This window comes from Sinomonas humi, from assembly GCF_000802235.1.
In the GTDB taxonomy this organism is placed as follows: domain Bacteria; phylum Actinomycetota; class Actinomycetes; order Actinomycetales; family Micrococcaceae; genus Sinomonas; species Sinomonas humi.
This window is the reverse complement of sequence record NZ_JTDL01000091.1, coordinates 1-57,671: the sequence shown is the minus strand read 5'-3', so window position 1 is coordinate 57,671 and position 57,671 is coordinate 1. Positions and strand designations below refer to the sequence as shown.

At 68.6% G+C, this 57,671-nt stretch carries 50 protein-coding genes, 1 tRNA gene and 3 riboswitches (1 of these 54 running past the window's edge); of the genes, 22 read left to right on the top strand and 29 right to left on the bottom strand.

All coding sequences use genetic code 11. The annotated features are described in order from the left end of the window. Positions 1 to 311 carry the 5' portion of an inositol monophosphatase family protein gene (locus LK10_RS08120; protein ID WP_043122184.1) on the bottom strand. The gene continues 517 nt to the left of window position 1, outside the view, so only the first 311 of its 828 coding nucleotides appear in the window; the start codon lies at positions 309 to 311; the stop codon falls past the left edge of the window. Between the two features lie 26 nt (positions 312 to 337). Between LK10_RS08120 and LK10_RS08115 the strand changes: the two genes are divergently transcribed. Beyond that, positions 338 to 1,012, top strand: coding sequence for a hypothetical protein (locus tag LK10_RS08115; protein WP_043122181.1), 675 nt, complete (start codon positions 338 to 340; stop codon positions 1,010 to 1,012). Here the strand turns inward: LK10_RS08115 and LK10_RS08110 are convergent. Beyond that, positions 969 to 1,712 (bottom strand): DUF998 domain-containing protein, encoded by a 744-nt coding sequence (locus LK10_RS08110; protein WP_052207094.1) that lies wholly within the window; start codon positions 1,710 to 1,712, stop codon positions 969 to 971. The two genes, LK10_RS08115 and LK10_RS08110, sit on opposite strands and share 44 nt — an antisense overlap. Before the next feature lie 106 nt (positions 1,713 to 1,818). On the opposite strand from LK10_RS08110, the gene LK10_RS08105 reads away from it, so the two are divergent. Both LK10_RS08105 and LK10_RS08100 read left to right on the top strand, forming a co-directional pair. Next, positions 1,819 to 1,892, top strand: a tRNA-Arg gene (locus LK10_RS08105). A 1-nt stretch (position 1,893) separates the two neighbouring features. Beyond that, entirely contained in the window at positions 1,894 to 2,373 is a 480-nt protein-coding gene (locus LK10_RS08100) for a DUF6314 family protein (protein WP_043122236.1), read from the top strand. Here the strand turns inward: LK10_RS08100 and LK10_RS08095 are convergent. After that, positions 2,357 to 2,809: an NUDIX hydrolase gene (locus tag LK10_RS08095; protein WP_043122179.1), complete on the bottom strand. Its 453-nt coding sequence runs from the start codon at positions 2,807 to 2,809 to the stop codon at positions 2,357 to 2,359. The two genes, LK10_RS08100 and LK10_RS08095, sit on opposite strands and share 17 nt — an antisense overlap. A gap of 9 nt (positions 2,810 to 2,818) precedes the next feature. Next, complete coding sequence (locus LK10_RS08090; RefSeq protein WP_043122175.1) at positions 2,819 to 4,720, bottom strand: ABC transporter ATP-binding protein; 1,902 nt, start codon at positions 4,718 to 4,720, stop codon at positions 2,819 to 2,821. 265 nt (positions 4,721 to 4,985) lie between these two features. Here LK10_RS08090 and LK10_RS08085 point away from each other — a divergent pair, with 265 nt between their 5' ends. After that, entirely contained in the window at positions 4,986 to 5,720 is a 735-nt protein-coding gene (locus tag LK10_RS08085; RefSeq protein WP_043122172.1) for a hypothetical protein, read from the top strand. Further along, complete coding sequence (locus LK10_RS08080) at positions 5,717 to 6,448, top strand: hypothetical protein (protein ID WP_043122169.1); 732 nt, start codon at positions 5,717 to 5,719, stop codon at positions 6,446 to 6,448. The genes LK10_RS08085 and LK10_RS08080 overlap by 4 nt, the downstream gene beginning before the upstream one ends. Positions 6,449 to 6,589: 141 nt before the next feature. Here LK10_RS08080 and LK10_RS08075 read toward each other — a convergent pair whose 3' ends face one another. From LK10_RS08075 to LK10_RS08040, 8 genes are all read right to left on the bottom strand, one after another. Further along, positions 6,590 to 9,646 (bottom strand): alpha-mannosidase, encoded by a 3,057-nt coding sequence (locus tag LK10_RS08075; protein ID WP_043122166.1) that lies wholly within the window; start codon positions 9,644 to 9,646, stop codon positions 6,590 to 6,592. A gap of 82 nt (positions 9,647 to 9,728) precedes the next feature. Beyond that, the gene (gene fdhD / locus LK10_RS08070; protein WP_043122163.1) at positions 9,729 to 10,583 is read right to left on the bottom strand and encodes a formate dehydrogenase accessory sulfurtransferase FdhD; all 855 of its coding nucleotides are present in this window, start codon (positions 10,581 to 10,583) and stop codon (positions 9,729 to 9,731) included. Positions 10,584 to 10,677: 94 nt separating this feature from the next. Further along, entirely contained in the window at positions 10,678 to 12,030 is a 1,353-nt protein-coding gene (locus LK10_RS08065; protein WP_043122161.1) for a molybdopterin molybdotransferase MoeA, read from the bottom strand. Beyond that, positions 12,027 to 13,007 (bottom strand): NTP transferase domain-containing protein, encoded by a 981-nt coding sequence (locus tag LK10_RS08060; protein WP_052207093.1) that lies wholly within the window; start codon positions 13,005 to 13,007, stop codon positions 12,027 to 12,029. Before LK10_RS08060 ends, LK10_RS08065 begins: the two co-directional genes overlap by 4 nt. After that, entirely contained in the window at positions 12,971 to 13,471 is a 501-nt protein-coding gene (locus LK10_RS08055) for an HNH endonuclease (RefSeq protein WP_043122159.1), read from the bottom strand. The genes LK10_RS08060 and LK10_RS08055 overlap by 37 nt, the downstream gene beginning before the upstream one ends. A 218-nt stretch (positions 13,472 to 13,689) precedes the next feature. After that, positions 13,690 to 14,490, bottom strand: coding sequence for an NlpC/P60 family protein (locus LK10_RS08050; protein ID WP_043122156.1), 801 nt, complete (start codon positions 14,488 to 14,490; stop codon positions 13,690 to 13,692). Between the two features lie 103 nt (positions 14,491 to 14,593). After that, positions 14,594 to 14,890 (bottom strand): hypothetical protein, encoded by a 297-nt coding sequence (locus LK10_RS08045; RefSeq protein ID WP_197061891.1) that lies wholly within the window; start codon positions 14,888 to 14,890, stop codon positions 14,594 to 14,596. Positions 14,891 to 14,894: 4 nt separating this feature from the next. After that, a riboswitch (cyclic di-AMP (ydaO/yuaA leader) is annotated at positions 14,895 to 15,067 on the bottom strand. Positions 15,068 to 15,460: 393 nt separating this feature from the next. Next, positions 15,461 to 16,156, bottom strand: coding sequence for a metal-dependent transcriptional regulator (locus LK10_RS08040; protein WP_043122153.1), 696 nt, complete (start codon positions 16,154 to 16,156; stop codon positions 15,461 to 15,463). 248 nt (positions 16,157 to 16,404) lie between these two features. Between LK10_RS08040 and serC the strand changes: the two genes are divergently transcribed. Continuing rightward, positions 16,405 to 17,538 carry a phosphoserine transaminase gene (gene serC / locus LK10_RS08035; RefSeq protein ID WP_043122152.1) on the top strand — a complete coding sequence of 378 codons (1,134 nt, stop codon included), beginning with the start codon at positions 16,405 to 16,407 and terminating at the stop codon, positions 17,536 to 17,538. A gap of 109 nt (positions 17,539 to 17,647) precedes the next feature. On the opposite strand, the gene LK10_RS08030 is transcribed toward serC, so the two are convergent. Together LK10_RS08030 and LK10_RS08025 are read right to left on the bottom strand one after the other, a co-directional pair. Further along, entirely contained in the window at positions 17,648 to 18,196 is a 549-nt protein-coding gene (locus LK10_RS08030) for a DUF3027 domain-containing protein (RefSeq protein WP_052207092.1), read from the bottom strand. A 1-nt stretch (position 18,197) separates the two neighbouring features. Next, positions 18,198 to 18,575: a cold-shock protein gene (locus tag LK10_RS08025; protein WP_043122149.1), complete on the bottom strand. Its 378-nt coding sequence runs from the start codon at positions 18,573 to 18,575 to the stop codon at positions 18,198 to 18,200. A gap of 137 nt (positions 18,576 to 18,712) precedes the next feature. Here LK10_RS08025 and LK10_RS08020 point away from each other — a divergent pair, with 137 nt between their 5' ends. The 7 genes from LK10_RS08020 to LK10_RS07990 all read left to right on the top strand — a co-directional run bounded on the left by LK10_RS08020 (position 18,713) and on the right by LK10_RS07990 (position 26,868). Beyond that, on the top strand, positions 18,713 to 18,925 hold the full coding sequence (locus LK10_RS08020) for a hypothetical protein (RefSeq protein WP_043122148.1): 213 nt from the start codon (positions 18,713 to 18,715) through the stop codon (positions 18,923 to 18,925). Positions 18,926 to 18,929: 4 nt separating this feature from the next. Then, positions 18,930 to 21,326: a helicase-associated domain-containing protein gene (locus LK10_RS08015; RefSeq protein ID WP_043122146.1), complete on the top strand. Its 2,397-nt coding sequence runs from the start codon at positions 18,930 to 18,932 to the stop codon at positions 21,324 to 21,326. Positions 21,327 to 21,356: 30 nt separating this feature from the next. Next, on the top strand, positions 21,357 to 23,000 hold the full coding sequence (locus LK10_RS08010) for a DNA repair helicase XPB (RefSeq protein WP_043122144.1): 1,644 nt from the start codon (positions 21,357 to 21,359) through the stop codon (positions 22,998 to 23,000). Positions 23,001 to 23,108: 108 nt separating this feature from the next. Next, positions 23,109 to 23,813, top strand: coding sequence for a response regulator transcription factor (locus tag LK10_RS08005; protein WP_156144090.1), 705 nt, complete (start codon positions 23,109 to 23,111; stop codon positions 23,811 to 23,813). A 1-nt stretch (position 23,814) separates the two neighbouring features. Beyond that, the gene (locus tag LK10_RS08000) at positions 23,815 to 25,392 is read left to right on the top strand and encodes a sensor histidine kinase (protein WP_081998381.1); all 1,578 of its coding nucleotides are present in this window, start codon (positions 23,815 to 23,817) and stop codon (positions 25,390 to 25,392) included. A gap of 141 nt (positions 25,393 to 25,533) precedes the next feature. Further along, a complete protein-coding gene (locus LK10_RS07995) occupies positions 25,534 to 25,821 on the top strand; it encodes a WXG100 family type VII secretion target (RefSeq protein ID WP_043122140.1) in 288 nt (95 codons plus the stop codon). A gap of 105 nt (positions 25,822 to 25,926) precedes the next feature. Next, positions 25,927 to 26,868 carry a ribonuclease HI family protein gene (locus LK10_RS07990; protein WP_043122138.1) on the top strand — a complete coding sequence of 314 codons (942 nt, stop codon included), beginning with the start codon at positions 25,927 to 25,929 and terminating at the stop codon, positions 26,866 to 26,868. A gap of 484 nt (positions 26,869 to 27,352) precedes the next feature. Here LK10_RS07990 and groL read toward each other — a convergent pair whose 3' ends face one another. The 4 genes from groL to LK10_RS07970 all read right to left on the bottom strand — a co-directional run bounded on the left by groL (position 27,353) and on the right by LK10_RS07970 (position 31,590). Then, entirely contained in the window at positions 27,353 to 28,981 is a 1,629-nt protein-coding gene (gene groL / locus LK10_RS07985; protein ID WP_043122134.1) for a chaperonin GroEL, read from the bottom strand. Between the two features lie 316 nt (positions 28,982 to 29,297). Beyond that, entirely contained in the window at positions 29,298 to 30,599 is a 1,302-nt protein-coding gene (locus LK10_RS07980) for an ABC transporter substrate-binding protein (RefSeq protein ID WP_231567684.1), read from the bottom strand. Continuing rightward, on the bottom strand, positions 30,599 to 31,225 hold the full coding sequence (locus LK10_RS07975) for a LytR C-terminal domain-containing protein (protein WP_043122131.1): 627 nt from the start codon (positions 31,223 to 31,225) through the stop codon (positions 30,599 to 30,601). Before LK10_RS07975 ends, LK10_RS07980 begins: the two co-directional genes overlap by 1 nt. Positions 31,226 to 31,269: 44 nt before the next feature. Continuing rightward, positions 31,270 to 31,590 (bottom strand): DUF3263 domain-containing protein, encoded by a 321-nt coding sequence (locus LK10_RS07970; RefSeq protein ID WP_043122128.1) that lies wholly within the window; start codon positions 31,588 to 31,590, stop codon positions 31,270 to 31,272. A gap of 211 nt (positions 31,591 to 31,801) precedes the next feature. Here LK10_RS07970 and LK10_RS07965 point away from each other — a divergent pair, with 211 nt between their 5' ends. Then, positions 31,802 to 32,470, top strand: coding sequence for a uracil-DNA glycosylase (locus tag LK10_RS07965; protein ID WP_043122226.1), 669 nt, complete (start codon positions 31,802 to 31,804; stop codon positions 32,468 to 32,470). Between the two features lie 18 nt (positions 32,471 to 32,488). After that, the gene (locus LK10_RS07960) at positions 32,489 to 33,334 is read left to right on the top strand and encodes a siderophore-interacting protein (protein WP_043122125.1); all 846 of its coding nucleotides are present in this window, start codon (positions 32,489 to 32,491) and stop codon (positions 33,332 to 33,334) included. Positions 33,335 to 33,371: 37 nt separating this feature from the next. On the opposite strand, the gene LK10_RS07955 is transcribed toward LK10_RS07960, so the two are convergent. After that, the gene (locus LK10_RS07955; protein ID WP_043122123.1) at positions 33,372 to 34,838 is read right to left on the bottom strand and encodes a threonine/serine exporter family protein; all 1,467 of its coding nucleotides are present in this window, start codon (positions 34,836 to 34,838) and stop codon (positions 33,372 to 33,374) included. Positions 34,839 to 34,849: 11 nt separating this feature from the next. Then, the gene (locus LK10_RS07950) at positions 34,850 to 35,929 is read right to left on the bottom strand and encodes a lipid II:glycine glycyltransferase FemX (protein WP_043122121.1); all 1,080 of its coding nucleotides are present in this window, start codon (positions 35,927 to 35,929) and stop codon (positions 34,850 to 34,852) included. 100 nt (positions 35,930 to 36,029) lie between these two features. Between LK10_RS07950 and LK10_RS07945 the strand changes: the two genes are divergently transcribed. After that, positions 36,030 to 36,590: a type 1 glutamine amidotransferase domain-containing protein gene (locus LK10_RS07945; RefSeq protein WP_043122118.1), complete on the top strand. Its 561-nt coding sequence runs from the start codon at positions 36,030 to 36,032 to the stop codon at positions 36,588 to 36,590. 20 nt (positions 36,591 to 36,610) lie between these two features. Here LK10_RS07945 and LK10_RS07940 read toward each other — a convergent pair whose 3' ends face one another. The 9 genes from LK10_RS07940 to LK10_RS07900 form a co-directional block, all read right to left on the bottom strand. Then, positions 36,611 to 38,008 (bottom strand): L-serine ammonia-lyase, encoded by a 1,398-nt coding sequence (locus tag LK10_RS07940; protein ID WP_043122116.1) that lies wholly within the window; start codon positions 38,006 to 38,008, stop codon positions 36,611 to 36,613. Positions 38,009 to 38,062: 54 nt separating this feature from the next. Beyond that, positions 38,063 to 38,443, bottom strand: a complete 381-nt coding sequence (gene gcvH, locus LK10_RS07935) for a glycine cleavage system protein GcvH (protein ID WP_043122112.1) — start codon at positions 38,441 to 38,443, stop codon at positions 38,063 to 38,065. Between the two features lie 19 nt (positions 38,444 to 38,462). After that, positions 38,463 to 39,641, bottom strand: coding sequence for a glycine cleavage system aminomethyltransferase GcvT (gcvT, locus tag LK10_RS07930; protein WP_052207091.1), 1,179 nt, complete (start codon positions 39,639 to 39,641; stop codon positions 38,463 to 38,465). 10 nt (positions 39,642 to 39,651) lie between these two features. Further along, entirely contained in the window at positions 39,652 to 42,483 is a 2,832-nt protein-coding gene (gene gcvP, locus LK10_RS07925) for an aminomethyl-transferring glycine dehydrogenase (RefSeq protein ID WP_408021446.1), read from the bottom strand. Positions 42,484 to 42,615: 132 nt separating this feature from the next. Next, positions 42,616 to 42,707, bottom strand: a riboswitch (glycine riboswitch). A gap of 4 nt (positions 42,708 to 42,711) precedes the next feature. Next, a riboswitch (glycine riboswitch) is annotated at positions 42,712 to 42,810 on the bottom strand. A gap of 171 nt (positions 42,811 to 42,981) precedes the next feature. After that, positions 42,982 to 43,728, bottom strand: coding sequence for a hypothetical protein (locus LK10_RS07920; protein WP_043122108.1), 747 nt, complete (start codon positions 43,726 to 43,728; stop codon positions 42,982 to 42,984). Positions 43,729 to 43,999: 271 nt separating this feature from the next. Then, complete coding sequence (locus tag LK10_RS07915) at positions 44,000 to 46,483, bottom strand: Tex family protein (protein ID WP_231567687.1); 2,484 nt, start codon at positions 46,481 to 46,483, stop codon at positions 44,000 to 44,002. Between the two features lie 364 nt (positions 46,484 to 46,847). Beyond that, positions 46,848 to 48,911 carry an HNH endonuclease gene (locus LK10_RS20795; RefSeq protein ID WP_052207090.1) on the bottom strand — a complete coding sequence of 688 codons (2,064 nt, stop codon included), beginning with the start codon at positions 48,909 to 48,911 and terminating at the stop codon, positions 46,848 to 46,850. A 418-nt stretch (positions 48,912 to 49,329) separates the two neighbouring features. Further along, entirely contained in the window at positions 49,330 to 50,217 is an 888-nt protein-coding gene (locus tag LK10_RS07905) for a metal-dependent hydrolase (RefSeq protein WP_043122105.1), read from the bottom strand. Positions 50,218 to 50,363: 146 nt separating this feature from the next. After that, positions 50,364 to 50,591: a hypothetical protein gene (locus LK10_RS07900; RefSeq protein WP_043122102.1), complete on the bottom strand. Its 228-nt coding sequence runs from the start codon at positions 50,589 to 50,591 to the stop codon at positions 50,364 to 50,366. A gap of 78 nt (positions 50,592 to 50,669) precedes the next feature. Between LK10_RS07900 and LK10_RS07895 the strand changes: the two genes are divergently transcribed. The 6 genes from LK10_RS07895 to LK10_RS07870 all read left to right on the top strand — a co-directional run. Further along, on the top strand, positions 50,670 to 51,290 hold the full coding sequence (locus LK10_RS07895; RefSeq protein ID WP_043122101.1) for an L-threonylcarbamoyladenylate synthase: 621 nt from the start codon (positions 50,670 to 50,672) through the stop codon (positions 51,288 to 51,290). Positions 51,291 to 51,407: 117 nt separating this feature from the next. Then, a complete protein-coding gene (locus tag LK10_RS07890) occupies positions 51,408 to 52,184 on the top strand; it encodes a hypothetical protein (RefSeq protein WP_043122099.1) in 777 nt (258 codons plus the stop codon). 183 nt (positions 52,185 to 52,367) lie between these two features. Next, positions 52,368 to 53,984: an ABC transporter ATP-binding protein gene (locus LK10_RS07885; RefSeq protein ID WP_043122097.1), complete on the top strand. Its 1,617-nt coding sequence runs from the start codon at positions 52,368 to 52,370 to the stop codon at positions 53,982 to 53,984. 52 nt (positions 53,985 to 54,036) lie between these two features. After that, complete coding sequence (locus tag LK10_RS07880) at positions 54,037 to 55,542, top strand: ABC transporter substrate-binding protein (RefSeq protein WP_043122094.1); 1,506 nt, start codon at positions 54,037 to 54,039, stop codon at positions 55,540 to 55,542. Positions 55,543 to 55,601: 59 nt separating this feature from the next. Beyond that, complete coding sequence (locus tag LK10_RS07875) at positions 55,602 to 57,299, top strand: ABC transporter permease subunit (protein ID WP_231567683.1); 1,698 nt, start codon at positions 55,602 to 55,604, stop codon at positions 57,297 to 57,299. A gap of 150 nt (positions 57,300 to 57,449) precedes the next feature. Further along, the coding region (locus LK10_RS07870; protein WP_043122090.1) for an NADPH-dependent FMN reductase at positions 57,450 to 57,671 on the top strand (222 nt) is incomplete at its 3' end.

The following is a 57,671-nucleotide window of genomic DNA, read 5'->3' as shown; positions in this document are numbered from 1 at the left end:
GAGAAGAAGTTGAACGTTCCGTCGACGGGGTCGATCACCCAGGTCCGGCCCGAGGAGGAGGCGATCGAGGCTCCTTCCTCCCCGAACACGCCGTCGTCGGGCCGGCACCGCAGCAACTGCTCGACGACGTACGCCTCCGCGGCCTTGTCCGCGGCAGTGACGATGTCGGAGACGGAGGTCTTGCGCTCGGCCGAGAGCCCCTCCGTGCGCATCTGCAGTGCGAGACTGCCGGCATTGCGGACGAGCGCGGCTGCGAGAGCGGCGTCGTCGAGGGCAGGGTCGAGGACCGATTCTTCGCTCAGCTGGGGCACCCCATCAGCTTAGCGATAATGGAATCATGTCCAAGACCCCCGCCCAACGCCTCCGCAAGCACGGTGAGCGCGCCGCCGTCGCCCCTTCGGAGCAGCATTCCGGGCAGCGCCCTCCCGCCAGGCAAGGCGCCGGCGCGCCTGCCGGCCAGCCCATGCGGCCAGCCCAGCCGGGTGAGGGCAACCCCAAGCTCATCATCATCGCGGCGCTGGGCGCCACCCTGTTCATGTTCTGGTACTTCCATCTGCTGACGCTCACCCAGATGACGCAGCTCAGCAACGGTCTCGCGATGCCTGACTCGCTCATCGGCGGCTTCTCGGGCGGGTACCTCCAGCAGCTCCGGGACGTCTTGAACTCCGATGCCCTGGGGCAGCTGAGCTACGTGCACAAGACGGCGGGGACGATCTTCGTCGTCGTGTTCGGGCTGACGTTCCTCCTCGTCTTCGGAACGTGGGCCAAGTCCCGCGCCGTGCGCTGGGCGGGCTTCGCGGGAGTCCTGCTCTTCGCCGTCGTGAGCATCTCGGGGCAGATCGCGATCGACGGCGCCTTGGGCTCGCACACGTTCAGCGCCGGCCTCGCGACGCTCGCCTCGGTGCTCGTCGTCCTCGGCTGGGTGCTGCTCATCCTTCTTGCCTTGGGCGGCGGAGCGGTCGCGCTCCTCAGCTGGAGGCAGAAGAAGGCCGTGCAGCCCGCAGACGCCTGATCTCCGCCCGCCGGTTCCGTGCTCCGGCGAAGATCACGGCACCCATGATCGCGATGCCGAACGTGATGGGATATGCCATGAAGCGCTCGAGCAGACCGGGGGCTGGCACGTGCAGGTCTGTCACGGCCCCGATGACGGTCGAGACGAGCGAGACCGCACCCAGCCCGAGGACCGGCCATCCGGCGGCCGTGTGTGCAAGCCATTGCACGCCGAGTACGACGAGCGCGAGCGAGGCGCCCCCGAAGTAGAAGCCCGCTGCAGTCAGATGGAGCGCGTCGATCGAATCCTCGGGGACCAAGCCGACGACGACGAGCCCCGCGCCAGCCACGGCGAGCAGAATTCGGACGGCGGTCGTGGCCGTGAATCCCGTCGGCGAGGGTTCGGTGGGACGGGCGGCAACGCCGAGCACGGTCGAGGTGATGAGGGCGGCCGCCAAGAGCATGCCGAGGCCTTGGAGCACGAACGAGCCGTTCATGAGCCAGTTCAACGGCGAGCAGACTTCCCTCCCGGAGTGGAGCCCGCAGCGCAGCGCCCCGAGATCGCTGATGAAGTTCGCGGTCCGGCTGTAGGGCGTCGGTCCCGCCCAGCGGAGCGCGACGACTGCCTCGGCCACGAAGAACTGCACGACGCTCACCGCCGACCACGCGCCCAGATAGTGCCGTACATCCGCCGGAGCGGGGAAGGTCTCGCGGGAGCGCATGAGCAAACACTAGCGAGCGGTACCGCGTCTGGGGCGGTAATGGCGGTGCGCAACCTGGCGCGCGAAAACGATATGCTAGAGAGCGTGCCCGGGACACCCGGGCCCGGCCCCCGTAGCTCAGTAGGATAGAGCGGCCCTCTCCTAAAGGGCAGGCCATCGGTTCGATTCCGGTCGGGGGCACTTGTCGTATTCGGTGCCGGACCTGCGCTCGTATGTGAGCGGTACGTGGGCTGTCGAGCGCACCATGCTCGATCGCTCCACGGGCGCGACCGGTACCTTCACAGGGACCGCTGTCTTCGCACCCAGATTCGCCCCGAGATCCGCCTCCAGCAAAGAGGCAACGGACGACGGCGCCCTCCTCCAGAGCGAGCACGGCACCGTCCGCTGGGGGAACCACGAGGGACCGGCCACCCGCGAGTATGTGTGGCGGCCGACGAGTGCAGCCGCCACCATGGACGTCTTCTTCCCCGACGGCCGCTTCTTCCATCGGGTGTCCTTCTCCGGGGACTCCTCTGGCCTGGAGGCCGAGCACTGGTGCGACCCCGACGACTACCGCGTCTCCTACACCGTCCTCGGCCCGGACCAGTTCCGCTACGTGTGGGCCGTCAGGGGCCCCGCGAAAGACCTCCTCCTGACGAGCAGCCTCACGCGCCGTTCCTGAGGCGCCCGTTCCTGAGGCGCCCGCTCCCAAGGCGCCGGTCCCTGAGCGCAGGGAGCACGTGATCGGTCAGGAGCGGAGCGAGGTCCGGGGGGAGCTCCTTTTCGAGATCGAGCCAGCGGAGTTCGGCGATCTCCCCGGAAGGGTGGATCTCAGCAGGGTCGTGGGCACCGGGAGCGGTGAACACCGTCGCCTGGATGTCCGTGCTGGCCTCGTTGGCCGCCGGGGCCACCCAGAACCCCATGGGCTCGAGCTCGTCCGCCCCGATGCGGATCCCCACCTCCTCGGCAAGCTCGCGGCTCGCGGCCTCGGCCGGGCTCTCCCCCGGCTCCGGCTTTCCGCCCGGGTGCATGAAGCGACTCGTTCCGCGTTTCCGCACCGTCAGGAGGTGACCATCGGACGAGAAGACGCAGACTGCGGAGACGACGATCGGAGGCACCCGACGAGCCTAACCCGCGAGGTCGACGCCGGCGTCCTCGGCGACCGCGACGGCCTGGGCGAACTGTGTGTTGTACAGCTCGGCGTAACGGCCCTCTGCCGCCAGCAGGTCGGTGTGGGTTCCGCGCTCCACAATGCGGCCATCCTCGACGACGAGGATCTGGTCGGCGGCCCGGATGGTCGAGAGCCGGTGGGCGATGACGAGGGCGGTGCGGCCTTCGAGGGCCTCGGTGAGGGCTGCCTGGACGGCCGCCTCGTTCGTCGAGTCCAGCGAGGCGGTCGCCTCGTCGAGGATGACGACGCGTGGCTGCGCGAGCAGCAGGCGGGCGATCGTGAGCCGCTGGCGCTCGCCTCCGGAGAGGCGGTAGCCCCGCTCACCTACGACCGTCTCAAGCCCGTCAGGCAACGACCGGACCATCCCGTCGAGCCGCGCCCGCCGCAGGGCGTCCCAGAGTTCCTCATCCGTCGCGACCGGGGCGGCAAGGCGCAGGTTGGTCGCGATCGATTCGTGGAACAGGTGCCCGTCCTGGGTCACCATGCCGACCGTTGAGCGCAGCGAGGCGAACGTGGTGTCCCGCACGTCTACCCCGCCTATCCGCACGGCGCCCGAGTCGACGTCGTACAGGCGCGCGATGAGCTGCGCCGTCGTCGACTTCCCCGCTCCCGAGGACCCGACGAGCGCGACCGTCTGGCCGGGCTCGACCGTGAACGAGAGCCCGTGGAGCACCTGCTCGCCGCCTCTCGTGTCAAGCACGGCGACCTCTTCGAGCGAGGCGAGCGAGACCTTGTCTGCGGAGGGATAGGAGAAGCGGACGTCGTCGAACTCGACCGAGACGGGCCCTTCCGGGAGCGGCCTCGCCGAATCCTTCTCACGGATGAGCGGGACGAGATCGAGCACCTCGAAGACGCGCTCGAAGCTCACGAGCGCGCTCATGACGTCCACTCGCGCGTTGGAGAGGGAGGTGATGGGTGCGTACAGCTTCGTGAGCAGCAGGGCGAGCACGACGACGTCGCCCGCCGCCATCTGCCCGCTCACCGCGAGCCAGCCGCCCACCCCGTAGACGAGGGCGAGGGCGAGCGATGAGACGAGCGTGAGCGAGGTGATGAAGGCGAACGCGAGCACGGTGCTGCGAACGCCGATGTCCCGCACACGCTTCGCTTTCGCGGCGAACTCGGCCGATTCCTCGTCGGGGCGCCCGAAGAGCTTGATGAGCGTCGCGCCCGGCGCCGAGAACCGCTCCGTCATCTGGTTGCCCATCGCGGCGTTGTACGCGGCCGCCTCTCGGCGCATATCGGCGATCTTCGCGCCCATGCGGCGCGCGGGCAGCAGGAACAACGGGAGCAGGAGGAGCGAGAGGAGCGTCACCAGCCACGACTTCTGCACCATGACCGCGACCGTTAGGATGAGCGAGACACTGTTGCTCACGACGCCGCTCAGCGTCCCCGCGAAGGCCGACTGCGCTCCGATGACGTCATTGTTGAGGCGGCTCACCAGCGCGCCCGTCCGCGTTCGCATGAAGAAGGCGATCGGCATCTTCTGCACGTGGTCGAAGACGGCCCGGCGCAGGTCGAGGATCACGCCCTCGCCGATGAGCGAGGACATCCAGCGAGAGAGAAGGCTGAAGGCGGCGTCGGCGATAGCGAGGACGCCGATGAGCGCCGCAAGGAACACGACGGGGCCGAGGCCCGAGCGCGCCACGATCGCGTCCACGACCTGTCCCGCGAGGACTGGGGTGGCGACGGAGACGACCGCGTCGAGGATCGAGAAGACGATGAAGACCAGGATCCGCAGGCGATAGGGCCTGGCGAAGCCAAGGACCCGTTTGAGGGTGACCTTGGTGAAGGGATTCGCCCCATCCTTTGCCTTGCCCATGGCGTGCATATAGCTCCACGCCGCCCGGTCCATGCTCATCCGCCGGTCACCGCCTTTCCGTGCCAAATAAGAATAGGCGCGCCTAAGAATAGGCGCGCCGGTGCCTCGCACAACTCGACCCGGTGAACTCGACTAACCGGTGAACTCGAATTAACTGAAGCGCCCGCCGGCTCGCGATTGGGGGGTGCGCGAGCCGGCGGGCTTGGATTCAGCATAGACCACCCGTGGACGGTCGTAAAATCTAAATCGGTCGACACGCCATCTAGTCTCTGGGAGCCGCCCGACCTGACGAGGAAGGTCCTGAATGTCCGTCTCCGCCATCGCGTTCCAGCGCTGGATCAGCCAGCTTGCCCCCGGGTCGAGCACTGCTGATGTATGCCGCCAGTCGGGCGTCAAGCGGAGCACTCTCGCCCAGCAGCTGGTGCGCGGAAAAGTGGCAGAGACGACCGTCGTCGCCGTCGCGCGCGCGTACGGACTCAACCCCGTGCTGGGGCTCGCGGACTTCGACCAGTACCGCGAGCTCGCGGTGAGCGTCGCGCCGCCCACGGATGCCGAGGTCCTGAGCCAGACCCCGACCGCCCGGCTCCTCCAAGAGCTGCTGGTGCGTGTGGGGGCCCAGCCCGCGGCGCCGGCTCCGCTGGACTCCCCCGCGCTCCCCCTGGGTGAGCAGCCGGCCGTGCGCCAGTGGGTCGAAGCGATCGACGACGGCGAGCTCCGCCATCGAGTGAGCCTCGCCGCGGGCATCGCTCCCCAGAACTACTCGGCGCAGCTGAGCGCGAATCGCCTCACGCCCGAGCTCGCCGTACGCACCGCGCGGGAGGCCGGCGTCGGCCTCCGCAACGGGCTCGTGGTCACGGGACTCGTGACGCCAGAAGAGGCGGGATGGCCGCCCTCGGCCGTCGAGGACGCCTTGGGCCGGATGAGCGATGCCGAGCTCACACTGCTCGCTTCTGAGCGGCTTGCCGTGCTCGGCCGCTCGCTCAAGCGTCAGGAGCACGATGAGCGGGCCTCCCGCCGAGCGTGGGATCATCTAGCGTGATCTTGCTCCAATGGGCGACGTGCGCGGTCGTCACGATCCTCCTGCTGACCCGGCTTCCCGCCTTCCTGCGCGGTCACAATCGGCTCATGTTCTGGCTCATGACCTTGCTCGACCTCGCCGTCCTGCTCAGCATTTCGGGTCCCTACCTCGCGATCGACCGTCTTCTGGGCGGTCACAACGTGGCCAACCTCGTCCTGCGCTTCATCATCTTCGGCTTCACGCTCCTGCTCGGCGTGCGTGTGGCCCGCGCATTCTCGGGCTTCCGCGCCGAGCGGGCGCTCCTCGGCCCGTTCGGGCTCGGGCTGCTCGCCGCTGCGAGCGCGGTCCTCGTGGCTTCGTTCGTGCTCTCCGACCTGGCCACCTCACGAGTCGGATTCAACACGCCCGACCTTGAGCTCTGGCCCGCCATCTACGGCACGATGGGGCGCATCTACCCGACTTTCACCGGCATCGTGCTGCTCCCGGTGCTCACTTCGGCGGTGCGGCGACGAGGGCCGGCCCTCCTGCGCTGGGCCGCAGCGCTGCTCGGCCTCGGCTATTTCGACCTCGCCATTTCGAACATCATCACGGTGCTCCCGAAGGAGTACCTGTGGCTGTCGCAGACGATCAACTACAGCACGATCCTGCTGCTCTGCGCGGGACTCGCCCTCGTCTGGGTGTCCTCACTCGTCGGCAGGGCACGGGCCCGTAACGTAGCGGGGACCCAGGTAAAAAATCCACACACTTGATGAACGAGTTCACAAATTCATTAGTGTGTGCCAGAATCATGGATGTGTGAACGCGACCGTCAGGGGGATGGGCGCTTCTGCATTGGGGGGATGAGTGGCGGCGGCCTCCGGGCCGCCTCCACTCAGCCCAAGAGGCTCCTTTCACACACCCCTTCGGAACCTCAGCGTCATGATCTGGAACGGCCTCAGGACTATCATCGCCGTGCCCTCCCGCTCACTGAGGACGCGAGCCGCGCTCGGCTCGCCGCTAGCCCACGGCCGCTCGAGCAGGTCGACGGAACTGACCCCTGCCGCCGCGAATCCGGGAACGACCTTCGCCTCCGCCCGCTCTCCGCGCGACTCGTAGAGCCGCACGACGACGTCGCCCGAGCCGTCCTCGGCGAGCTTGACAGCCTCCACCACAACCGCGGGGTTGTCGACGACGACGAGCGGCGCCGCTTCCCGTGCCCCCTTCACGAACCTCGGCTCGAGGTTTGTCCGGTACCCCTCCTCGACCGCGTCCGCGATGCCCGCGCCCGGCCGCAGCGTCACGGTGAATTCGTGCCGCCCCTGGTCCGTCTCCGGGTCCGGGTAGCGCGGGGAGCGGAGCAGCGAGAGCCGGACGAGCGTCGTCGTGCCTCCATCCGCGCGGACGGAGCGGGTGACATCGTGCCCGTAGGTCGAGGAATTCGTGACGGCGACGCCGAATGCTCCCTCCCCCACGTGCACCCAGCGGTGAGCGCACGTCTCGAAGCGCGCCCAGTCCCATGAGGTGTTGGTCGCGATGGGCCGGAACACGTGCCCGAACTGCGTCTCGGAGGCGGAACGCTCGGCCCTGAGGTCGAGCGGGAAGCCGAGCTTGAGAAGCTTCTCCCGCTCATGCCACTCGACGACGGTCTCGATGCGCAGGGACGGAGAGCCCGGCGCCAGCGAGAGGCGCTGCGTGACGCTCGACGCGCCGAATTCGCGGCGCACCTCGATCGCGGCCACACCGTCGACGCTGAGCGGGATAGCAATCGAGGTCGCCTCGTCGAGTCGGGTCGAGACGCGCCGATAGAACACGTCGATGTCCCAGGCGTCCCACTCGTTGGGTGTGTCCCGATGCAGTTCGAGCAGGTTCCCGGCCTCGCCCGGAGCGATGGCCTCGCGCCCGCTCGCCGTGTCACGCAGCGACACGAGCAGGCCCCGCTCGTCGACCTCGGCCCGCACGAGGCCGTTGTCGAGGAGCCAGCGGCGGCCAGTCGCCGTCGTCTGCTCGCTCACCTCCGCATAGGAGGCGGTGCGTACGACGGCGCCCGCCCCTAGAGCGGGAACGCCATCACGAGGGTGCGGCGCGGCATTGAGCAGGAGGGGCGTGCTGCCCTCGCCGACCACCGCGCTCGCAGCCTCGGCGATGATCCGCTCCAGCTCGTCCTCTACGGCGGCGTAGTTGCGCTCGGCGTCGTGGTGGACCCAAGCAATGGCGCTTCCGGGCAGGATGTCGTGGAACTGCTGGAGGAGGACGGTACGCCAGAGCCGCTTGAGGTCCGCAGCCGGGTAGGCGGCGCCGGCACGAACCGCGGCGGTTGCGCACCAGAGCTCGGCCTCGCGCAGGAGGTGCTCGCAACGGCGGTTCCCCCGCTTCGTCCCAGCCTGCGTCGTGAACGTGCCGCGGTGCTTCTCGAGGTACATCTCGCCCGTCCAGACGGGCGCGTCTCTGTACTCGGCCTCGGCCTCCACGAAGAAGTCGCTCGGGCGGCCCAGCTCGACGCGCGGCGAGCCTTCGAGGTCCCGCGCGCGATGCGCGGCTGCGAGCATCTCCCGGGTCGGACCGCCGCCGCCATCGCCGTAGCCGAACGGAACCAGCCCCAGGCTCGCGCGGCCCTTCTCGCGGAAGTTCCGCTCCGCGTATGCGAGCTCGGAGGCGGCGAGGTCCGAGTTGTAGTTGTCGGTCGGAGGGAAGTGCGTGAAGACGCGGCTCCCGTCGATCCCCTCCCAGTAGAAGCTATGGTGCGGGATCCTGTTGACCTGGTTCCACGAGGTCTTCTGGGTGAGGAAGTACCGGGCACCCGCCGACCTCACGATCTGCGGGAGTGCTGCCGAATAGCCGAACGAGTCCGGCAGCCAGCACTCCTCGCATTCGACACCGAACTCCTCGAGGAAGAAGTGCTTGCCCTCGATGAACTGGCGCGCCATCGCCTCTCCGCCGGGCATGTTGGCGTCGGCTTCGACCCACATGCCCCCCACGGGAACGAATCGGCCTTCCGCGACCTTCTCCTTGATGCGCTCGAAGAGGTCCGGGTACAGCTCCTTGATCCAGGCGAGCTGCTGGGCGGACGAGCAGGCGAACGTGAATTCGGGATCAGCATCCATCAACGAGACGACGTTGGAGAACGTGCGCGCGCACTTGCGCATCGTCTCCCGCACGGGCCAGAGCCACGCCGAATCGATGTGCGCGTGGCCTGTCGCCACGAGGCGCATGGAGCTTGCAGTCGCCGGGGCCGCACGCACGCCCGCGAGCGCCTCTCGGCCCGCGGTCGCGGTGCCGGAGACGTCGTCGGGATCCATGACATCGCACATCCGCTCGAGGGCGCGCAGGATCTCGTAGCGCCGGGGGCGGTCCATCGGGAGTTCGTGCATGAGGCCACGGATGCTGTGAACGTCCTGCACGAGCTCCCACACCTCGAGGTCCCGCTCGGCGAGTTCCATTCTGCCGAGCCGGTAGAGAGGCTCGCGGCTCGCCGTCTCGAGATCGCCCTCGGCCGTGGGCGCGAAGCCCCAGTTCTGGGCCAGGTCCGGGTTCGCTGCCGCTTCGAGGTAGAAGACGACGGCGGGACCCCCGCCAAGCGCGGCAAGCGGGATGTACCGGTTCCGCGGGTTGATTGCCTTGATCGGTGTGGCATCCGGAGACCAGGCGAGTCCCTCGCATTGGAAGCCCGGCACCTGGGGCGAGAAGCCGAGGTCGAGGACGGCCTCCAGATCGAAGCCTCCCTCGCCCCATCCTTCGGGCACATCGGCCGAGAGCCGCAGCCATGTGGTCCCCCACGCCGGGCCCCAAGCCTCGCCCTCGCGAGTCGGCCGGTACGTCTGCTCGAGCGCCTCGGTTACAGGGACCGGCTCCCCGGGAGCGTCCCAGCGCTCTGCGGTGAGCGGAATGCTCCGGCGATAGACAGCTGGTTCGAGCCGATCCCGAAGGAATCTGTCGATGCGCGCTTCAGTGATGAGGCGGTCGTCGTGCACGTGCTCTCTCGCTCCAATCGATGGAGTAACGGTCCCCCTTCAAAGCTACTCGACCGTAGTCCCGAGTGGAAGCGCTTGCCTTTCAGGAAAGCAGCCGTTCGTGCCCGGCGTAGACGTTGAAGCCCGCACCCCGGCTGAAGCCGATGAGGGTGATGCCGGTCTCCTCCGCGAGTTCGACGGCGAGGGAGGACGGCGCGCTGACCGCCGCGAGCACCGGGATGCCAGCCATAGCGGCCTTCTGGACGAGCTCGAAGGAAGCTCTGCCAGAGACCTGCAGCACGGTCTCGGAGAGGGGAAGGGCGCCGGAGCGCAGGGCCCACCCCACGACCTTGTCCACGGCGTTGTGCCGCCCGACGTCCTCACGCAGGCAGAGGAGCTCCGCGGACGTCCCGCCGTCGCCCACCCGGAAGAGGCCCGCAGCGTGCACGCCGCCGGTCTTGTCGAAGAGCCCCTGCGCCTCCCGGAGCCGGGCAGGCAGGCCGGCGACGAGCTCGGGGAGGAGGCGTACGCCGTCGTCCGCCGGGCTGTAGTGCCCGGAGCGGCGCACGGACTCGATTGAATCCGTTCCGCAGATCCCGCACGAGCTCGACGTGTAGACGGCCCGCCCTGTCTCCGGCATCACGACATCCGGCCTCAGCTGGGCCTGGACGACGTTGAAGGTCTGGCGCCCCTCCTCATCCTCGCCGCCGCAGAACCGCTCAGCGATGATCTGCCCGGGCTCCCACACGACGCCCTCCGAGACGAGGAAGCCGGCAACGAGGTCGAAATCGTCTCCAGGCGTCCGCATCGTCACGCTGTACGAGAAGGTCCGAGCGGTACCTGCGAGCCGGATCTCGAGCGGCTCCTCGACTGCGAGCACGTCCTCCTTGTCCCGCACCGGATACTCACTGCCGAGGACGAACTTGCGCACGCGGCGCCGCTGACTCAGCCGGCCCATGGGAATACCTCCATCAACGCTCGTAACACCATCCTGCTCCTCCGAACCGACTCAAAGCGAGCAGCCGACTTGCACTCGCGCCACCGGCCCGCCGTCAGGCATCGAGCCCGCTCCAGTCGACCGGTTCCTTCGACGAGACGCTCCGGCGCTTCGGCTTTGGCTTCGGGGTGGCGTCTGGGGCCGGTTCCGTCAGGGGCCGTCCCCAAGGAAGGGGCAGCGCCTGCACGGGTTCGCCGAGCTGGACGCCGTGCGGCGGGATCACCATGATCCCATCGGCCCGCGCGAGCCCACGGAGCATCCCGGAGCCAGTGGCACCCGCCGGGGAGGCCATCCCGTACATGCGCCGGAAGGGAACGAGTCTTGTCCGCTTGAGCTCCGGTTCGAAGACCGCTCCGGACGGCAGCTCGAGGGGAGCCAGCGGAGGGCGCCCCGCGAGGGCAGCGAGGAGCGGCTCCCCCACCGCGAGGAAGCCCATGACCGCGGCGAGCGGGTTCCCGGGGAGTCCCACGAAGAACCGGCCATCGGGCAACTCCGCGAGAACTGTGGGGTGGCCGGGGCGCATCGAGATGCCGTCGACTAGCAGGCGACCACCCAGTGCGGCCACGACGTCGCGCAGGTGATCGGACTCGCCCTTGCCGGTGCCGCCGGTGGTAATGACGACGTCGGCCGGGCCGAGCACTGCAAGTCCGCTCGCGCCGTCGTCCGCCGCTTCGCCAGCGGCATCGTCGGCGAGGGCCGCGTGCCATTCCTCCGCGGCGTCGCCGATCTTGCGCTGACCCACGAGGATGCCTCCGCAGGCAGCCACGAGCGGCGGGATGAGGAAGCTGAAGACGTCGCGGACGCGGCCCGGCGCGGGCATCCCCGATTCGACGACTTCCGAGCCCGTCCGCACGATTCGCACGAGAGGATGCCCTTCGACCGGAAGCTCGTCGTATCCAGCAATCGCGGCCAGTGCGAGCTGCGCCGGGCCGAGCTCGGTCCCCACAGGCAGAAGGACGTCCCCAGGTTGGGCTTCCTCCCCCGCGGGCCGAATATCCGCCCCGCCGGAAGGCGCGCCGGGTGGGGCGGCGGGACTCAGGCGGAGGTGAGGGAGGCCCTCCTCGTCCGGCGCGATCTCGCCGTACTCGCGGCGCAGGACGGCGCGGGTCCCGGCGGGCAGCGCGCCACCCGTGACGATCGGACTCGCCTGATGCGCGGCGAGGGGCTCCCCTGGTTCGGCGAGGATCCAGGGCCCGCTACCGCTCACGGCCCAGCCGTCCATGGCCGACGACGCGTAGTGCGGCAGCGGCGTGAGCGCCGTGAGGTCCTTAGCGAGGGCGCGGCCCGCGCATGCCGACAGCGGGGCTTCCGCCGGCGGGATCGGGGACCCCGCCGCGGCCGCCGCCGCGCGGGCCTCCGACCACGAGTGGTGCAGCGAGTGCGCGGCGCCCGGGGCGCCGGCCGTCATTCCCCTGACCCGGCCCGATCGGCCCGTGACTTCAGGACGCGGCGGGCGAGGTCGATGGCGGATTCCATCGCGACCTTCTCGGGAGCCTGCCCGCTGCCTGCGGCGAAGCCTGCGGCGTAGGCAGCGATGAAGGTCGTGAGCGGCGCCGCCGGGCGCACGACCCCGTGCGCGGCTACCCCCGCGAGCCCGAGCACCGCGTCGATGTCGACCTCGAGCCCGTCGAGCTCGAAGGCGTCAACAAGCTCGGCGCACCATTCGCGCAGGATCTCATCGTTGTCCGTCTCCGGCATCTCGGGCTCCTCGTACTCGGTCTGGACACCCGGTGAGTCCGGGCGTCGAATGCCCCAACGCTCCGCGGCGGACCATGTGTCGACGTCGTCGGCAAGGCGCGGCTCCAAGCGCAGGGGCTGCACCGACAGCCTAGCAACGAGATGCCGAAGCGGTCGGTCGGCCAGACCTCCGTCCTCGGCCAGATCGGCAAGAGCCCGCTCGAGGGGCGCCCGCCGGTACAGGGCGAGGAGCGGCTGCTGCCGCCCTCCTTCGTCCTCGGCGAGCACGACGTCCGACTCGGCCCCGAGCGCGCACGCCGCGAGGAGTGGGGCGAGTGCCTCGGCGGCGAGCGGGAGATCCGCGGCCAGGACAGCGACCCACGGGGCCCCCTGCGGCTCGCCAGCCGAGGGGAGGGCGGCGACGCCCGCGCCGAGGGCGGCGACGGGCCCCGCGAACTCCGGCGACTCGCGCGCCCAATGGACTACGCCCGCCACGGGCTGCCGGGGACCGACGACGACGACCCTCCCCGCCTGGCTCACGGCACGGAGGGCGCGATCGAGGAGGGTGGCGCCCTCGTAGACGAGCCGTGGCTTCGGGTAGCCTCCGAGCCGCGAAGCGCGCCCGCCTGCCAGGACGACGGCGTCGAACGCGACGGCTGGCTTTTCAGCGCTCAGGCCGCCGACTCCGGAAGCAGGAAGGGACTCCACTGGGCGGTCGGCTTCTCGAGCTCCTTGATCTGCCAGACCGTTCCGACGGGGGTCTGTGGGGTGAAGCGAAGCTTCCATCCCATCTCTCCAGGAGTGTGGTCTCCCTTGACGTTGTTGCACCGCAGGCAGCACGCCACCAGGTTCTCCCATGTGTCCTGGCCGCCGCGCGACTTGGGGAGCACATGATCGATGGTGTGGGCAGTCTTGCCGCAGTACGCGCACAGGTGCCCGTCTCTGCGCAGCACGCCGCGTCTGCTGACCGTCGCGGTGTGCGTTCTCCGGGGTCTGATGTAGCGGTTGAGCAGGATCACTGACGGGCGTCCGAGCACATCGCGCGGACCGACGACTGGATCGCCGTCCTCCGCCACGATGCTCGCCTTTCCGGCGAGGACAAGCACGAGGGCCCGGCGGAAGCTCACTACCGCCAGTGGTTCGTAACCGGCATTCAGGACGAGTGTGCGCATGCTGCGTTCCTCTTCACGGCCGCACCCGGTCAGGGGCACAGGGCCGGCTGCCCTGTGCATGGTCGGGCTGATCGACCCTTTTAGAGTACTGAACGAATTTGCAGTTTTACGAACCATGGGGGTGTTCGGCCGCAACCTCTACCGATTGTTCACCCCGGAGACACGAAAACGGCGCCCCTCCCGAGTGGGAGAGGCGCCGTTCGAGGAGAAGACCAGGATCAGCGGTCGACGTGGATGAAGACCGGGCCCGAGCCGACGTTCACGCTGTAGAGGACGGTGTTGTCGCCGTCCCAACCACCGTGGACAGCCATGCCGTTGCCGACGTAGACGGCGATGTGGGCCATCCCCATGCCACCGTTCTGGTAGTACACGAGGTCGCCGGGCTGCGCCTCACCGGCGCTCACGATGTGGCCGAGGGACATGTAGTCGGCCGGCCAGCCGTGGAAGTAGATGCCGACGGCGGCGAGCGCGTTCGTCACGAGCATCGTGCAGTCCTGGTGGACGCCGAGCTGGGCGTAGGCAGCGGCAGCGATTGCAGCGCCCTTCCCGCTCGACGAGGCCGCAGGAGCCGTCTGCACGGCTGCGGTCGCGGTCGCGGTCGCCGCAGGGGCCGTCGCCGTCGCAGCATCAGTCGTGGTGGCTGCAGGGGTGGTATCCGCAGCGGGGGTCACGGTCGTCGCGGCCTGCTGAACAGGAGCGGGGGCCGGGGCAGGAGCAGGGGCAGCTTCGGACTCGACGGCGGGCCGCTCGAAGCTCAGCTGAGCGCCAGCATCGGCAGCGACGTTGGCGTCAACGGCAGTCTGTACCTGGAGGGCGGTGGGCGCGGAAGCTTCACGCTGAGTGGGGAGCTCAGCCGCGTTGGCGGCAACACCGCTGGTAAGGACGAGGCCCGAAGCGGCAGCGATAACGGCAGCCTGGCGGCCCATGCCGCCAGCGTTCTCCGTCACGGCCTTCGCGATGATGGCGATGGAGGAGGTGTTCTCGGCCCGGTGCCGAGCGATTCCAGCACGAGTGGACATCTGGGGCTTTTCTCTCTTTCGTCGCCCGCGCGCCTAGGGGTTTTGGCACACGGATGAGGACGCGGCCGTTGGGGGACGGCCGTGCACCCTCACGGTCAGGGGGTCAGCGGAACGTACAGAAGCCAGTACCGGCGGCGTGCGAGTGCATGCCGGAAATCGACTTCTTTGACGCGACGACGCTCGCGGAGCGGGCGCTGCCGACGTCGGAGAGGACCGAGGCTTTGCGCTGCAGCTTGTTTGACACGGGCGAACCCGTGGCAACAGTCAAGCGTGGCGCAGCGGCGACGGCCGTACGGCCGACGATGCCTGCGTCATCAGGCATGGCCGGAGCAACAGCCGTTGTACGGCTGCTGCGGGCCGGCGTGGCCCGACGACGCGCAATGACGTTGCGTGACGACACAGAGGTAGCCTCTCCCAATGCCTGCGAGGTGAGCTGTCGGGTTCGGACTGGAAGTATCCGGCCTCCCGGTGCAAGCACCGGGCTGCTTTACCCCAAGGACCTCGGTGAAGAGGCCCGAAAGTGGTTCCCCCGCCCCTGCCAAACGGTTGTGCGAACGGATTCCGGCCAGCGGCAGAGCTAGGCAATCCGACCGGATGTTCCAACTTGGTTGGAGCTGGAACACGAACGAGCGTAGCGGACTTCGCACGGAAAGTCACATTCGGATCACAGCGAGGTCTCAGATGATCACGGTCAGGACACGGTCGTCGGGCCAAAAAGCCCGGAATCATGCGCCTGAGGCTCGATGCAAGACCATTTGAGTCGGTTCATGCCGGGGCGAGCCAGGCAGTGAGAAGTCTCACCCGACGGATATTCGTAACCTTGCCGTTACCCTTACCGAGACTCAGCTCGCGGGTAGCGTTCTCTCAATTGTCCAAGAACTGGATTTTCGACTTCTCGGCGTGTTCGAACCTGTGAGATCTATCGCACAGGTTATGGTGCCTCTCCCGAGGTCAGGGATTGGCCTCGAGGTCAGGAGATCGAAACGAAGACGTGGGCGGCGACCTCGACCGGCAGTTCGAGCGCGCCGTCGACCTGTGGTGTCCGCACCGAGATGTAGTCTCCGACCCGCTCGAGGGCGAGCTTCGCCCCCGGACGGATGCCGCCCTCGTCCAGTTGTGCGAGCAGTTCGGGATCCACCTGGATCGGCTCCGCGAGGCGGCAGACCACGACCCGCGAGCCAGCGGCGTACTCGCGCATGGCGTCGACCAGGGTCACGACCCCTGCCGTGAAGCCCGCGGAGGGCTCTCCCCCGAGGGCCTCGAGCCCGGGGATCGGGTTCCCGTACGGAGATTCGCTCGGACGCCCCAAGAGGTCGTAGAGGCGCCGCTCGACGCGTTCGCTCATCACGTGCTCCCAGCGGCAGGCCTCGTCGTGGACGTAGGCCCAGTCGAGTCCGATGACATCGGAGAGGAGCCGCTCGGCGAGCCGATGCTTCCGCATCACCTCGGTTGCCCGCTTGCGTCCCGGGGCCGTGAGCTCGAGGTGGCGGTCCCCCGTCACGACGACGAGGCCGTCACGCTCCATGCGCGCAACCGTCTGGGACACCGTGGGGCCCGAGTGCCGGAGGCGCTCCGCGATGCGCGCCCGCAGGGGAACGATCCCCTCCTCCTCGAGTTCGAGGATCGTGCGGAGGTACATCTCAGTGGTGTCGATGAGGTCGGTCATGCGGCCAGCGGCTCCTTGGAGGCGAAACAGCGGTTCCCGCGCCTGGCGCAGGAACAGGGCGCGCAGCACGGTGAGTGCACGGCCAGTCTAGCTTATTTTGAACTGCTCAGATTAGCGTTTGCCGGCTCGTCTTCGGCGGCTTGCACTGCGTCGCAGCCGCGTCTCGGATTAACCCGCGGCGAAGCCGGTGCGGCAGACTATTCCGGGGCGGAAGGAGCCTCCGCCCGGAATCGTTGCAAGGAGCCCTCGTGAGCGAAACGACCCAGCTGGACATTCCTGCCGACCTCCTGCCGGCCGACGGCCGATTCGGGGCCGGCCCTTCGAAGGTGAGGAAGGAGCAGGTCGAGGCAATAGCGGCCGCTGGGGCGAAGCTGCTCGGCACTTCACACCGTCAGGCCCCCGTCAAGAACCTCGTCGGCTCTGTCCGCGAGGGGCTCTCCTCGTTCTTCAAGGCCCCGGACGGCTATGAGGTGATCCTCGGCGTCGGCGGCTCTACCGCGTTCTGGGATGCGGCGTCGTTCGGGCTCGTGCGCTCGAAGGCCCAGCACCTCTCGTTCGGCGAGTTCGGTTCCAAGTTCGCGAAGGCCACTGACAAGGCGCCGTTCCTCGAGGCCTCAAGCATCCGCACCTCGGAGCCGGGCACACGCCCCGAGCCCTCCGCAGAGCGCGGCGTGGACGTCTACGCATGGCCGCAGAACGAGACCTCGACCGGCGTGGCTGCTCCCGTTCGCCGCGTCGAGGGTGCCGACGAGGGCTCCCTCGTCCTCATCGACGCGACGAGCGCCGCAGGCGGACTCGATGTAGACATCGCCGAGGCTGATGTCTACTACTTCGCGCCCCAGAAGAACTTCGCGTCCGACGGCGGCCTGTGGCTTGCGCTGTTCTCTCCCGCCGCGCTCGAGCGCGTTGAGGAGATCAAAGCCTCCGGACGCTGGATCCCCGACTTCCTCGACCTCAAGACCGCGGTCGACAACTCGAAGCTCAACCAGACGTACAACACCCCGAGCCTCACAACCCTCGTCGGCCTCAACGCCCAAGTGGAGTGGCTCAACGCCAACGGCGGCCTGGACTGGGCGACGAAGCGGACCGCGGATTCCGCTGACCGCGTCTATTCGTGGGCAGAGGCCTCCGACTTCGCCACGCCGTTCGTCCCCAAGCCGTCCGAGCGCTCGAACGTCATCGTGACCATCGACTTCGACGAGTCCATCGACGCAGCCCAGGTGGCGAAGATCCTGCGGGCCAACGGCGTCGTCGACACCGAGCCGTACCGGAAGCTCGGCCGCAACCAGCTCCGCATCGCAACGTTCGTGGCCATCGAGCCCGACGACGTCACGAAGCTCACGCAGTGCATCGACTACGTGGTGGCAAGCCTGCGCGGTTGATCCGAGCCGCAGCGCGGCCGACCAACAGCAAGGCCCCGACGGTATCCGTCGGGGCCTTGCTGCAATCCGGGCCGCAATTCAGGCTGCAAGGAGGCTGATCGGGCCGACCTCAGTCGATCTCGTCGTCGATGTCCGTGATGCCCGCGGCCTCCGCGTCGGCCGCCTCGAGCGCTTCCTCTGCCTCGTCAGTTTCCTCGGCCGCGTCGTCGTCGATGTCCTCCGCCTCGTCCGCGGCAGCGACGCCCTCTGCCGCCGCGTCGAGGATCGCCTGCTCCCGTTCCTCTGGCCGCACGCGCTCCGACCACGGGACCCATTCCGGCGCGAGCACCGAGTTCTCGCTCGGCAGGACTCCGAGCTCGCTGACCGTCACGATCTTGGACCGCGAAACCCTCGCTACCGTCACGTACCATTGCCAGCCGCGGTAGCCCGGGCGGAGGCACTCGAACAGATGTGTGACGAGCCGTTCGCCCTCACTCTTGGCCCCGAGGTGGCGGCCGATGTGCTCAGCGTCGACGGCCTCGAGGAGAGCTTTGCGGGCTGTCTCGACTGCTCCAGCGAGGAGCGCGTCCGGCTTGCCGACGCGCCAGATCGGGACGCCAGCCCTCGGCCGGGGCTCAGCGGCGCCCGGCAGGGCGGAGGAAGAAGGCTGCCCTGCCATGTCAGACGTCGAGCTGGTCTGCGACGCGGCGGAGGGCGGCCGCGATGGTGGCGCCCTTCTCGGGGTAGGTCCCCTTCGCGAGCTGGCCGGACAGATTGTCGAGGACGCTCACGAGGTCCTGGACAATCGGGGCCAGTTCGCGTGCGGGCATGCGCTTGGCCCGGGCCACCGACGGAAGCTTCTCGAGCACCCGCACGCCGAGCGCCTGCGGGCCGCGCTTGCCCTCGGCGATGCCGTACTCGAGCCGGGTTCCGGTCCTGATCTCCCCCGCGCCGGCGGGGACGGCGCTGCCCGGCAGGAAGACCTCGTGCCCGTCATCGCCCGCGATGAACCCGAAGCCTTTCGCCTTGTCGAAGAACTTGACCTTGCCAGTGGGCACCGCCCTGACCCCAATCTGTTGGTTGCTCCAAGAAAGAGAGATAGCGGGCGCCGTCGGCGCAGGCCGCTCTCCCTAGATTACTGTGTCCGGCCAGCTACGGACGCGCCAGAGGCGCTGGCACTGTTAGGTTTGGATTCATGGCGCCAACATTCCGCCGCGTCGCCTCTTGGGGCGGTGCCGCTGTCGCGGTCTTCTCTTTCGCGATGGTCGCGCTTGCCTTCGCACTGGCCGCCTCGGGAAAGACGCCTCCTGGCTGGATGGCCGCCGTCGTGCTCTACGGTCTCCCGCTCGCGTTTGCATGCATGGGCGCCGCGCTCGTCGCGACGTTCCTTGAAAGGAGGAAGCGCTAGGGGCATGTCATCGATCCGCGCACTCGCCGAAGAACTATCCGCTCGGGGCAACGATGCTCTACGCCGGCTCTTCGCCGCCAGGCCGGACCTCATCACGCCCGGCGTTCCCGATTTTGCGGCCCTCGCCGCTCGGGCCTGTGCCCGTGTGAGCCTCCAGCGGGCCCTCGAATCGCTGTCCAAGCCGCAACTGCAGGTGCTCGAGGCGCTCGTCCTCACCACTGACGAGGACGAAGGCCGCAGCGGCAGCGCCGTCGAACTCCGCCACGCCGTGGGCAACGCGACACTCGGCACCCTCGACGCGATCCTCGCCGAGCTCTCGCAGCTCGCCCTGATCTACCGCGCTGATCCGCCCGATTCCATCCACTCCGCGTCCGGAAGCAGGCGGCGCTACTATCAGCCGGTTGCACGGCTCAGGGAGGTTCTGGGCAGCTACCCGGCAGGCCTCGGGCGGTGCTACACCGAGCTCACGTCCGTCTCGCAGTTCTTCGCCGAGAAGGCCGCGGACATCGTCAACGCAATCCCGGCAGCGGCCCAACAGCAGCACGTCGAGCACCACATCGCTGCTGCGTACGCGCTCGAGCGTTGGGCGGCGCTCCCCGAAGCTCTCGAAAGCGCTCCCCCGAAGGCGCGCGAGGTCCTCTCGAAGTTCACGAACTGGCCCGTCGGCGCGGTGCCGCACGCCGAAGCGCGTGTACGCCCGGGGAGGAAGACGGACAACCCGGTCGACTGGCTCCTTTCGCACGGGCTCCTCGTCCCGCTCGACGACGAGCACGTCGAACTGCCCCGGCCGGTGGGGCTCGCCCTGCGCGGCGGACGGATCGTCCCCGGCCTCGCGCTCGACCCGCCGCCCCCGCCCGCCGCGACGACCAGCACGGCCCTTCGGCGCAACGCCGCGCTCGGCGCGATCGGCGAGGTCCTGCGGCTCGTCAGCGGGCTCGCGGTCGAGGCCTCCGAGAGGCCCATCGAAACGCTGCGGGCGGGCGGGGTCGGGACCCGGGAGCTGCGGCGCCTCACGGCCGCGCTGCGTGCCGACTCCGATCAGACGGTCCTCGCACTCGAGCTGGCCGCGGCCGTGGGGATCATCACGCTCGACGTCGACACGTCGACGTGGCGCGCGACGGCGGCCGAAGAATGGCTCGCGCTCTCCCGCCCCGAGCAATGGCTGCGCATCGCGGCCGCCTGGCTCGACACGCCGCGGGTGGCCTCGCTCGCCATGGCCGCCGAGGGCGGCGGGCAGCTCGCGCCTCTTGCAGGCGAGGGACAGCGCCCCGATGCGGCGGCAGTCCGGCGTCGGGTCCTCGAAGTGGCGGCCGAGCTCAGCGGTGAGGCGAACAGCGCGGAGGGGCGCGCCGTCGTCGTCCGCGCCGAGGACGTCCGGACCCGCCTCGAGTGGGCCCAGCCTCGCCTCGCCCGCCGCCTCCGCGGCCTCCTCGACGGTGTCCTCGTCGAGGCGACGATGATCGGCTTCCTCGGGTCTGGCGCGATCACGAGGGCTGGCTCCGCCGTCGTGCGCGGCGACTACGAGGGTCTGCGCGCCCTTCTCGAGGAAATCCTCCCGCAGAGCGTCGACCGGATCCATCTCCAGGCCGACCTCACCGCGGTCGCGCCAGGCTACCTCGAGCCGGGCCTCGCGCGACGCCTCGCCCTCCTCGCCGACCCGGAAGGGCGCGGACCGGCCACGATCTACCGCTTCTCGGCCGCGAGCCTCCGGCGAGCGCTCGACGCCGGCGAGGACGCCGCGTCGATCTCCGCCTTCCTCGCCCAGCACGCGGAGGCCGGCGTCCCGCAGCCCCTCGCATACCTCATCGAGGACACTGCCGGCCGCTACGGACGGATCCGGATCGGGCGTGCAGGGTCGTTCATCGCGAGCGACGACGAAGCCGCCCTCGCCGGGCTCCTCCGCGAGCCCTCCGCCCAGCAGCTCGGCCTCACCCAGATCGCACCGACGGTGTTGGTCAGCAACGCCACGCCGCAGGAAGCAGCAACCGTCCTTCGCGAGCTCGGCTTGGCGCCGGCCATCGATTCCTCGTTCGATCCGGCAGTGCGGCTCCAGCGCTCGCGCGGAGGCACGGATGCGCCCAGGCTGCCCACTCCTGAGCCGCGGCCCGCCGTCCCATCAGTAGACGACGTCGAAGCCCAGCTCGCGATCCTGCGGAACCAGTCTGCCGTGGTCGCCAACGGCGACGAGGCCGCCCCCATGCTCGGCATCGAGACGCTGCAGAAGGCCATCCGGCTCAAGCGGGCAGTACGCTTGAATATCGTTGACGCGCTCGGCAACTCGACGGTCGAAGAGCTGCGTCCGGTCTCGATCTCAGCGGGCCGGGTACGCGTCTTCGACCCGGAACGGGAAACCGAGCGCGTGCTCAGCGTGCATCGCATCATCGACGTCGAGCTGGCCTGAGCAGCAGAGCGGGCTCAAGAAGGAGTACCGGTGTCTGACGGTCCGCTGATCGTCCAGAGCGACAAGACCATCCTGCTCGAGGTAGACCACGAGAAGGCAACCGAGGCACGGCACGCCATCGCAGCGTTCGCCGAGCTCGAGCGCGCCCCCGAGCACGTCCACACCTACCGGGTCACGCCCCTCGGGCTGTGGAACGCACGGGCCGCCGGGATCGACGCCGAGAAGGTCCTCGACACCCTCCTGCGCTACTCCCGGTTCCCGGTCCCGCACTCGCTCCTCATCGACGTCGAGGAGACCATGTCCCGCTACGGCAGGCTGCGGCTCGAGAAGGACCCCCAGCACGGCCTCGTCATGCGGACGGACGACTACCCCGTGCTCGAGGAAGTCATGCGCGCGAAGAAGATCGCGCCCCTCCTGGGGCCGCGCATCGATGGGGAGACCGTCGTCGTCCATTCCTCGGAACGCGGCCAGCTCAAGCAGGCGCTCCTGAAGATCGGGTGGCCCGCCGACGACCGCGCCGGCTACGTGGACGGCACCCCGCATCCCATAGCGCTCGAGGAGACCGGGTGGTCCCTCCGGCCGTACCAGCGCCTCGCCGCGGAGAACTTCTGGGCCGGCGGCAGCGGCGTCGTCGTCCTCCCGTGCGGTGCGGGCAAGACCCTCGTCGGCGCCGCCGCGATGGCGCAGTCCTCGACCACGACGCTCATCCTCGTCACGAACACCGTCTCGGCGCGCCAGTGGAAGCAGGAACTGCTCAAGCGCACGAGCCTCACCGAGGACGAGATCGGCGAGTATTCGGGCTCCGTCAAGGAGGTCCGGCCCGTGACGATCGCGACATACCAGGTCCTCACGGTCAAGCGCGGCGGCCTCTACCCGCACCTCGAGCTCGTGGACCAGAACGACTGGGGGCTCATCGTCTACGACGAGGTCCATCTGCTGCCCGCGCCGATCTTCCGCATGACGGCGGATCTGCAGGCCCGCCGTCGGCTGGGACTCACGGCGACGCTCGTCCGGGAGGACGGCCGCGAAGGCGAGGTGTTCTCGCTCATTGGGCCCAAGCGATACGACGCACCGTGGAAGGACATCGAGGCGCAGGGCTACATCGCACCCGCCGACTGCGTCGAGGTCCGCGTCGACCTGCCGCGCGAGGAGCGCATGGCGTACGCGATGGCCGACGACGCCGACAAGTACCGTCTCTGCGCATCGAGCGAGACGAAGACGGACGTCGTCGAACGGCTCGTCGCCCGGCATGCGAACGACCAGCTGCTCGTCATCGGGCAGTACATCGACCAGCTCGACGAGATCGGGGAGCGGGTGAACGCGCCCGTGATCAAGGGCTCGACGAGCGTCAAGGAACGGCAGCGGCTCTTCGACGCGTTCCGCGCCGGCGAGCTGAACCGCCTCGTCGTCTCGAAGGTTGCCAACTTCTCGATCGATCTTCCCGAGGCCGCCGTCGCGATCCAGGTCTCCGGCTCGTTCGGTTCTCGTCAGGAGGAGGCCCAGCGACTGGGACGGCTCCTGCGCCCCAAGGCTGACGGGCGAGCGGCGCGCTTCTACGCGCTCGTCGCGCGGGACACCCTCGACCAGGAATTCGCCGCGAAACGCCAGCGCTTCCTGGCCGAGCAGGGGTACGCCTACCGCATCGTCGACGCGGCCGACCTCGCGAAGGACTGAGCCGGCCACGTCCCCTCGGATGCCTCTCAATCAAGGCCCAGCGGCGCCGTCGTCCGCTCACAGAATACCTCCAGCCGATTCTCAGAAACTGGGCGCAACATGAAAGGCGTGAAGAACACGGGACCTGAAGCCAAGCTGCTCGTCGTGGACGACGAGCCCAACATCCGCGAACTGCTTTCGACGTCGCTGCGCTTCGCGGGCTTCGAGGTCATCGCGGCGAGCAACGGCCGCGAAGCCCTCGCAGCCGCCGAGGAGCAGGCGCCCGATCTCATGGTGCTCGACGTCATGCTGCCTGACATGGACGGCTTCACCGTGACCCGCAAGCTCCGTGCATCGGGCCGCTACGTTCCAGTCCTGTTCCTCACTGCCAAGGACGAGACCGAGGACAAGGTCCAAGGCCTCACCGTGGGCGGCGACGACTACGTCACGAAGCCCTTCAGCCTCGACGAGGTCGTCGCGCGCATCCGCGCCGTCCTCCGCCGCACCCAGCCCATCCTCGACGACGACGCGGTGATCCGAGTCGACGACCTCGAGCTCGACGACGACGCACACGAGGTCCGTCGGGGCGGCATGACCATCGACCTCTCCCCGACCGAGTTCAAACTCCTGCGCTACATGATGCTCAACCCCAACCGGGTCCTCTCGAAGTCGCAGATCCTCGACCACGTCTGGGAATACGACTTCAACGGTGACGCGTCGATCGTGGAGTCCTACATCTCGTACCTCCGGCGCAAGGTGGACGCGAATGGACCGAGCCTCATCCAGACCAAGCGCGGCGTCGGCTACGTCCTCAGGACCGCCGAAAAGCGGTAACATGCTCGCCCGCTGGAAGACGGCGTCACTGCGCTCGCAGCTCGTCGCCGTCATGATGGTGCTCCTCACGGCGGCAATCGTCTTCACGAGCGCGGGGACGCTCACGCAGCTCCACCAGTTCCTGGTCGGACAAGTGGATGACAAGCTCATCGACGCCTCCGACTACGCTCAGCAGAACCAGAACATCGACCTGCTGACCACCCCGAATCCCGAGCTTCCGACCGACTACGTCCTGGTCCTCTACACGAGCAGCGCACCGCCGCGCACGTACCCCGTGCCCAATCCGAATCAGGCGCGGCCCGATGTCGCCATGATCACCCCGGACGAGGCGCAGCAGATGCAGAGCCAGCACATCATCCGGCAGGCCAACGGGACAGACGGCGATTCGGACTGGCGGTACATCGCAATCCCCGTCCGCATCACGAGCACGGGTGAACGCGCCGCGATGCTCATCGCGCTTCCGCTCACGAGCGTCGACGACGCCATGAACCACACGCTCCTCCTCGAGATCGGCGTCGGCGTCCTCACGCTCGCTGTCGTCTTCTTCGTCGCTTCTTGGACGGTGACGCGGGCGTTCCGGCCCCTCCGCCGGGTCGAGAAGACTGCCGCAGCCATCGCCGCAGGGGACCTTTCCCAACGCGTCGACGAAGAGGCCCCGGGCACCGAGCTCGGCCGGCTTTCGACCTCGCTCAACACCATGCTCGCCCATATCGAGCAGGCCTTCCGCGACCGAACGGAATCGGAGGCCCGGATGCGGCGGTTCGTCTCGGACGCGTCCCACGAGCTGCGCACTCCCCTCGTGACCATCCGAGGCTTCTCCGAGCTGTACCGGCACGGAGCCCTCTCGACGCAGGAGGACGTCGGGATGGCGATGGGCAGGATCGAGAGCGAGGCCAAGCGCATGGGCACCATGGTCGAGGACCTTCTGACCCTCGCGCGGCTCGACGAGCAGCGGCCCGTGCTCCTGCGGCCAGTCGATTTCCTCCCGATCGGCCACGACGCCGTCGTGGACGCCCAAGCATCCGCGCCGGACAGGAGCGTGCGCCTCGTGGGACTCGCCCCCGGCGTTGGCCCAGCGGCGGCCCCGGCGCTCGGCGACGAGGGTCGGCTCAGGCAGGTCGTGGGCAATCTGGTGGGCAACGCGCTGCGGTACACGCCGCAGGGTTCGCCCCTTGAGATTGCGGTGGGCGCACGCCGCGGGCAAGGTGGGCTCTTCTCGGTGCTCGAGGTACGGGACCACGGTCCGGGCATCTCTGAGAAGGACGCTCCCAAGATCTTCGAGCGCTTCTACCGGGCAGACACGTCGCGCACTCGCGATACGGGCGGTACAGGCCTCGGCCTGGCGATCGTCGCGGCCATCGTCGGTGCCCACGGCGGCACCGTGCGTCACCGGCCCACTCCCGGGGGCGGGGCCACCTTCGTCATTGAACTGCCCCATCAGGTCGCGGCCGAGCAGTCGCCCGAGCCGCCAGAAAGCCTGCCCGCGCTCGATACTGGGGGCCTCCGAAGGGTCCCCCCGGTCACTCCGGTCGCCCCGATCCCCCCGAAAGCCTCCCCCGAGGACAGCGAAATCTCCTGAGTTGTCCACATACGACGACGACGGGCTGCGAGGCGTCCCTTCGGCTTCCTAGGCTCGTGGTGACAGCGGGCGAGGGACCCGAAGTCGACTGGGAAAGCCGGCAGGAACGTCGGCGGAAGATCACGGGAACAGAGGACGACCATGGCCGTTTTGAAGGCTGATACCGAGCAGATGACCGCGAGCGCCCAGAAGGTTGCGGCCGCCGTCGAGCGGGTCCGGGCCGAGGTGCGAAGCCTCCGAGTGGACCTCGAAGGCCTCGGCGCAAGCTGGCAGGGGCAGGCAGCCACCAATTTCCAAGGGGTTGTGACGCAGTGGGCCGGGACGCATGTCCAGGTGGAGTCGTCGCTGGACGCGATAGGACTTGCGCTTCAACAAGCGAGTGTGGGGTATCAGGAAATGGAGAGCAGCAACGCGAGGCTATTCCTCTAGGCGCTGTTCTCCACGCCTAAGCCGGGCCCACTACGCAGCTGGGAGTGGGCCCGGCTTAGGTTGTCCCGGCTTAGGTTGTCGGTCTGTTCTGGCAGGATGGACGGCATGACAATCACCGCCGCTGCAGACGGTTCTGCCCTCGGAAACCCCGGCCCTGCGGGCTGGGCGTGGTACGTCGACGAGGACCGGTGGCACGCCGGCGGCTGGGCGCACGGCACCAACAATCAGGGCGAGCTCATGGCCGTCCTCGACCTGTTCCGGTCGACTGCTCATCTGCCTCACGAGCCGTTGCACATACTCTGCGACAGCCAGTACGTGATCAACTGCGTCACCAAGTGGATGCCGAACTGGAAGCGGCGTGGGTGGAAGAAGGCCGACGGGAAGCCCGTGCTCAACGTGGACCTCCTGCGGCAGATTGACGACGAGCTCGTCGGCCGCTCTTACACCTTCGAGTGGGTCAAGGGCCACGCGGGTCATTCGCTCAACGAGGCCGCGGACGAGCGTGCGAGGGCCTGTGCAACAGCGTTTCAGGCTGGTGCCCTTCCCGTCGTCGGGCCTGGCTTCGGGGGCGCTCTAGGACGGGACCTGCCACAGCCGGCTACTCCCGCGCCCGTCCCGGAGGCGGTTCAGGATGACCTCTTCGGCGGGGTTGAAGAAGCCGAGCCAGAGGCCGACGCGCGAGGTGAGTCAAGCCGTCTGGCCCAACCGCATGAGGTCGAGGCCGTCGTCGAACTCGAACAGGAGCTCCTTGATCCTGAGACACGAGGCGACTTCGGCCAGCTCGCGTATCTCCTTCATCCCGAATACCGCGAGATCGGGCAGTCGGGGCGGCTCTGGCTGCGGGACGAGATCGTCGACGCTCTCGTGCAGGACCCCGAGGTCAGCGTGACGTTCGAGCTCGTCGAGGCCGCTCCCCTCTCACGGGATCTCATCCAAGTCCTCTACCGGACCGAAGGCGCGGGCGGCTCCGCCTTGAGGAGCTCACTCTGGCAGCGGTCCGACGGCCGGTGGCGCCTCCGTTTCCACCAGGGAACCCCCGAGGCCTAGCCCCGCCCCCAGACCGTTTCGGGTACGCCAACTCCCGCCCCAGACCGTTTCGGGTACGCCAACTCCCGCCAACGGGAGCACATCTCGGGGACGACGACGGAACGTACCTTTGCGAGCATGAGGCGCGCTCCTCGTCGTACGGTAGGCGAAATTATCTGTACCCGAAACATCCGTACCCGAGACGCTCTGGACGGCCAGTTTGTGTACCCGAAACATCCGTACCCGAGACGCTCAGCACGCCCAGTTCGTGTACCCGAAACATCCGTACCCGAGACGCTCTGGACGGCCAGTTTGTGTACCCGAAACATCCGTACCCGAGACGCTCTGGACGGCCAGTTTGTGTACCCGAAACATCCGTACCCGAGACGAAAAGGACGGCGGGGCTCCCACCGAAGTGGAAACCCCGCCGTCGTTCGCTATGGCGTCGGCTATTCGCCTTCGCTCAATAAGCGGAGAGCGCTAGGCGCTCAAGGCTGCTCCTGGATCAGAAGCCGCCCATGCCGCCCATCTCGTCGCCACCCGGCATGGCCGGGGCAGCCTTCTCGGGCTTGTCGGCAACGACGGCCTCCGTGGTGAGGAAGAGGCCGGCGATCGAGGCCGCGTTCTGCAGGGCAGAGCGGGTGACCTTGACCGGATCGTTGACGCCGGCGGCGAGGAGGTCCTCGTACACGCCCGTGGCAGCGTTGAGGCCGTGGCCGGCGGGCAGGCCGCGGACCTTGTCGGCGACGACGCCCGGCTCGAGGCCAGCGTTGAACGCGATCTGCTTGAGCGGAGCCTCGATCGCGATCTTCACGATGTTGGCACCCGTCGACTCGTCGCCCTCGAGGTTGAGGTTCGCGAACGCCTTGGCGCCAGCCTGGATGAGGGCCACGCCACCACCGGCGACGATGCCCTCCTCGACGGCAGCCTTCGCGTTGCGGACGGCGTCCTCGATGCGGTGCTTGCGCTCCTTGAGCTCGACCTCGGTGGCCGCGCCCGCCTTGATGACGGCGACGCCGCCGGCGAGCTTGGCGAGGCGCTCCTGGAGCTTCTCGCGGTCGTAGTCCGAGTCGGAGTTCTCGATCTCGGCGCGGATCTGCGCGACGCGGCCGGCGATCTGCTCGGCGTCGCCAGCACCCTCGACGATCGTGGTCTCGTCCTTGGTCACGACGACCTTGCGGGCCTTGCCGAGGAGCTCGAGCGTGGCGTTCTCGAGCTTGAGGCCGACCTCCTCGGCGATGACCTGGCCACCGGTGAGGATCGCGATGTCGGTGAGCATGGCCTTGCGGCGGTCGCCGAAGCCCGGGGCCTTGACGGCGACGGACTTGAAGGTGCCCTTGAGCTTGTTCACGATGAGCGTCGCGAGGGCCTCGCCCTCGACGTCCTCAGCGATGATGAGGAGCGGCTTGTTGGCCTGCATGACGCGCTCGAGGACCGCGACGAGATCCTTCACGGAGCTGATCTTGGAGTTGACGATGAGGATGTACGGATCCTCGAGGACCGTCTCCTGGCGCTCTGCGTCCGTGACGAAGTAGGCGGAGAGGTAGCCCTTGTCGAAGCGCATGCCCTCGGTGAGCTCGAGCTCGAGGCCGAAGGTGTTCGACTCCTCGACGGTGATGACACCCTCCTTGCCCACCTTGTCGAGGGCCTCGGAGATGAGCTCGCCGATCTGGGGGTCACCGGCGGAGATGGACGCGGTGGCGGCGATCTCTTCCTTGGTCTCGATCTCCTTGGCGGACTCGAGGAGCTCGGCCGTGACGGCGTCGACGGCCTTCTCGATGCCGCGCTTGAGCGAGAGCGGGTCGGCGCCGGCAGCGACGTTGCGGAGGCCTTCCTTCACGAGGGCCTGCGCGAGGACGGTAGCGGTGGTCGTGCCATCGCCAGCGACGTCGTCAGTCTTCTTGGCGACCTCCTTGACGAGCTCCGCACCGATCTTCTCGTACGGATCGTCGAGCTCGATCTCCTTGGCGATCGAGACGCCGTCGTTGGTGATCGTGGGGGCGCCCCACTTCTTCTCAAGGACGACGTTGCGGCCACGCGGGCCGAGGGTGACCTTGACGGCGTCGGCCAGCTGGTTGAGACCGCGCTCGAGGCCGCGACGGGCCTCTTCGTCGAATGCAATGATCTTGGCCATGACGGCTTCTGTCCTTTCGGGACGATCGTGTGGTGAGCGCACCCGCTGCAGCGCCCGCGACGGCCGGCGCCAGCCTCCCGTTCCTTCCCGGTCGGCGGACGCCTCACCCCAGCGAGGTGTTCCCTTCCCCCCGCGGACGACGGCGGTCCGGCGAGCCTTGCGAGCCCTCAGACTTAGCAGTCAACCCGTGGGAGTGCTAAGTCAATAATTAGCACTCTGCCCCGTCGAGTGCAAGCGCCGACGGCGCGTCATGCCGAGCGCGAACAGGGCGGCGTCCGAAGCGCGAGTTACGCCCGGGCGGAAGTCGGTGAACAGGTCAACGCGCGACCGTTTGGGTCCCGGCCTGATGCGACCTGTTGTCTGCGCCGTAGCTCATCACGGTGAAGTTCGCGGTCGTGATGTCCCCGTTTGCGTCGAACGCGATGGGCCCGGACTGCCCGTCGTAGTCGATGGGCTTCCCCTTCGATTCGAGTCCAAGGCAGTCGGCGAGCGCCGTGCACTTCGTCCGGGGGCCCGAACCCTTGAGGGTCGCCGCGCCGGAGGCCGTGCCGCCCGATACGCCGATGAGGTGCGAGGCGATCGAGGTCCCGGCGTCATCCTGTGCCTCACCCGCGGCGAGGATCGCGAGGGCTGCCGCGTCGTACGCCTCTGCCGCAAACGTCATGTCCTTGAGACCCGGCGACTGCCTGAGGATCTCGGTCTCGAAGGCGGCGCTCGGGAAGAGGCCGGGCACAAGGCCGCTCGCGCCGTCGAGCGCCCCGCCGGCGAGCCCCGTCCCATACTGGGCCACGGCAGCGTCGGCGAGCAGGATCTTCGAGCCGGGAACGCTGGCGTCGTGCACTTGGGCGAGCACAGCCTGGGCGTCGTCGCGGGCGACGACGACGACCGCCCCGGCGCCCGCGGCTTGGGCGGCGGCCGCGGCCGCGCGGGCGTCGTGCCCCGTGAATTCGCCGCTGCCCTTCTCGGCGAGCCCCGCCGCCTTCGCGGCAGTGGCGACGGCGTCACCGAGGTCCTGCCCGTAGGTGCCCTTCTGCCGCAGGACGGCGACGCTCGTGGCGTCCTTGCTCTTCGCCACATTCACGAGGGCCGCGCCCTCGGCCGTCTCCGACGGGGCCGTGCGGAAGTAGTAGCCGTCGCTCCTGTAGCCCGAGAGCGCGGGGTCGAGGTTCGCGGGCGAGATGAGGACGGTCTTGGCCTTGTCGAGGACGTCGATCGCCGCCGGGGCGCGGCTTGAGTCCGTTGGTCCGATGACGACGTCGGCCTTCGCCGCGACGAGCTGCCGCGCGGCCGCGCCGGTGTCCGAAGTGACGGAGGGCTGAAGGAACTCGATGGGGCGGCCCTTATGCCCGCCCGCGGCGTTCGCCTGCTGGATGGCAAGCTCGACGGCGGCCTGCTGGGCCTCGTTCAGAAAGGCAGACGCGCCCGTGTTGTCGAGCAGCATCCCGATGCGCAGAACGCCGTCGCCGGATGCCTCGGTCTGCGCGAGCCGAGCGTTCGTCGAGAAGGCCGAACAGGCTGAGAGGGCCAGTACGGCAACGAGGACCGCCCCCGCGCCGACCCCTGTCGGGCTCGCCGCCGCTCGTGGCGACGACGGCCCGGCGGGCGAACGGCGGATCACTAGCCCGTGTACCCGGGGCCGATCACGGCTGCGAGCGGATAGCCAAGCTGTTGCGCCTGCAGGACGGTTGCGATGCCGAGGTCGGAGGCAAGGGCGTCGGCAGAGGCCTTCTGGCTCGGATCACGGTAGAAGACGACGGAGGTGTTGACTGGGGTTCCGGACCAGTTCCCGACCGCTGCAACCGTCCAGCCGGCCGAGCGGGCCGTCGTCGCGACCCGGTTGCCGAGCCCCGAGGTCGTGGTCGCGTTGTAGACGCCCACGGGAAGGGTCCGGTCAGCGCCTGCTGCCGTTGGCGTCGCCGTGCTCTGGGACGTGGGCGTAGGCGAAGCGGAAGCCGTTGACGGAGCAGCGCTCGGGCTCGGAGTCGTGGTTGCCGAAGCCTTCGGGGTGCTGCTCGCCGTCGCGTGCGACGTGCCCACGGGGGCCGGCGCCGCCGTCGGCCGGAGGAGCTTGGGGACTAGGAACAGTGCGGCTGCGACAAGCACGACGACGACGGCCGCCGCCAGGAGGACCCATGCGAAGGCGCCCCGGCGACCCGTCGCGGTGACCGCCCGAGTGCGATGCACTCCTTGGCGCCGCGGGGTCTCGGGGATGTCGTCGAACTCGTCACGGGGGTAGGTGCTCATGGCGTCAGGTCCTCGTCCGATCCGCTGGGGGGACCGCGGCAGGCTCACGCGCTGCCGCTCAGGCGACGAGCCGTGCGCGCGCGCTGCCGCGACGTCCTAAGTCTACGCAACCTCTTCACGAGCATCGGGTCGTGGGCGAGCGCCGCTTCAGTGTCGATCAGGGCATTGAGGAGCTGGTAGTAGTGCGTGGCCGAAAGGTCGAACAGCTCGCGGATCGCCTGTTCCTTGGCCCCCGCGTACTTCCACCAGTTCCGCTCGAGGGCGAGCATCTGGACTTCCCGCTCGGAGAGGCCTGCTCCGTCTTCGAGCCGCTCTTCGAGCCGATCCTCGAGCTCTGGGGACTCTCCCGGCTCCGCTGCACCCACGTCCGCTCCCTTCGGCCGACCTTCCGAACCTCGCACCAAACCTCGCATCAGTCTAGAAGGGAACTACACCGGTGTCATTCATGAGGGTGCGAGACTGGGGACCGTGACCGAGACCGAGCCGCTCTTCGAGCTCCCAGACGGCGAACCACACTGCACCGAGGCAGCCGCGCCGCTGCCCACCCCCGCCGACGAGGCCGAATCCCTCGCCGCGATGGCGAACGCACCGCTCGAAACGCTCATGCATCCCGAATGGGCTGCCGCGCTCGCGCCAGCTGATGCCCCGCTCCGCCGGGCCCTCCGCACGGCGGCGCAGGACGCCGTGGCCGGGGCCGTCATCCTCCCCGCGCCCGACGCCGTCCTCCGCGCGTTCCGCGACCCTCTCTCGGCGGTCCGTGTGCTGGTCATCGGCCAGGATCCGTACCCCACTCCAGGCCATTCGATGGGGCTCTGCTTCTCGGTGCGCCCCGAGGTCGCCCCGCTGCCGCGGAGCCTCGCCAACCTCTTCCGCGAGTTGGCGGACGACGTCGGCGCGTCGCCTTCGTGCGGCGATCTCACCTTCTGGGCGGAGCAGGGAGTTCTGCTGCTCAACCGGGCTCTCACCGTGAGGGCCGGGGAGGCGGGCTCGCATCGGCGCGTCGGCTGGGAAGAAGTGACAGACGCGGCGGTTCGCGCCGTCGTCGGCCGCGGACTCCCGCTCGTGGCCATCCTGTGGGGCAAGGACGCTCAGTCCGTCCGCCCGCTTCTGGGCACGACGCCGGTCATCGCCTCAGCGCACCCCTCGCCGTTGAGTGCCTCCCGCGGATTCTTCGGCTCGCGCCCTTTCAGCCGGGCCAATTCATTACTCGTCGAACAGGGCGCACAACCAGTCGTGTGGGGCTGAACCGCTATTCTGGGCCGCATGACATCAGCCTCCACCACCACGGCTCCGGCCAAGAAGCCCCGCCCCACGCTGGATCTGGTGGTGGCCCGGACGGAATGGCTCACGCCCCACCTCGTGCGCGTCGTCGCCGGTGGCCCGGGTTTCGACGCCTTCGCTGACAACGGGTTCACGGACAAATACGTCAAGATTTCATTCCCCACCCAACTGCCGGACGGGATCTGGCCCGAGGGTCCCGTCGACCTAGCCGGGCTCCGCGAGTCGCTTCCTGCCGAACAGTGGCCCGTGACGCGCACCTACACGGTGCGTTCCTTCGACGCGACGGCTCGTGAGCTTGCGATCGACTTCGTGGTCCACGGCGACGAGGGAGTGGCCGGGCCGTGGGCGGCGGCGGCGAAACCTGGCGACCGCCTCATCTGCACGGGCCCCGGCGGCGCCTATTCCCCCGATCCTGAGGCCGAGTGGCACCTCTTTGCCGCGGACGAATCGGCGCTCCCCGCCGTCGCCGCCGCCATCGAGGCGCTCCCCGCCGAAGCCAGCGGGATCGCGTTCCTCGAAATCGGCTCGGGGGCCGACGTCATGGAACTCGAAGCCCCGGCAGGAATCGACGTCCGATGGATTTCGCGCGAAGGAGAGCCCGCGGGCGAAACCGTCGTCCTCGCGGAGGCCATCGCCGACGCCGAGTGGCTCCCGGGCACGCCGAGCGTCTTCGCACACGGTGAGCGCGGGGCCATGAAGGAGCTCCGTGCCATCTTCAAGCAGCGCGAGCTCCCACGCGAGAAGCTCTCGCTCTCGGGCTATTGGGCCCACGGCCGGGTGGAGGACCAGTTCCAGGCCGAGAAGAAGATGCCGGTCGGCCAGATCTGACCGCTCCACGAGCGGGAGCTGGCCACTGCACGAGTGGCTAGCGGCGCATCCAGCGGCGACGCCGTTCCACGGACCCCGCCTTCTGGGTGAACGGGCGGGCCAGATGGTCGCCGAGAACGATCCCGGCCGCCGCCCCGAGGATGATCGCCATCGCCGTGAGCATGCCGCCCGCTCCGGCACCGGTCTGGTTGACGTCGAGCGTCGCGACGTACATCGAGCGGAAGATCGTGAGGCCGGGTAGCAGGATGAGCGCGGCTGGAACGGCCACGACGAGCTGCGGCGCGCCCATCCGGAGTGCCACGATCCGGGCGAGGAAACCGATGACGACGGCGCTCGCCGCCGGAGCGACCCGGTCGCCGACGCCGGTGAGCTGGACGCCCGTGAGGACGAAGTAGCCGACGACCCCCACGAGCGCCGTCGGAATCACGAGCCGCCGCGAGGTCTGCTCAGTGACGGCAATCGCGGCGACGGCCGCGCCGATCAGGATGACCTGGACCCAGTACGGGTACGCGGGCGGGAAGGTCTGCGTGACGTCGATCCGGGACACGCCCAGGAGTTCGCCGGCGAGGAACGCGACCGCGATCCCGGCCACGAGCGCCGCGAACGTGAGGAACGCGGAGAGGAAGCGCCCTGCGGCCGTGACCGGGAAGCCGTTGATGGCGTCCTGGGTGGCCGAGACGAGCCGTGAGGTCGGCAGGAGCAGGAGGATCCCTCCGACCACGACGATCGCCGGCGCAATCGTCATCTTGGCCCAGAACATGAGCAGCGCGATGAGCGTCACGAGGAACGCGCTCGCGAGGGTCGTGAAGAAGTCGGGGACGCGCCACCGCCCCATGACGCGGCTGACGAGCGAGACGCCGAGGTTGCTCAGGAAGGCGATGAGCGAAGCCATGAGACCGCCGCCGAGGACGCCGACGAACAGTGCCGCGAAGAGCGAGTAGGCCGCCGTCACTGCCCAACGGGGAAACGGCTTGGCACGCTTCGTGATGCCTTGGAGACGCCGCATCGCCTCATCCCGGCCCACCCCGCCGGCCGCGATCTCGCTCACGAGCTGGTGGACGAGTGCGAGGCCGGCGTAGTTGCTCGTCCACGAGCGGACGACGCGGAGGAGCTGGATCGGGGTCTGGTCTCGCGGAGAGTAGTTGATCGCGACCGACTGGTTGGTGATGTCGACCTCGATGTGCTGGAGCCCGAGCGCGGCGGTCACGGCGATCATCGAGGACTCGACCTCGAGGGCGCCGGCGCCATACCGGAACATCGTCTCGGCGAGGAGCAACGCGAAATCGAGGGTCCGGCGGGCAGACTCGTCCACGCCGCCCACCTGGATGGTCGGGTTCGCGTAGGGGCTGGCCGCGAGACGGTCCACGATCGACAGGGGCGCGGTGGGCGGGCTGTCGCCCGTCATGAGCCGCCGCAGCATCCTGACCGCGGCCGCGTTGTTCGCCCGCGCTTGGGCGGGCGAGATGGGAGGCATCGGCTGGGTTCGTGCTTCTTCTTCGCCCATGATGCCTTCCCTCAGTAGAACTGCTGACCCGTGCGCCGGGTGTAGAGCTGGCGCGCGAGCCGCTCGCCCGCCGTCGTCCATGCCGTGTATCGCGGGACGTCGATGATGTAGTCCCACGCCCCGACGAAGTCCGTCACGGACTTCGTGAAGGAGGTCTTGAAGAGGCCGAGGCCGTGGAACGGATGCGAGGTGTCCTTGAGCCGATCGGCCGGAGGTGTGCCGCAGAAGTCGTATTCGGTGCAGCCGAGCGTCTTCATGTCGAGGATCGCCGTCCACTGGACGAGGTGCGAATCGCCGTACTGGCTGCGGTGCTGCAGCGAGCCGCCGTCCTTGTACGTCGCCTTGCGCCCGTAGTTGATGACGAAGGCGCCCACGGAAGGTCTGCCGTTCTCGTAGACGAAGTACAGCCGGCCCTGCCCTCGGGAAGTGAACTCCGTCCAGAACTGGCGGTAGTACTCGAAGCTGCGGACCTGGGCACCGCTGCGCGACTTGGTGTTGAGCGTCCCCGTCATGAGCGCGTGCATCGTGCGGTAGTTCTCGAGCGTGGGCTCGGCGACCTCGACCTCGACGCCCTCGCGCTCGGCGCGGCGGACCGCGTTGCGCCCTCGGGAGTGGAGGCTGCGCAGGAGCGGACCGGGTTCGGGGGTGATGTCCAGAATGGCCGTGGAGTCGTTCGGCTGGAGGTTGAACGATTTCACGAGACCGGCCTTCGAGAGGACCTGGCGGGCCTCCTCGGAATCGACAATGTCCGGTTCGATCTTGACCGCGAAGACGTGCAGCTTTTCCCGCTCGACGAGTTCTCTTATGGCCTCGAGGGCCGGCGGCACGTCATCCACGCGGGCGACGTCCGGGCCCTTGATGAGGTACCAGAGGCGGCCCATCACCGGGAACGACTTCTCGAGGACGAGGTTGTAGCTGCTTTCCTCGGCGCCCTCGAGGACGAGGTAGCGGACATCCCAGCCGAAGTTCTTCTTGACTGCGGCAAACGCGGCCGACTGCAGCAGGTTCCCGCCGTTGGGGTTCGCGGTGACGTGCTTGTCCCAGTGCTCGATCTCGTCCTGGCTCGCGAAGCGTGCGGTGAAGCTGCTCAAGGTAGGGTGCGTCCCTTCGGTTCGGGTCTCGGGGGCCTAGCCCAGTCTAGTCGTCCGCGAGTCGGCGGTTTACGGCGGCGCCAGTGGGTAGCGACGAGATATGGCGAACAACATCAGAGGCAAGAAAGTTGCGTTCCTTCTGACCAACGGCGTCGAGCAGGTCGAGCTCACGGAGCCGTGGAAGGCGGTCCAGGAAGCCGGCGGCGACCCCGCGCTGGTTTCGCCCGAAGAGGGCCAGATCACGGCGATGAAGGGCGACTGGGAGCACGGCGAGTCCTTCCCGGTCGACGTGACCCTGGACCAAGCCGATCCCAACGACTTCGATGCGTTAGTGCTTCCCGGAGGCACGGTGAACGCGGACAAGATGCGGCTCGAACAGAAGGGTGTCGAGTTCGTGAAGGCGTTCCTCGAGGCTGGCAAGCCTATCGCCGCAATCTGCCACGGGCCTTGGATCCTCATTGAGGCCGGTGCAGTCAAGGGCCGGGAGATGACGTCCTACGCGTCGCTCCAGACCGACCTGAAGAACGCCGGTGCGAATTGGGTGGACCGCGAAGTGGTCACGGACCGCGGGCTCACGACGTCCCGCAAGCCGGACGATCTCGAGGCGTTCTGCAGCAAGATGCTCGAGGAGATCTCCGAAGGGGAGCACGCTGAGGCGTAGGCCGCTCGGAATTCCTCAGCTCAGCATTCCACAACGTTGACGGCGAGGCCGCCCATCGCGGTCTCCTTGTACTTGCTGCTCATGTCGCGCCCCGTCTCGCGCATCGTGACGATGACCTCGTCGAGCGAGACGCGGTGCGAGCCGTCGCCCCACAGCGCCATCTTGGCGGCGTTGATCGCCTTCGCCGCCGCGATGGCGTTGCGCTCGATGCACGGGACCTGGACGAGGCCCCCGATCGGGTCGCACGTGAGGCCGAGGTTGTGCTCCATCGCGATCTCCGCCGCGTTCTCGACCTGGGCGGGGGTACCGCCCATGACCTCGGCCAGCCCGGCGGCGGCCATCGACGACGCCGACCCGACCTCGCCCTGGCAGCCCACCTCCGCCCCAGAGATGGAGGCCTGTTCCTTGTAGAGCACCCCGACGGCGCCGGCCGCGAGCAGGAACCGCACGACGGCGTCGTCCCTGTCCTCTTGGGTGGCGTCCTTCATCCCCGGCGCGTAGTTGAGCGCGTAGTACAGGACCGCGGGGATGATCCCAGCCGCGCCGTTCGTCGGTGCCGTCACGACCCGCCCGCCCGAGGCGTTCTCCTCGTTCACGGCCAGGGCAATGAGGTTGACCCACTCCTGCCAATACATCGGGTCCCGGTCCTTGTCCTCCTTCAGGAGGCGCTCGTGCCAGTCGGGCGCACGACGGCGGACCTTCAGGCCGCCCGGCAGGAGCCCCTCCCGCTTGAGGCTGGATTCGACGCAGGCCTCCATGACTTCCCAGATGTGCAGCAGGCCCGCCCGGATCTCCTCCTCGCTGCGGGAAGCCTTCTCGTTGACCAGCATGATCTCGCTGATCGAGAGGCCCTTCGAGGCGCACCGGCCCATGAGCTCCGCTGCCGTGTGGAACGGGAACGGAAGCTCCTGCTTCGACTCCTCGAGCTCCTTCTGGGCCGCTTCCTCCTCACCCTCACGGACGATGAAGCCGCCCCCCACGGAGAAGAACGTGGCCTCGTGAAGGGGGCTGCCGCCGTCGTCCGCGACCTGGAAGCGCATCCCGTTCGTGTGCCGCGGCAGGACCGTGAGGGGGTGCAGGACCATGTCCTCCACCCCGTACTCGAGCTCCCGGCTCCCCGCGAGCTCGAGCCTGCCCGTGTCCGCGATCGAGGCCAGCCGCTCCTCAACCTGCTCCGGAAGGATCTCCTCGGGCTCGAAGCCCTCGAGCCCGAGGAGCACAGCCGTGAACGTCCCATGGCCGCGGCCTGTCGCCGCGAGCGAGCCGTACAGGTCCACCCGCAGCGAGGCGACCTCGCCCAGGATGCCGCGCTCCCGCAGCTCGCGGGCGAACACCGCCCCGGCCCGCATCGGCCCCACGGTGTGCGAACTCGAGGGGCCGATGCCCACCGAGAACAATTCGAAGACGCCGACGGCCATGTCGGATTCCCTCCTCAGATCAAGTGAACAACCGCCGAGCGCGAACCCGTCGGCTCAGAGTTCTCCGCCGTTCTTGGAGGCGTACTCCTCCGGAGAGAGCAGCGGGCCCTCGGACGTGACCTCGACGGTGAAGAGCCACCCCGCTCCGTACGGGTCCTCGTTGACGAGGGCAGGATTGTCGATGGCTTCCTGATTGATCTCGACGACGGTGCCGCTCACCGGGGAGTACAGGTCGGAGACACTCTTGGTCGATTCGATCTCGCCGCACGTCGTGCCCGCCGTCAGTTCGCTGCCCACCTCTGGGAGGTCGAGGTAGACGACGTCGCCGAGCGCGTCGGCCGCGACAGCGGAAACGCCGATCTTTGCGGGCGCGGCATCGGTGTCAAGCCACTCGTGCTCCTCGGAGTACCGGAGGCCGGTTTGGACTTTGCTCATGGCTGGGGATTCCTCTCAGTCACTTCTGTCGCTTGTAGAACGGCAGTGCTACTACCTCGAACGGCTCGGCCTTGCCCCGCAGGTCCACCTCGAGCTTCGTGCCGGGTTCGGCGAGTTCGACGTCGACGTAGGCCATGGCGACCGGGTAGCCGAGCGTGGGGCTGGGCTGGCCGCTCGTCACTTCGCCGACCTTCTGGCCGTCCTTGAGCACGGCGTAGTGCGAGCGTGCGGCCCGTCGCCCGAGGCCGCGAAGGCCCACGAGGCGCCTGCCGCTCGTGGTGCCGACGCCGTCGTCCTTCTTCGCCTGCAGCCGAGCGCGCCCGACAAAGTCGCCTTCCTTGGACTTGAGGGCGACGACGCCGCCCAGCCCCGCTTCGAAGGGCGTGACCTCGCGGGAGAGCTCGTTGCCGTACAGGGGCATCCCCGCCTCGAGGCGCAGCGAATCGCGGGAGGCGAGGCCGCACGGGACGAGATCGCGGCCCTCCCCCGCGGCGCGGACGGCATCCCACAGTTCGGCCGCGCGGTCGTTGGCGACGAAGAGCTCGAAGCCGTCCTCGCCGGTGTAGCCCGTGCGTGCTAGAAGCACGGGCACGCCGGCGGCTTCGACTTGCACGGCCGCGTAGTACTTCAGCCCGGTGACGGCCTCGGCGTGCTCGTCCGAGACCAGCTGGAGGACGATCGCCTCGGCGTTCGGGCCCTGCACCGCGATGAGCGAGGTCTCGGCCGAGGCATCTCGCAGGGCGCAGCCTTCTGCGTTGCCTCCGGCTGTGAAGCGGTCGCGCCGCGCCTCGAGCTCGGCCGCGACCGTGGCCGCGTTGCCCGCGTTGGGGACTACGAGGTAGTCCTCCTCGGCGACGCGGTAGACGATGAGGTCGTCGATGATGCCGCCGTCCTCGGCGCAGATGAGGGAGTACTTGGCCTTGCCTACGGCGATCGCGGAGAGCTTTCCGACGAGCGCGTAGTCCAGGAAGGCCCCCGCGTCCGGGCCAGTCACCCAGACCTCACCCATGTGGGAGAGGTCGAACAGGCCGGCGGCCTCGCGGACCGCGCGGTGCTCGGCGAGCTCGGAGCCGTACTTGAGCGGCATCTGCCAGCCGCCGAAGTCTGTGAAGCTCGCACCGAGGGCGGCGTGCCTCTCGTACAGCGCGGTGCGCTTCTCCTCGGCCTGGTTCGCAGCGATCTGAGGTTCTGCAGTCATGGGGTGGTCCTTAGCTTTCGAACGCTTCGAGGGGCGGGCATGCGCAGATGAGGTTGCGGTCCCCGGCGGCGCCGTCGATGCGTCCCACGGGGGCGAAGTACTTGTCCTGGCTGGGGGTGCGGCCGGGGAAGGCTGCCTGCTCGCGGGTGTAGGGGCGGTCCCAGTCAGAGCTGACGACGGCGGCCGCGGTGTGCGGGGAGCGGCGCAGCGGGGAGTCGGCGAGGGGGAAGTCCCCGTGCGCGACCTGGTCGATCTCGGCCCGGATGGCAATCATCGCCTCGATGAACCGCTCGACCTCGGCTAGGTCCTCGGACTCGGTCGGCTCGACCATGAGCGTGCCCGCGACCGGGAACGCCAGGGTCGGGGCGTGGAAGCCGAAGTCGATCAGCCGCTTGGCCACGTCCTCGGCCGTGACCCCGGTCTTGGCGGTGACCTCGCGCAGGTCCAGGATGCACTCGTGCGCGACGAGGCCGCCCTCGCCCGTGTACAGGACCGGGAAGTACGCGTCGAGGCGCCGGGCGACGTAGTTCGCCGCGAGGAGCGCCGACTTCGTGGCCTCGGTCAGCCCGTCGGCGCCCATGAGCTTCACGTACGCCCACGAGATCGGCAGCACGCCGGCCGAGCCGAACCGCGAGGCCGAGACCGGAAGGTCGTGCTCCTCCCCGCCATCCTCGGTGCGGCCGGTCCAGCTCGCGGCGTCGCCGGGCATGAACGGGGCAAGGTGCGCCCGCGCCGCGACGGGCCCGACGCCGGGGCCGCCGCCGCCGTGCGGGATGCAGAAGGTCTTGTGCAGGTTCAGGTGGGAGACGTCCCCGCCGAACTTCCCCGGCTGGGCCAAGCCGACGAGCGCGTTCATGTTCGCCCCGTCGATGTAGACCTGCCCGCCCGCGGCGTGGACGGCGTCGCACACCTCGCGCACGTCGGCGTCGTACACCCCGTGGGTCGAGGGGTAGGTGATCATGATCGCCGCAATGCGGCCCGCGTTCGCCTCGATCTTCGCGGCGAGGTCGCCGTGGTCGATCGTCCCGTCCGCGGCGGTGGCGACGACGACGACCTTCATCCCGGCGAGCACCGCCGAGGCCGCGTTCGTCCCGTGCGCCGAGGCCGGGATGAGGCACACGTCGCGCTGGGCCTCGCCCCGTGAGTGGTGGTAGCCGCGGATCGCGAGCAGGCCCGCGAGCTCGCCCTGCGAGCCGGCGTTGGGCTGGATCGAGACCTGGTCGTAGCCGGTGATGGCCGCCAGGTCCTGCTCGAGGTCGGCGATGAGCTCGCGCCAGCCCTCGGTCTGGGAGTCCGGGGCGAAGGGGTGGATGCCGGCGAACTCGGGCCACGTGATGGCCTCCATCTCGACGGCGGCGTTGAGCTTCATGGTGCACGAGCCCAGCGGGATCATCGTCCGATCCAGCGCCAAGTCCCGGTCGGAGAGACGGCGCAGGTAGCGCATCATCTGCGTCTCCGACCTGTACGCGTGGAACACCGGGTGCTGCAGGTACAGGCCCGTGCGGTGCATCGCGCCCTCAAGGCCGAACCCGGACGCCGCCTCGCCCCAGGCGGTGTCGAGGCCGTCGCCCGCGGGGCCCGCGCCGAACACGTCCGCGAGGACCGCCACGGTCTCCGCCGTCGTCGTCTCGTCGCACGAGATCCCGACCGTGTCCCCGTCCACGAGCCGGAGGTTGATCCCCTTCGCCTCCGCAGCCGCGACCAGGGCCGCGGCCCGGCCCGGGACGCGGGCGGTCACCGTGTCGAAGAAGCTCCGGTGGGCCACCTCGACCCCGGCGGACTCGAGCGCCGCGGCCAGGGTCCGGGCATGGGCGTGGGTGCGCTCGGCGATCGCCTTGAGGCCCTCCGGGCCGTGGTAGACCGCGAACATCGAGGCCACGATCGCCAGCAGCGCCTGCGCCGTGCAGATGTTCGAGGTCGCCTTCTCGCGCCGGATGTGCTGCTCGCGGGTCTGCAGCGCCAAGCGGTAGGCGGGGCGGCCGGCGTCGTCCTTCGACACGCCGACGAGGCGGCCCGGAAGCTGGCGCTCGAGCCCCTTGTGCACGGCCATGAACGCCGCGTGCGGTCCCCCGTAGAACAGCGGGACCCCGAAGCGCTGTGCCGAGCCGACGGCGATGTCCGCGCCCTGCTCGCCCGGGGACTTGATCAGGGTCAGTGCCAGGAGGTCGGCGGCGACCGTGACCATCGCCCCGCGCTCCTTGGCCTCCTCGATGAGCCCAGTCGCGTCCGCGACCCGCCCCGACGCCCCGGGCTGCTGGATCACGAGCCCGTTGATCGGCCCCTCCGGCAAGCCCTTCGACAGGTCAGCGACCTCGACCTCGAACCCGAGCGCCCGGGCACGGCCGACCACGATCGCGATCGACTGCGGGAACAGGTCCGCATCCAGCACGGTCTTGCCGCCGCCGGGTGCTCCGGCCAGCGCCTTGTTCCTGTTCGCCCTGCGCATCAGCAGCACGGCCTCCATCACAGCCGTGGCCTCGTCCAGGAGCGACGCGTTCGCGATCGCGAGACCCGTCAGGTCCTCCACCGCGGTCTGGAAGTTCAGCAGCGCCTCGAGCCGGCCCTGCGAGATCTCCGGCTGGTACGGGGTGTAGGCCGTGTACCAGGCAGGGTTCTCCACGATGTTCCGCCGGATCACCGCCGGGGTGACCGTGTCGTAGTAGCCCTGACCGATCATCTGAACGCGCGGCTTGTTCTTGCCCGCCAGCTGCCTCAGTGCCGTCAGCACCTCGGACTCGCTCAGCGCCGGCGCAAGCCTGAGCGGGGAAGCCTGCTTGATGCTGTCCGGGACCGCCGTCTCGGCCAGCGCGTCCGCGCTGTCATAGCCGACCGCGTTCAGCATGTGCTTGATGTCCTCATCGCGCCGCGCACCGATATGCCGGTCGACGAAGGCTGCGGGAACTGCGTGGTCCGTCACGGGGGAACTCCAATACTCTGGCCGTGCGCTGCACGGCATCGATCGCGTTCCTCCCCGCTCTGTATCGGACCTGAGAGATTCCGCCGGCCCTTCAGGCCGGCTTGCACCGTCGGTGAGTCCGCGGTCGAAACCGGGACTGCTTTCCAGAGGCGCCTTGCCGCGGCGGTACAGGTGCCTGAGAGATTCCTGGGGAGGTGTTGCTCCTACGGCGCCTGCTTGCTCATGCTCGCAGGACTCTCCCGCCGCAGATCAAAGGCTTGTTCAGTTGTGGGCATGCGGGCATGCCGCACAGACCAATTGTGCTATGCCGCCTCCCACGGAGCAAACACGCCCAGGCCCTAAGCTCCAGCCGGCCGAAAAAAAGGGTGAAGGCCACCTCCCGCAGGAGGTGGCCTTCACCCTTCTACTGAGGCGTCAGCCTCTTTACTTGCATTTTCCGAGTGACACGGTCACCCCGAGCAGGCTCGTGCCGCAGCTCTTCGACGACGAAGCAGCCGAATCCGAGGTGGTTGGCTCTGGCGAGGCGGAACTGGACGGCGACGGTGCCGGTGCGGGCGACGACGCCGCGCTTGCGGCCCGAGGCGACGTCGGGGTGCCCGTGGTGCCCGGAGCCGCGGCGGCTGGCGACCCGCCGCCCGAAGCTGCGGCGTCAGGGGCGCCGGCAGCCGCGCCAGGGGCACCGGCAGCAGCGGGGCCAGGGGCGCCGGCAGCACCGCCTGCCAGCGCGCCGTACGGTGCGCCAGCCGCCGGAGTGCCCGGCGCGGGGAGTGGGGCGGGCGGTTGGGGCATCAGGCCAGCCTGCGAAAGGGTCGGCCCGGACGACGGCGAGACGGACCTGACGATCGACGCCGGGGCGGAAACAGCACCTGACGGCGTTTCTCCTCCGGCGAGCGAGCTCGAGAACCCTGCCGGGTTGGGGCCGAGCTGCACCGTCGGTTCAGGGGCAGCCGTCGGCGCTGTGCCTTCCGGCAGCACGCCGCGCACTGCGACAGCACCTGCGGACAGTACCAGCGCTCCAAGAGTGGTCCATAGGAACGCCATAGGGATCGCGCCCGTGCCCCCGGCGCGGCGGGAACGAAGTCGCCAAACGGAGGAGACAACGAGGACGAGGCCGCAGACGAGCATGACGACGACGGGGACAGTTGCGAGAGCGAACACCACGGCAGCCACTGCAACAGCCCCCGCGAGCCAAAGGGGCGGGCGGCTCCAAGGGCTCGCTCGTCGGCGAGGCCGCCTCAGCCAAACAGGCGTTTCGGCGGCGTCCTTTCGGGGACGGTTAGGAAACGACACCGTCGCCATGCTTCCAGAGCGGGCCGAGTCTGGCCAATCGAGACGGCCCGCTCCCTGCCAGCATGCTCCCTGCCAGCGCCCACCCTGCCAGCGCCCACCCCGCCAGCTGCGCGCACCCCTTCGCGCGTGCAGTTCTCGATCGCTAAGGCGATCACTTCGCCAAACCGGCCCGCCTCAAGGCCTCCGCCAGCGCGGTGTCGGGTACGCCCTGGGCCCCCCGCCCGCCGTCGCCCGCCCGGTCGCGCCCGCGGCCGCCGTCGCGCCCGCCCTCGCCTCTACGCCCGCCGTCGCCGTTCCGCGGGCGACGCCGGTCCTCCCCTGTTCCCCGCTGCTCGCCATTCCGGTCCTCGCGGTTGCGGTCCTCGCCCGGGCGCGAGACCTCGTCGTCAAGCCGCAGCGAAAGCGAGATACGCTTCCGGGGCACGTCAACGTCGAGAACCTTGACGCGCACGACCTGCCCCGATTTCACAACCTCCCGGGGATCCGAGACGAACTTCGAGCTCATCGCTGAGACATGGACGAGGCCGTCCTGGTGAACCCCGATATCGACGAAAGCCCCGAAGGCGGCGACGTTGGAGACCGTTCCCTCGAGCACCATGCCGGGCTTGAGGTCCCCGATCGTCTCCACGCCTTCCTTGAGCGCTGCAGTCACGAACTCCGGGCGAGGATCACGCCCGGGCCGTACGAGTTCCGCCATGACGTCCTTGACGGTGGGGAGCCCGAAACGCTCGTCTGCAAACTGGGCGGGGTCGAGGGTCGCGACTGCCGATGCCGTTACCCCTGGAGCCGCCGGTCGTCCGGTCCCCGCTGCATGCCCCGCCGCTGCGAGGATACGGTGAGCCAAGCCGTAGGCCTCCGGATGAACTGCTGAGGCGTCGAGCGGCTCCCGACCCCCCGTGATGCGGAGGAAGCCTGCGCACTGCTCGAACGCCTTGGCGCCCAGCCTCGGAACCTTCTTGAGCTCAGCCCGGCTTGCGAAAGGTCCGTTAGCGTCGCGGAATTCCACGATGCTGCGGCTGAGGAGGGGGCCCACGCCTGCTACCCGAGAGAGCAGCGAGGGCGATGCGGTGTTCACGTCGACGCCCACGGCGTTGACGCAGTCCTCCACCACAGCGTCCAGAGAACGTTCGAGTTTCGCGGGCGTGAGGTCGTGCTGATACTGGCCGACCCCGATCGACTTCGGCTCGATCTTCACCAGTTCGGCGAGCGGATCCTGGAGCCTGCGCGCGATTGAAACCGCGCCGCGAAGCGAAACGTCAAGGTTGGGGAGCTCGGCCGAGGCAAGGGCTGAAGCCGAATAAACGGATGCCCCTGCCTCGGAGACGATGACCTTCGCAGGCTTCATCGCGCCGTCGTTCTTCTGGCCAGCAGCGAGAGTGCCGGGCTGCGGAAGGCGGGCCAAGAGCTCTCCGGCGAGCCTGTCGGTCTCCCGGCTCGCCGTCCCGTTTCCAACCGCCACCAGCTCGATCCGGTGTTTGAGGGCGAGCGCTTCGAGCGTCGCGAGGGATTCCTTCCACTTGTTCGCGGGCGCATGCGGGTAGATCGTGGCAGTGTCCACAACTTTCCCGGTTCGGTCGACGACGGCGACTTTGACACCCGTCCGGAGACCAGGGTCGAGGCCTAGCACGGCCCGGTTCCCTGCTGGAGCCGCGAGCAGGACGTCGCGAAGATTCGATGCGAAGACGCGAACTGCCTCTTCCTCGGCCGCTTCGAAGAGCCGTGAGCGGAGATCGGACTCAAGGCGGGGTTGAAGGCGTCCGCGCCACGCGATCCGCACAGTCTGAGCGAGCCATTTCCCGCCCGGGGTGTCGGCGCCCCCTCGAATCCCGAGCGAGCGCGAGACTGCATTTTCGTACCCGGCGCGGGCTTCGTCCAAGGCTGCCTCGTCTCGAGGATCGGCCTCAGCCACTGCCACAGTGAGAGCGCCCTCGCGTTCGCCGCGAAGGAGCGCAAGGACACGATGCCCAGGCAGGCTCTCGAGAGGCTGGACATAGTCCGCGTAGTCCGCGTACTTTCCCGCAAGCTCCGGGTTCGTGCCCTCCGCAGCCTGCACACGAACGCGTCCTCGAGTCCAGAGCCGCTCGCGCAGCTCGTGAACGAGCTCGGTATCCTGGCCAGCCCGTTCGGTGAGGATTGCCCGCGCGCCGGCGAGTGCATCTGCCGCGTTCGGAACACCCTTCTCCTCGCTCACAAACGAAGACGCCGCCTCATCTGGAAGGCGCGACGGGTCAGCGATGATCGCATCGGCAAGCGGCTCGAGGCCTGCCTCTCTCGCTATCTGTGCCTTCGTCCGGCGCTTTGACTTGTAAGGAAGGTAGAGGTCTTCGAGCTCGGCCTTCGTTGCCGCTTGAAGCACGGCCTCACGCAGCTGATCGCTGAGGGCACCCTGCTCGTGTATGGCCGAGAGCACTGCTGCCCGGCGGTCTTCAAGCTCCCGGAGGTAGCGGAGCCGCTCCTCAAGGTCACGGAGTTGCGCATCGTCGAGGGTACCGGTGACCTCCTTCCGATAACGGGCAATGAAGGGCACCGTAGCTCCTCCATCGAGAAGGCCTACGGCAGCGGTGACCTGCCAGGTCTTGACGCCGAGCTCGCGGGCGATAACGACGTTGATCTTCTCTGCAATCTCCTTGGAGATCTGCTCGGCGGTCTTCTCGGGGAAGGCGTCACGCAGTTCTACTTGCGACGAGCCTTCTTGAGAGGAGCCTTCTTGGGAGGAGCCTTCTTGGGAGGAGCCTTCTTGGGAGGAGCCTTCTTGGGAGGAAGCATTCCTATCGGGGGCCGAGGATGAGGGTCGCGGGCGTGAAGGAGCAGGGACAGCAGGCTGGGTCACAGAGACTACTTTGCCCTATGCCTCCGACAATCTGCACTCCCGCAAGATGTCTCGCACCACGCCATCAGCCAGCCACATCATCTGCACCAGCCACACCATATGCAGAGGTAAGCGGTTCTCAGAACGGCCCTCAGACTTTCAGAACCGCTCTCAGATTCTCGGAACAGCTTTAGAACGGCGGGGACTCGTTTTGAGGTTCGGAGGGTGTGGGAGCAGTCGGCAGGGCACGTTCCTGCGCCGCCGTTTCGGTCACGGCTGTTTCAGAAATGTAGGTGCGGCCTAGGGGCGACGTCCATCGGAGCAGGCTTCCTTCCTCTCGGGGATCGTGCCGGTACCTCCACGCTCCGATGGATTTGAAGGCGTGGTGTCTTCGACACAGCAGAGTGAGGTTGTCCGGATCCGTTCTCCCGCCGTCCTGCCATTCGATCGTGTGGTCCGGTTCGCACAGTTTCGCGCGTCGAGTGCATCCAGGGAACATGCATCCCCCGTCCCTGTGGGCGAGATAGCGGCGCAAGGCCTTGGGCGGACGGTATGCCGTTCGCCCGACCCCGAGTGCAGCGCCAGTGAGTGCGTCGGTGAAGAGCCTGTCCCAGTTGGGGGCGAGGGAGGCGAGACGCCTGGCCGTGGCGGCATCGATGGGTCCGTAGCCTTCCAACTGCGCCACACCTTGGGCTTGTGCCGGTCCCTCAGGCTGTGCCATCGCAGGGCGTGGGGCGTTCTGTGCCATGGTAAGGAGTGGCGCGGCGTTTGCCGCCGCAGGGAGTGGCACGCTCTGTGCCATCGAAGGGAGTGGCGCGGTCAGCTTGCGCGCGGGATCGCGCTCGTGCCCATTTGGATTGACGGCCGCTCCCATGACGCGAGCGAACGGTCCCACGAACGGATCGATCGATCCCAGCGCGACGTTGTCGATCGGCGCCGCCGGGGCGTTGTCGATCGGCCCCTGCACCGGAGTAGAGGGCCCACTCTCGACGCTCAGGGCGAGACCGATGGGGATCGTGACAACGACCTCGGGACGGAAAGACCCGGCAAACGCAGGATCGGGGACACCGAGGAGCCGGTGGATCAGGGCATCGACCCGCAGCTGGGACAGGGTGCGCTCCTCTGCTGCCGCGGCAGGGGCGTCAGGAGTCCCTTCGTCGCTGTTCCTGCCAGGGGCCCTGCGGGCAGCAGCAAGTGCGGTGCGCGCATCCGTGTCGAGGCCGTTGAATACTGCGAGGCCCACCTCAGCAGGCAGGAGTGCGGTAAGGGTGCACATGCCGTCAGGCTCTGGAGCGAACCAGATGCCCCGGTCCCGTGCTGCCGCCTTCTTTCGCGACTGGATGGTCTCAGGGTGCATCCGCTCCCGTAGGCGCCTCAGAGCTGAACGTAGTTCCGCAGGCGTCCGACGCCGCCCGCTGCGCGTCACTGCCCGCTCTAAAGCCTCCTGCCCGAACGCCTCGGCAGCCTCGGGTGGGAGCGTCCGGGCCTGGTCGAGGATGACTCTCGCATGCTGGAACGAGATCGTCCCCGTCTGGACTGCTTCTAGGACATGGCTCTGTGTTTCGGTCAGGTCAGCCGCGTCCTGCAGCAGTCTTGCTGCGGCCGCCTCGGAGACCGCGGCCGTGGTGGCCGCCTCTGCTACGGCCAGAGCATGCACCTCGTCCCCGCCGAACCGCACCGGCTGGCTGTCCCGTCGCGGGAGGCCCTCGGCGGCCAGAGCAGGCTCGAGACGGGCCAACGCCCGCAGCCGGATGCCTGTTGCCCAGCCGATCACCCGCTCCGCGCATTCGGCCACTGCTAACGCCTCCGCCGCGGAAAGGCTCTCGGTGGCCGGTAGGCCCATGGACCCCAACAGCGGCGAGTCGGGCCTGTCACCGAACACCACGATCGAGGTCCACGAGTCTGCGTCGGCCTCAGCAAGGTTGGGGTCTTCTGAGCCGGCATCGGCCTCAGCAAGGTTGGGATCTGCTGAGCCGGCATCGGCCCCAGCGAGGTTGGGATCTGCTGCCGTGCCAGACGGGGCGACCTCATGGAAGATCTCCTCACCGTGAACATCCCCGAGGAGAGGGGCGAGGAGAGAGTGGTCCGCCCAGCCGCCGGCCTCCTGCCAGCCAGCGCTCTCGGGCCAGACGTCCTCTTGCCAAGGGGTGCACGGACTGTCCGCGTCAGCCGTCCCGCCCGCGGAGTTGACAGTGCTGCCCTTCGCCCCGTTTTCAGCCGCAATGGCTTCAGAAGCGTGCTGTTCCGCGCTCATCCTCTTCACCTCCTGATCGTCCGAGAACCCGTTCCGTAGAGCTAATCCGAGCCTACGAATGGGGACCGACAAAATAAGGGAATGCTCAAAGCCCCAGAAGATCCGGAAGGCCGATGCCAGAGAAGATCCTGAAGGCCGGACGACATCAAGGGGCAGGAGCGACCCGGCCGGCCGGAACGAGCCGGGGTATGCCGGGGTGTAGGCGCGGAACAACCGGAGGGCGCTCGAAACGACCTCTCGGGCGGAACGAGCCGGGGTAAAGGGGCGGAACAACCCAGGGCGCTCAGAACGCCGCAAAGGGAAGGCGGCGGTTCAAGCGGAAGGTGCGGAAAGGCTCAAGGGCTCCAAACTCCAAACTCCAAGCGCCAAGCTCCAAAGCCAGAGAAGAGGCAAGAGCCGGAGCGGCTACCCGGCGTCGTCAGCGTGCCCCCCAAGCGGCGGCTACGGCCGCTGCACCCGCTTGTCCGAGCGCCCACACGGCGCCGCCTACGCCGGCTACTGCATAACAGCCCACAGGAATGAGCATGAGCCACTCCCTCCATGAGCCAGCGTCACCGAGAACGGGAAACGAGACATGGCCTCCAGGGCGCCACATCCACGCCAGCAAGGGAATTCGGGAGAAGCGCCGGGGGCGGCGAAACGCAATCGGCCAGAGGAGGTTGCACCCTCCGGTCGTGAGCATGTCCCCCGCGATATGCACCGAGCATCCCAGAGCGACGGCGAGGGGGAACCAGTCCTGCTCGTGGGGCGCGAAGACAGCAATGAACGCGGCTAGGGGTACCGCGACGAGCCAAGGAATGCGGCGCACTCCCTCGGGGAAGACGCCCAAGACCTTCGCCGCGAATGCGACGAGCAGGAGCGAGACGAGGCCCGCCCCCACATGGAGCGTCCCGATGTGAAGGGTGCCGATGTGAAGCGTCCCCAGCATGGGCACAACCGCCGTCCACCGTCCCGCAGCCCAGGCTATCGCCGTGAACACGGCTATTCCGAGCAGGGAGTGCGTTCCGTTGCGGTGGCCGCCTGCGACAGCGCCGATCCCTTCGCATGCAAATCGCGAGACGGGCGGAAGGGAGTGGGCGATCGTCGCTCTCGGATGATCAGCATCAGGGAGGAGAGCGGCGCCAGCCGTCACGAGGGCGCCCGCGACGACGCCGAGCGGCGAAGCGTGCAGGAGAGGCGAACCGAGGTCGAGGCTCGCCGGGCCCCAGCCGAGGACCGCCGTAAGCGGTGCGAGATCGAGGTGGACTTGGGTCGTGACAGCGACCCAGGCTGCGGCGCCGCACGCGGCGTGGTGAGGGCCCATCATCCGGCCGAATCCTCCTCTGACCTGCGGATACGCGCCGAATGCGCCCTACTACCCTACAGGCACGGGCCCCTACTGCCCGAGGGTGCGTCGCTGAGGGCTAAGCGAGGCCGAAGCCAGCCCGGCCCGGAAGCCAGGCGGGGCGGAATCTAGGCGAGGCAGTCAGCGCAGGCACCGGCATCGATGTCCGCGTCTCGGAGGACGGCGCCGCAATCACGGCATTCGGCATGCGCGGCTAGATCGGCGCAGTCCGCGCAGCGAACCTCGTCGGATTCGGCAAGCCCCGCTCCGCAGTCCTGGCAGACGTCCTCGGCCTGAACCGCATGCGGGCTGGCCAGTGGATGGAGTTCGAGTTCTTCAACAACAAGTGCGCTCATACTTCGAGGCTAGGTTTTCCGTCCGACAAAATAAGGACGCGGCCTCGGCGTGCCGGGAATCCGCGTAGGCTTACGAGGATGGCGCGCTACTTCGACGTCCACCCGGTGGACCCTCAGCCCCGCCTGATCGGTCAGATCGTACGGATCCTGCAAGACGGAGGGCTCGTCGCCTACCCGACCGATTCGTGCTACGCCCTAGGGGCCCAGATGGGCAACCGGCAAGCCCTCGACCGAATCCGGCAGATCCGGCGGCTCGATGACAAGCACCATTTCACCCTCGTCTGCCGCGACTTCGCCCAGCTCGGCCAGCTCGTGAACATCGACAACGATGTGTTCCGGGCCATTAAAGGCGTCACGCCCGGCCCGTACACGTTCATCCTCCCCGCGACGCGGGAGGTCCCCCGCCGCATGCTGCACCCGAAGAAGAAGACGGTGGGCGTGCGCATCCCCGACAACAATGTTGTCCGCGCGCTGGTAGCGGAGCTCGGCGAGCCCATCCTTTCGTCCACCCTGCTTCTGCCGGGGGACGAGGACCCGCTCATCGATGGCTGGGACATCAAGGACCGGCTCGACAACGTCCTCGACGCGGTCGTCGATGCTGGCGACTGCGGCACCGAGCCGACGACGGTGATCGACTTCTCCGGTGGCTACGCAGAAGTGGCGCGCCAAGGAGCTGGAGACGCATCCCGCTTCGAGTGACTCGTCACGAGCTGGATCCCGCCAGAACCCAAGCCCGGGCAGCAATCAGGCCCGCCAGACTCACGGGCCCCTGCAGTGCGCGTGAGCCTAGAATAGAAGGGCGAGAGGAGGGCCTCCGTGGCACGGTTCCACTACCGCAATCCCAAGAGCTCGCGACGCTTCCCGGCGATTCCCTCGGAGCGCACGGCACCCCCGGCGACAGCACCGCCACGAGCCCCGGCGGCAGCACCGGCACCAGCGCCAGCATCGGCGCCAGCATCGGCGCCGTCGTTCGTCGCGCGCGCCGTGCGCCGCCGCCCACAGCAGCCGTCCCGCGCCCGCCGCAACGGGCTCGGTCTTGTCTCCCCGCAGACGACCGACCGGTGGCGCGAACTCCTCGCGCCTGACGGCACTCCGCCTGCCCTCCCCTACCAGATTGAGTATGTGCGCGCTGCCGTCCGGCAGGAGACGGGCGTTCGGCCCAGCCTGCGGGGCCTCACTGTGGGTCAGGCCGAACGCATTCTCGCCGCGCTCAACATCGATCCGCGCCCGCTCTGGCGCGGCGGGAGGGACAGCTGGGCCCTCAACGTGCTCGCGATCTGCGGCAAATGGCTCGCGTTTGCGCTCCTCTTCATCGTGATCTTCTCCCTCGGCCGCGCCGACGGAGCCCCGCTCGTACTGCTCATCCTCATGGGCTTCGGACTCTCCGCAGCGAGGCGACAGCGCCGGCAGAGCTACGAGAACCGGCACTATCGCCGTGCGCGCCAGGAGAGGCCCACAACCTTCGACGCAGACGACGGCGGCCCCCGCCGAAGCATCCCAGAGCAGCCACATGCGGGGTTTGCGAACGAGGACAAAGGCAGCCCGTACGACGTCGAGACCTACCTCAAGCGGCTCGGCCAGGACGGGCGCTAGGCTGCCTCGCCGCGAGACGCCCTCCGACTCAACCTATCCACCGAGGCCCTCCCCTCATCGTCCACTGAGGCGCTCCACTGAGGCCGTCCACTGAGGCGCTCCACTGAGGCCGGCCACTGAAGCACCAGCACCTCGCTTTCTATTGCTAATGTTTCTCGTTAGCAATAGAAAGCGAGGAAGCCCGTGGCAGCTCTGGACGTCGACGATCTCCGAATTTCCCTGCAGGGAAGGGTTCTCGTCGATGGCGTCTCCTTCACGATCCGCGACGGACGGCGCACGTGTCTCCTCGGGGCCTCGGGGTCGGGGAAGTCGCTTATCGCACGCGCCATCGTCGGTCAGCTACCGGCGGGGGCCGTGGCAACAGGGAGCATCAAGGTCCACGGAGTCGAGGTCCTCGGAGTCCCGACCGCGAAGCGGCTGCCAGTCGCGCGGCCCGCAATGGTGTTCCAAGACTCGGCAGTGGCCCTCAACCCGCTTGTCCGCGTTCGGGAGCAGCTCGCCCACCCCCTGCGCCGGCACCGAAGCCTCGCGCGCGCGGAGGCGCACCGCGCGGCAGCCGAACTCGGCGAGCGCGTGGGCCTCCCCGCGCATCTCCTCGAGGCGTTTCCGCAAGAACTCTCCGGCGGCCAGCGACAGCGGGCCTGCATCGCACTCGCCCTCGCGTGCGAGGCGCGGCTCCTCGTTGCGGACGAGCCTACGACGGCGCTCGACGTCGTTACCCAGGCGCACGTCCTCGACGTGCTCGCGTCGGAGACCGCAGCCGCGGAAAGACTCTCGGTGCTCTTCATCACCCACGACTTCGCAGTCGCGGCCGCAATGTGCACCGATGCGATCATCCTCGACAATGGGCATGTCGTGGAAAGCGGGCCACTCCGCGAGATCTTCCGGCGCCCTCAGAATGGGTCCACGCAAGCCCTTGTGAGGGCAGCGCGAACAGCATCGCTCGAGAGCGCTCGTCGCCCAGGACCGCCGGACGTTGCCAGCAAGCCCACCGAGACAACCGCCGCCTTCTTCGATGTCGCGGGTCTCAGCAAGTCCTTCCCCCCGAGATTCCGTAAGGCACGCGTTCAAAGCGCGGACGAACCCGCTCTCGAACGCGTCGGCCTTCACCCGACGGATCTCGCCATCGCTCGCTCTGAGCGCGTGGGCATCGTCGGCGTCTCCGGTTCAGGCAAGACGACCCTTCTCAGGATCATGCTGGGGCTCGAGCACTCTGACAGCGGCAGGGTGCGGTGCGACGAGCAGACGATCCGTCCGGCGAACTCCGGTGAGCTCCGCTGGTACCGGCGGCGAGTCCAGTACGTCCCACAGGACCCGGCGAACACCCTCGATCCCCGCATGGAAGTACGGGATCTGGTTGCTGAGCCCCTCGAGAGCCTCGGGTACGACGGCGACCGCGAGGCGGCCGTCGTCGACGCCCTGGAATGCGTGGGACTCAACCGAAGCCACCTCGCCCGGCGGCGGAACGAACTCTCGGGGGGCCAGGCCCAACGCGTCGCGATCGCCCGCGCCATCGTGGTGCGCCCCGATTTCCTCCTCGCCGACGAACCCGTGAGCGGATTGGACCTCCCGACCCGCGAGCGCGTCGTCGGCCTCCTCACCCGCCTCGCCGACGAGCGAGGCATGGGCCTGCTCATCGTGTCGCATGACCTTTCCGTCGTCGCGAGCCTGTGCCACCGGACGCTCGTCCTGCATGACGGGCGTGTCATCGAGGATCGACGAACGCTCGACCTCCTCCGCAACCCCCGCCACGCCCGAACGCGGGAGCTGCTCGCCGCAATCCCGCCGCTGCCCTTCTAAACCTCACCTCGCACCTAAGCCACACCCTTGCACCGAGAAAGGACCAACAACCATGAAGATCGCCCATGCCCTGCGCGCTGGGGGCACCTCGCTCGCCCTTGCGGCGGCAATGTCAGGATGCTCGCCGAGCACCTCGAGCACGACAGACAACGGCGGCCGCATCCGCCTCGCGATGCTGCAGCCTCCGCGCTCGGGGCTCACGCCCTTCAGTGACGACGCGTTCAAGCTCTCCCGCTGGGCAACAGCTGAGACCCTCGTGACGCTCGATGAGAACGGCGAGGCGCTCCCGCACCTCGCGGCCGAATGGAAGCGTGTGGGCGATAAAGCGTGGGAGTTCATCCTGCGCGAAGATGTCGAGTTCCATGACGGGACCAAGCTGACGGCAGCCGCTGTCGCCAACACACTCGTCCGTGCAACCAAGGCCGCACCGAAGCCCCGGATCCTAGACGGCGTCCAGCTGACCGCCGAAGCTGAGGGCGAGCATAGAGTGCGCATCGCGACTGCGGCGGTCGACCCGCTCCTCCCCCAGCGCCTCTCGAGCCCTCAGCTTGCGATCCTCGCCGAGAGCGCCTACCGCGCCGACGGCACGGTAAGCCCTGTCGGCACTGGCTCCGGGCCATTCAAGCTCGTCGCGGTCAACGGCACCTCTACCGCGACGCTCGACCGTTTCGACCGCTACTGGGGAAAGCGCTCGACGGCGGCTGGCATCGACGTCTCGTTCGTCCCCGACGGCACCGCGCGCGGCGCGGCCCTGCGCACCGATTCGGCCGACGTGGTCGAGGCCATCCCCGTCTCCCAAGCACCTCTCCTGGACAGCAAGCTCATCCACGAGGTCCCGATGCCTCGAACCAATACGCTCTACCTCAACAATGCGACGGGGCCATTCTCCGACCCGGGCCTTCGAGCCGCGGCACGGAAGGCGCTCAATCCCGGAGACATCGTCAAGAGTGTGTACGAGGGTCGGGCCGACGTCGCGGCCGGTCTCCTTGGGCCAGCCCTCCCATGGGCAGCCGCCCTGCGCGCAAGCAGCCAATCGATTTCAGAGCCGGGTTCCCCCGCCGGGGCCAAGATCCGGCTCGGAACCTTCTCGGACAGGGCGGAGCTCCCCGAGGTCGCAGTGCTCGTCGAACAGCAGCTCGAGGCGGCTGGCTTCGTCGTGGAGCAGGTTGTCCGCGAATACGCGCACTTCGAGAAGGACATGCTCGCGGGAGCGTTCGACGCCGTCATCCTGTCCCGAGCCACCGTCCTCGACTCTGGAGACCCCGTCGCCTACATGTTCAGCGACTTCTCCTGCAAGGGCTCGTTCAACATTGCCCACGTCTGCGACCAAGAGATCGACAGGGCGCTCGAGAAGGCCTCGTCCACTGAGCCCGGGCCTGAGCGGAGGGCTGCAGTCATGGCCGCCGAAGCAGAGATCCTCAAGCGCGATGTGGCAATCCCAATGCTGCACGAGCGTGTGATCCAAGGCGAGGCGACGGGCGTCTCCGGCGTCGCGCGCGACCCGCGGGAACGGGCCCTCATCATGGCCCAGAGCTCAGCATCGCGCGGGGCCCACTGAGCATGAGGAAGTCGCGACGACCGGGGATCGTGCCTCCAATTCCAACCGTCTCGAGATGCGTGACGATCGCGTTCGTCGTGTTCCTGCTCGGCATCCTGCCGTGGCTCTCTTCGCGCGACCCCGCGCTCGCGATCCTGCGAGCGCGTTCCGCGGAGCAGGAGGCGACTCCGGAAGCACTCGGCGCTATCCGGCAGGAACTCGGTCTCGACGCGGGACCGTTTGCCGTGTTCGTCGGTTGGTTCGGGCGGGTGCTGACCGGCGACTGGGGTGTCTCTTGGGTCAGCGGTCGTCCGGTGCTGCCCGGCATGGTCCATGCAATGCTCGTCTCGCTCAGTCTCATGGCCGCGGCGTTCGGGGTGGCCCTTGTGGTCGCGGTCGCACTCAACGTGGCGACCCTGCGCCGTGGACTCAACGGGCAGGCCGCGAGGACGTCCGGGGCGATGGCCGCGACACTCACCTCTTTGCCCGAGTTCCTGCTCTCGGCCCTCCTGCTCGTTGTGGGAGCGGTATGGCTCCGCTGGTTCCCGCCGTATGGGTGGTCTGGCGCGTCGTCGGCGGTCCTGCCCGCTCTGGCCCTCGGCGTTCCTGCCGGGGGCCTGCTCGGGAGACTCGTCTCCGACTCCTTGGCAAGCGCACTGAGCGAACAATGGGTCGCGACATGGATCGTCTCCGGCTATTCGCGGCGGACCATTGCCCTCAACGCACTCCGGCGCAGCCTGCCCTCAGTCCTTCCTCAGCTCGCGCTCGTGCTCGTAGGACTCGTCGGCGGGGCCATCGCCGTCGAGCGCGTCTTTGCGATCCCCGGCATCGGACGTGCAACGCTCGGGGGCGTTGCGGCTCAGGACGTCCCAACCATCCAGGCCGGGGTCATGCTGCTCATGGTGCTTTCGACGGTGCTCGGGGCCGCCGCCGGCGTCCTCAGGCACGTGCTGCTCGGCCCGGCGATGCGGGCGGCGGCCGTGCCGGTGGCCGCGCCCACCAGCGCCACCACCCGACGCGCCTGGCTTGTCCCCGCCGCCTCCCTCCTCGCCCTGGCCGGCCTCATCGTCGCAGGGCTGCCGAGGGACGCATACTCGTCCGCGCACGCGAGGCTCGCGCCGCCGTCGGGAGCCATCCCGTTCCGAGCTGACGCGAGCGGCCGGGATCTGCTGGCCCGTGTCGCGCACGGCGCGCTTACGACCATCGGAACCGCCACCCTCGTCACCGCGGTCTGCCTCGCTGCAGGGCTCGTCATCGGACTATGCGGTCCCGCCGCTCGCGGACCGATCGAGGTCGCCAAGGCGGTCCCTCCCGTGATTGCGGGTCTCGTCGTCGTCGCCCTCATGGGGGCCTCAGGCGCGGGTGCCGCCATCGCGGTGGGCGCCGTCGGATGGGCGCCGCTCGCAGCTCACACGGCAGCGCTCATCTCCGAAGCGAGAGCGCAAGCACATGTGGAGATCGCGCCTGTGCTCGGCACGGGCCGAGTCCGCACCATGCTCAAGCACATCCTGCCTGCGGTCGTGGGGCCGATCGTCCGGCACGCCGCACTCCGGCTGCCGGGCACGGCGCTCGCGCTCGCGGCGCTCGGCTTCCTGGGAATGGGCCCACAGCCGCCACATCCGGACTGGGGCCTCGTGCTCGCCGAGGGCATGGCGTACGTCGAGCGAGCCCCAGCCGCAGTCCTAGGGCCTGTAGGTGCGCTGGTGCTGCTCTCCGTCTCGGCTGTCTCGCTCTCGGGCATGTCGGCGGGCTTGCGCAGGCGGACCGAGGCCGTGTGAGGCGATTCGACGAGTATCAGTCCAAGCCTCGCGCCCACGGCGTCCTCGTGCTGGACTGAGGCGGGTGGTGCGGGGCACAGTCCCGTACCACCCGCCCTACCGAACCGGACGAGGACGGTCTCGCGCCGTCCGGGAAGGATCAACAAGCCCATGGCCACGTACAAGATCGGCTACCTCATAGGGAGCCTCGCCTCCGGGTCCATCAACCGCACCCTTTCGAAAGCACTCATCCGTCTTGCCCCGGATGGGCTCGAATTCACGGAGATCCCTATCGGCAACCTGCCGCTCTACAGTTCCGACTACGACGCCGACTACCCGCCTGAAGGACGCTCCTTCAAGGAGGCGATCGAGAACTCGGACGGGATCCTAATC

Coding starts and splice junctions, on each gene's coding strand:
- LK10_RS08115 (WP_043122181.1), top strand. CDS start 338: ATGTCCAAGACCCCCGCCCAACGCCTCCGCAAGCACGGTGAGCGCGCC.
- LK10_RS08110 (WP_052207094.1), bottom strand. CDS start 1,712: ATGCGCTCCCGCGAGACCTTCCCCGCTCCGGCGGATGTACGGCACTAT.
- LK10_RS08090 (WP_043122175.1), bottom strand. CDS start 4,720: ATGAGCATGGACCGGGCGGCGTGGAGCTATATGCACGCCATGGGCAAG.
- LK10_RS08085 (WP_043122172.1), top strand. CDS start 4,986: ATGTCCGTCTCCGCCATCGCGTTCCAGCGCTGGATCAGCCAGCTTGCC.
- fdhD (WP_043122163.1), bottom strand. CDS start 10,583: ATGGGCCGGCTGAGTCAGCGGCGCCGCGTGCGCAAGTTCGTCCTCGGC.
- LK10_RS08065 (WP_043122161.1), bottom strand. CDS start 12,030: ATGACGGCCGGCGCCCCGGGCGCCGCGCACTCGCTGCACCACTCGTGG.
- LK10_RS08055 (WP_043122159.1), bottom strand. CDS start 13,471: ATGCGCACACTCGTCCTGAATGCCGGTTACGAACCACTGGCGGTAGTG.
- LK10_RS08050 (WP_043122156.1), bottom strand. CDS start 14,490: ATGTCCACTCGTGCTGGAATCGCTCGGCACCGGGCCGAGAACACCTCC.
- LK10_RS08040 (WP_043122153.1), bottom strand. CDS start 16,156: ATGACCGACCTCATCGACACCACTGAGATGTACCTCCGCACGATCCTC.
- LK10_RS08030 (WP_052207092.1), bottom strand. CDS start 18,196: ATGGCAGGGCAGCCTTCTTCCTCCGCCCTGCCGGGCGCCGCTGAGCCC.
- LK10_RS08020 (WP_043122148.1), top strand. CDS start 18,713: ATGGCGCCAACATTCCGCCGCGTCGCCTCTTGGGGCGGTGCCGCTGTC.
- LK10_RS08015 (WP_043122146.1), top strand. CDS start 18,930: ATGTCATCGATCCGCGCACTCGCCGAAGAACTATCCGCTCGGGGCAAC.
- LK10_RS08000 (WP_081998381.1), top strand. CDS start 23,815: ATGCTCGCCCGCTGGAAGACGGCGTCACTGCGCTCGCAGCTCGTCGCC.
- LK10_RS07995 (WP_043122140.1), top strand. CDS start 25,534: ATGGCCGTTTTGAAGGCTGATACCGAGCAGATGACCGCGAGCGCCCAG.
- LK10_RS07990 (WP_043122138.1), top strand. CDS start 25,927: ATGACAATCACCGCCGCTGCAGACGGTTCTGCCCTCGGAAACCCCGGC.
- groL (WP_043122134.1), bottom strand. CDS start 28,981: ATGGCCAAGATCATTGCATTCGACGAAGAGGCCCGTCGCGGCCTCGAG.
- LK10_RS07975 (WP_043122131.1), bottom strand. CDS start 31,225: ATGAGCACCTACCCCCGTGACGAGTTCGACGACATCCCCGAGACCCCG.
- LK10_RS07965 (WP_043122226.1), top strand. CDS start 31,802: ATGGCGAACGCACCGCTCGAAACGCTCATGCATCCCGAATGGGCTGCC.
- LK10_RS07960 (WP_043122125.1), top strand. CDS start 32,489: ATGACATCAGCCTCCACCACCACGGCTCCGGCCAAGAAGCCCCGCCCC.
- LK10_RS07955 (WP_043122123.1), bottom strand. CDS start 34,838: ATGGGCGAAGAAGAAGCACGAACCCAGCCGATGCCTCCCATCTCGCCC.
- LK10_RS07945 (WP_043122118.1), top strand. CDS start 36,030: ATGGCGAACAACATCAGAGGCAAGAAAGTTGCGTTCCTTCTGACCAAC.
- LK10_RS07940 (WP_043122116.1), bottom strand. CDS start 38,008: ATGGCCGTCGGCGTCTTCGAATTGTTCTCGGTGGGCATCGGCCCCTCG.
- gcvH (WP_043122112.1), bottom strand. CDS start 38,443: ATGAGCAAAGTCCAAACCGGCCTCCGGTACTCCGAGGAGCACGAGTGG.
- gcvT (WP_052207091.1), bottom strand. CDS start 39,641: ATGACTGCAGAACCTCAGATCGCTGCGAACCAGGCCGAGGAGAAGCGC.
- gcvP (WP_408021446.1), bottom strand. CDS start 42,483: ATGCTGAACGCGGTCGGCTATGACAGCGCGGACGCGCTGGCCGAGACG.
- LK10_RS20795 (WP_052207090.1), bottom strand. CDS start 48,911: ATGAGCGCGGAACAGCACGCTTCTGAAGCCATTGCGGCTGAAAACGGG.
- LK10_RS07905 (WP_043122105.1), bottom strand. CDS start 50,217: ATGATGGGCCCTCACCACGCCGCGTGCGGCGCCGCAGCCTGGGTCGCT.
- LK10_RS07900 (WP_043122102.1), bottom strand. CDS start 50,591: ATGAGCGCACTTGTTGTTGAAGAACTCGAACTCCATCCACTGGCCAGC.
- LK10_RS07895 (WP_043122101.1), top strand. CDS start 50,670: ATGGCGCGCTACTTCGACGTCCACCCGGTGGACCCTCAGCCCCGCCTG.
- LK10_RS07880 (WP_043122094.1), top strand. CDS start 54,037: ATGAAGATCGCCCATGCCCTGCGCGCTGGGGGCACCTCGCTCGCCCTT.